This is a genomic window from Bacillus cereus group sp. N14 (assembly GCF_016483555.1).
Lineage (GTDB): Bacteria > Bacillota > Bacilli > Bacillales > Bacillaceae_G > Bacillus_A > Bacillus_A wiedmannii.
The window spans coordinates 1-54,339 of the sequence record NZ_JAEHBQ010000030.1; the positions used below are offsets into that span (position 1 = coordinate 1).

Sequence of the window (54,339 nt, forward strand, 5' to 3'; positions counted from 1 at the left end):
CGAGCTCCGATAGAATATCGAATCTCGATGGCTGCTTAGTCTTTTTAATACTGTCTACTTGACAGGGATAAGACCATAATTACAAGGCTTTTTGTAAACTTCCTTTATTTTGTAGTAAATACATATTATAATACAATCCTTGTTCACTCAGTAATTCTTGATGTGTACCTCTTTCTACTATTTCTCCATCATGCATAACAAAGATTTGATCCGCATCTTGAATTGTAGATAACCTGTGCGCAATGGCTATCGTCGTTCTCCCTTTTCTCATTTGCTGTAATGCTGTTTGGATCGCATCTTCAGTTTCTGTATCAATATTAGCTGTTGCTTCATCTAATACTAATACTTTGGGATTCGTTGCTATCGTTCTAGCAAAAGCAATTAATTGGCGTTGACCGCTAGAAAATGCAGCTCCTCTTTCTACTACTTCTGTTTCATACTGCTCTGGTAATTTTTCAATAAACGTATTGGCTTGCACAAATTGTGCCGCTTCTTTTACTTCTTCATCCGTAATTTCTTCATTGTACATACGAATATTTTGTTTTACATTTCCCGCAAATAAAAATGCATCTTGCAATACGAGTCCTATTTTCTTTCTAATTTCTCGTTCTTCAAATTTCTCTAAATCCACACCATCTATTACAATCTTTCCTGACTTAATATTATAAAATCGCATTAACAAATTCATAATGGTACTTTTTCCGCTACCAGTGTGTCCAACGAAAGCAACCGTTTGCCCTTGTTTCACGTGAAAAGATACATTTTTTAAAACATCACGTTTTCCATCATACGAAAAAGTAACATTTTTAAATTCAATTTCTCCATTAACAACTTGAGGATTTCCATCCCCTTTTTGAACTGGCGCTAAATCTTTTTCATCCATTAAATGAAATACACGTGATGATGAAACAAGTGCCTGTTGGAAAAATGATAATTTCATCATCATCTCGTTTACAGGCTGGAAGAAACGATGTATATAATTAACAAACGCATATAGAACTCCTACTTCAACAGGACTCTTCAAAGCATCAATTCCGAATAAACCAAGTACTAACGCAATAGCTACAATATGAACTAAATCAGTTGCTGGGCGTAAAAGTAACGCGTCTAACTTTAACGTCCGTCTCCCTGCACTATAATGTTTATTATTCACTTCTTCAAACTCTTTTCGCATACGCTTTTCTTGTCTGAACACTTGAACAATATTCATTCCTTGAATAGACTCATTTAACTTTGCATTTAACACGCTCAATTGATTACGTACTTCTAAATAAAAAGCTGCACTTTTCCGGCGATATAGCACCATAATTGCAAACATGATCGGAATTAATACGAGAGAAAATAGAGCTAGTTTTACATTTAATAAAAACATTGCTACTAAAATACCTATTAAAAAGACTACATTTTTGACAAATGTGGATAATACACTGACATAAAAATCTTTAATTGCTTCCGTATCATTCGTTATTCGCGATACGAGCGTACCAATCGGCGTACGATCAAAGAAACTTAATGACAACTTTTGAACATGATCATATACTTCAACACGCATATCTTGAACAATTTTAAAAGCGATATTTTGAAAATACAATAAGTCTAAATAAGTAAATAATACTTTTAATAAGTGAGCAATAAGATACACTACAAATAGAGTAACAAGTGCTGATTGATCAAAGTTACGTGGTACTAAATGTTCATCAAGAAATTGTTTAATTAAAAAAGGACCCATCATTTCAGTTACAGTTGCACCAACTAAAAAGATAAATGCTAAAGATAGCAACCCTTTATACGGCTTCATATAAGAAAGCAATCTACTTAAATCACTCTGCTTCTTCTCAGTCATCATACGCCTCCTTTCTCAACTAATGCTTCTAACTGCTGGCTCTCATACATCTCTTTATACCAACCGTTTTCTTCCATTAATTGCTCATGTGTACCTCGTTGCACAATTCTACCTTCATCCACAACAAGTATAAGATTAGCATGTTGAATTGCACTTAAACGATGAGCAGTAATAATCGTTGTTTTCCCTGATCTTTCCCTCTTTAATGCATTTAAAATCGTTTCTTCTGTTTTTGCATCTACCGCTGATAAACAATCATCTAAAATTAATATTTCCGCATTCGTTAATAACGCACGTGCAATAGAAATTCTCTGTTTTTGGCCTCCAGATAACGAAACGCCTCTTTCTCCTACTATTGTTTCATACCCTTCTGAAAATTGGAGGATATCATCATGAATACAAGCAATCTCTGCAGCGCGGGTAATTTCATTATATGTAGCATCCGCCTTTCCGAAGGCAATATTCTCTCCAATACTCGCCGAAAATAAAAAATGATCTTGCGGCACGTATGAAATGGCAGAACGGACACCGTAAAGTGTTACATCGCGAATATCCCGCTCCCCAACTTTTAATTCACCATTAAAATGGTCATACTCACGAATTAGACATTTTAATAAAGTCGTTTTCCCGGCACCTGTACGTCCGACCACTCCTAGTGTTTCACCCTTCTTTAAATCAAAGTGAACATCTATTAGCTGTAACAATTCATTTTTCTTATATGAAAATGAATCAACCGCAAATGTAACATCACCGCTCGCTATTGTATGCACAGCATCTTCTCTATTTACTACATCTGATTTTTGAGAGAGAATTTTTTCTACACGGTCATACGAAGCACGCCCACGCTCCATAATATTAAACAACCACCCAAAGGCTAACATTGGCCAAACGAGGGTACCTAAATACGTTGTAAATGTAACGAGATCACCTACAGTTAATTCCCCTCTCACAACTAATACTGACCCGTAACATACTGCAATTAAAAAAGAAAATCCAACGATAAGTGAGATTGTCGGATCAAACAACGAATCAATACGTGCGACTAACATATTTTTATGTACAACATCTTCTGACTTTTTTCGGAATACTTGTAAATCTTCTTTCTCTTGTCCAATTGATCGAATTACCTTCATCCCACTCATACTCTCTTGCACTTTATCATTGATTTCCGAAAACGATTGCTGCGCTTTATGAAACCTTTTATGTAATAACGTTCCATAATAGTTTGTCGAAATCGCTACAATCGGCATTGGAATTAAGCTTAACAATGTTAACTTCCAACTAATTGTAAAACCCATCGCTACGAGTACACATCCCCCAACTGCTAATGAGTCAACCAATGTTAAAACGCCCGATCCAGCAGTTTGTTGAATCGCCTGAATATCATTAGTCGCATGCGCCATCAAATCACCCGTACGACGTGATTGATAAAAAGATGGACTCATCTTCGTAAAATGTTCGTATAAATTCTTCCGTAATTGACGAGCTAGTTTTAACGAAGATCCAAAAATCATAATACGCCATAAATAACGTAATATGTACATAGTAATCCCTACAACTACTAACAAAATAACCCACTTCAACAACTTTTCAGATGTTAATGTTCCATTATTAATTTCATCTACTACAATACCTAGTACTTTCGGGGCTACAAGTTCAAGAAGCGCGACACCAAATAACATAATAATTCCGATTATGTACGCTCGTTTTTCTTGTTTAAAAAACCAAGCTAAATTAATAAATACTTTCATTTTTATCCTCCTCCCTTAAAATGAGCGATGTTTTCAGTTTACCAAAAATACAGAATTTTTAAAAGTTTTAAACACTTCAAAAGTCCAATAGGAAAGGGCACTCTTATCGAGTGCCCTTTAGCGCTTATTTTGTTTGTTGCTTGCTCATCGCGCTCATCATTTGATTGATTTTCTTTTGGGAAGGTTTTTGTCCCATTTGCATCATCATCATTTTTAACATTTGTTCATTAATTGGTGGATTTTTTTCTAAGTAGTTCATCATGTATTTGCGGGCAATGAAAAATCCTAACGCCACGCCTGCTACTAGTGCTACTACGCCCACTAGAATACCTAACCAAATTGGCATATATTTTCCTCCTTCATGTTGTCTACCTTACAGTGTACTAAAACCTTTTCAATAAGACAAGATACAATTCGACATTTTTTACACATATGTTCGTACTTGTTTTAGAGGATTCAGCCATCCGTACTTTGTATTTTCATAATCCATTGCTAAAAATGTTAATTCACACTTCCTTAGTACTTCAAAGAAAGTCGTTTCCATAGAAACGTTTCCAGAGGTATTCATGCGAATGTAGTGCGGTTTCACCATTATTTCGCCGTATTCCGCTCCTGTATAAAGTGTATGTGTATGATGTGTTCGATCATATTTACCAAGAACGCGCAAAGCTTGTTCTAATTTATGGTGAATTTTCATTACTTGTAATGGCATCGTTATATACATCATTTGTTTATATAACACTTTTTTCTCCGAAAGGGACCCAGATTCTGAAAATCGAGCAAATAAATCAAAAAACAAATATTCACGACCAAAGTAAGCTTTCGCAATATCCTCTTGAATTAAATACAATTCATACGTTTTCATCTTTCGCCTCCCAATCTGGACAACCTTTTCCCTTCATTATATAGAAGAAATTTTGCAATGATTGTCTGACTGCGGAGAGATAAAAAACTTTTTCTGTCGAAAAAACTCATTTACATAGAAAAACCTCTCCATGCCGGAGAGATTTTTCTAAAATCATTAAAGCATTTCTTTTACTTTACGAACAACGTTCTCTACAGTAAATCCATACTCTTCCATAATCTTCTCACCAGGAGCAGAAGCACCGAATGTATCGATACCTAACACATCTCCGTCAAGACCTACGTAACGGTGCCATCCGAATGTAGCACCCATTTCGATTGCGAAACGTTTTGTTACTGCTTTTGGTAATACAGATTCTTTGTACTCAGCAGTTTGAGCTTCAAAGCGATCCATAGATGGCATGCTGACAACAGCTGCGTCAACGCCGTCTACTGCTAGAGCTTTTTGTGCTTCAACAGCTAGACTTACTTCAGATCCAGTTGCAAGTAAGATTACATCAGCTGTTTCTTTCTTGCTTGCAGAAACTACATATGCACCTTTTGCTACTTTTTCATACGTATCGTCTTTTGCACCTTCTAATGTTGGAAGGTCTTGACGAGTTAATACTAAAGCAGTTGGTTTGTTTGTAGATTCTAGAGCTAGTCTCCAAGCTGCAACAGATTCGTTACCGTCAGCTGGACGAATAACAGATACATTTGGCATTGCACGTAGCGCTGCTAATTGCTCGACTGGCTCATGTGTTGGACCATCTTCACCAACAGCGATACTGTCGTGTGTGAATACATACGTTACTGGCAATTGCATTAATGCTGCAAGACGAATTGCTGGACGTAAGTAGTCAGAGAATACGAAGAACGTACCACCGTAAGTTTTTAAACCGCCATGTAGTGCAATACCGTTCATTGCTGCACCCATTGCGAACTCACGTACACCGTACCAAATGTTTTTTCCGCTGTAATCATCTCTTGTAAAGTCTTTTTCGTTATTCATGTATGTTTTGTTAGAACCAGCAAGGTCAGCAGATCCACCGAAGAATGATGGTACAGACTCTGCAATTGCATTAATTACAGCACCTGAAGAATTACGAGTTGCTGCTTTTGATCCTAATTCATAAGTTGGTAATTTTTGCTCCCAACCTTCTGGAAGAAGACCATTCATTGCCGCTTGTAATTCGTTTGCTAATTCTGGGTATGCTTGTGCATATTCACCTAGCATAGTGTTCCAGGCTGCTTGCGCAGTTTCACCAACATCTTGTACAGTTTTACGGAAGTTGTCATATACTTCTTCTGCTACATGGAAGTCTTGCTCAGCAGTCCAAGCATATGCTTCTTTCGTTAATTTTGTTTCGTCTACACCAAGTGGAGAACCATGTGAAGCTGATTTTCCTGATTTGTTTGGAGAACCGAAACCAATTGTCGTTCTTACTTCAATTAGCGTTGGGCGTTTTTCGTCAGCTTTCGCTTCTTCGATTGCTTTCGCGATAGCTTCAATATCGTTTCCATCCTCAACACGGATTACTTGCCATCCGTATGCTTTGTAACGATCTTCTACACTTTCAGAGAATGAACGATTTAAATCGCCATCTAATGAAATATCGTTTGAATCATAAAGCACAACAAGACGACCTAATTGTAAATGAGCAGCTAATGAAGATGCTTCAGCAGAAACGCCTTCCATTAAATCTCCATCACCACAAATAGCGTATGTATGATGATCTACTACATTATACGCATCACGGTTATATTTAGCCGCTAAATGTCTTTCAGCCATTGCCATACCTACAGCAGTTGCAATACCTTGTCCAAGTGGACCAGTAGTTGCGTCTACACCTGCTGTATGACCGTACTCAGGATGTCCTGGAGTTTTGCTTCCCCATTGACGGAAGTTCTTTAAGTCATCCATTGTTAGATCATAACCAGATAGGTGAAGTAGGCTGTATAGTAACATTGAACCATGACCTGCAGATAATACGAAACGATCACGGTTAAACCACGTTGGGTTATTTGGATTGTGTTTCATAAATTGAGTCCATAATGTATAAGCCATTGGTGCTGCACCCATTGGCATTCCTGGGTGACCAGAGTTTGCTTTTTCAATCGCATCGATGGATAATGTGCGAATCGTGTTGATAGAAAGTTGTTCGATTGAATGTGACATGCTATTCTTCCCTTCGCTTATATTAGTAAACGTTTTATACATTTATATGATAGCTTCCCACGCAAGATTATACAACATGTATCGACAAATATGTTGATATTTTTTTGGTTTTTCATAAAAAAATCAGTGATTTCGGGAATGTATGGGTATTCAATATGACATACTTTTTCATTATTTTTATTTTAAAAAGAAAGGGAATTATCTGTATATTTATTCATCATTTTCAAATTCCATAATGCAAAATATATCCTTCCCCATTTTTCACTCTGCAAAGCAAACGAATAAAAGAATTTAAATCTTGGCATAATTTATCTCGATCAAATACGTATCTTTCATATTCTCCATCAGTATTATTATCATTTTCCCATTGAAACTGCCCTGTCAGTTCGATTGTTTCTGGCGCTAGAGAAAGCATATTAACTAGCGAACAAAATAACTGTTCTGCTATCACTGCCCCTTGCTGTTCTATTTTCGTAATACCATAATAGTGAATTCCAAATCCTTCTGCTCTTTTCGCTGGATAATAGGTCGGAATCAAATGGGTAAAATCTAATAGATATACGATTAGCTCATCACTTAATACAACACACTCATCTATCGTTGCCTTTTCTTTATATAGAAAACAAAGTTCAATCCAATCTATACCTATAAAATCCAACCCTTTTTCTTCATTCGAAACAAATACAAACTCGTGCTGTAAAGCCAAATTATCCCCCCTATTGCTCACATTTATTATTCTTATTATATAAAAAAGCACCTTTTATAGGTGCTTAAAATAAATTATACAATTTTCTTCCGTATCGAACTTGAAATAAAATCAATGATAATTACCATTAAAATAATACCCAATAAAATAATCCCCACACGAGACCAATTGCGTGAACTCAGTGCAAAAATTAGAGGCGTACCAATCCCACCTGCTCCAATAACACCTAAAATAGCAGCGGATCGTACATTAATTTCGAACCTGTATAACGTATACGATAGAAAATCCGGTAATACTTGTGGCAATACTGCATACCAAAGTATTTGAAAGCGATTCGCACCTGTAGCTATTAACGCTTCCGTCGGTCCTTTATCTATATTTTCAATTCCTTCTGAATATAATTTCCCTAACATTCCGATAGAGTGTAATCCTAAAGCTAGAACTCCGGCAAAGGAACCTGGTCCAACAGCTTTTATAAATAAAAGAGCCATAACTAATTCAGGAAATGTACGAACAAAACTAAGTACAAATTTCCCAGTTCCTGCCGTTAATTTTCCACTGCTCATATTCGTTGCCGCCCAAAAAGCGAATGGAACAGATAAAAAGGCAGAAATAAATGTACCTAATATCGCAATTGCCAACGTATCAATTAAGCCATGTAATAAATCTTCACCATCTGGCAAAGATACATACGACCAATCTGGATTCAATACACCTGTCATAATTGCTTTTGTAATTTCTCCTGCCGTATCCTTTATTCCCTCTAGCGGGACTCCTGAAAAAGCCCATACATAAACAAATGCAAGTGCTATAAAAATAAACCAGCGATACACACTCGGTTTCTTCGGTTTTGGTACAATTATCGTCGTTTTACTCATTATAATTTCTCCCGCAACAATGTACTTACATAATCAATTAACAATACAACAACAAGAGTATAAATAATAATAGATGCAGTTTGTTGATATTGTAAAAATCCAAGTGTACGGTCATAATACAACCCAATACCACCCGCTCCTACTAAACCTAAAACAGCTGCTGCACGTACGTTCACCTCAAATGTATAAAGAACATAGGAGACAAAATGTGCTTTCACTTGCGGAATTACCCCATACACAATCCATTGCACTTTATTTGCTCCTACTGCTGTCATCGCCTCTAATGGACCTGGATCAATCGATTCCATTGACTCATACAACAATTTCGCCACGAGCCCAATTGAGAAAAAAGTAAGAGCTAAAATACCTGGAAGTGGTCCTATTCCAAAAATAGCTACGAAAATTGCCGCTAATAATAAATCTGGTATCGTTCGGATAAAATTTAAAACCAATCGAGCTGGACCGTACAAAAATGTACTAGTAAACACATTACTTGCCGCAAATAGTGCCAGTGGAATAGCTAAAATCGCTCCTAAAGTCGTCCCAATAATCGCCATACGTATTGTATCTAACATCGCTGTTGTAATAACTTGAAAATAACTCCAATCAGGCGGCACCATCTCTTTTAACAAATCAATCATATTAGGAAAACCAACTACTAGTTTTGAAAATGATGCGTCGACCTGTACACTACTTCCCCACAACAGTAAAATGACTAGAATAGCCGTTAACATATGTTTCAACTTACTCGGCGGCTTCGGTATCGATTTTGAATATATCGTCGCGTCATTCATTTAACTGCCACCTCTAATAATTCACTTTTCTGCGCTACGTCTCCATAAATTTCAGCAAATTTTTCATCCGTTGCCTCTTCTACTGAACCATCAAAAACAATTTCGCCTGCATGTAATCCAATAATGCGTGTCGCATATTGCCTAGCTAAATCAATAGAATGTAAGTTTACAATTGTTGTAATCCCAAAATCTTCATTAATTTTTTTCAAATCATCTAATACTTGCTTTGTTGTTAGCGGATCTAACGACGCAACAGGTTCATCTGCCAATATGATTTTTGCTTCTTGCGCCAACGCTCTAGCAATCGATACACGTTGCTGTTGTCCTCCTGATAATTCATCAGCTCGCGCATATGCTTTTTCTAAAATATTCACCCTTTTTAACGATTGAAAGGCAAGCTCCAAATCTTCTTTTGGAAATAGACCTAACGTTGTACGAAAAGTCGAATGGTATCCAACACGCCCAGCTAATACATTCTTCAAAACCGTTGATCGTTTTACAAGGTTAAAACTTTGAAAAATCATACCAATATCCCGGCGCATGCGTCGTAATTCTTTTCCTTTCGCAGCAGTAATAGACTCACCTTCAATCAAGATTTCTCCTTCTGTAATCTCATGAAGGCGATTTACCGATCTAAGAAGTGTAGACTTTCCAGCCCCCGACAGCCCTACCATTACAACAAACTCACCTTTTTGAATGTTCAAGTTTATATTATTCAATCCTTTTGTACCATTCGGATACATTTTGGAAACATTTCGAAATTCTATCACACATCTTACCTACCTTCTATGTATTCAAAATGGCAAACTAACTGGAAACATATGCCTTCCAGTTAGCTGCCATTTCCATATGTATTATTGCGTTTTTACTTTCTTTCCATATTCACGAACGATATCAAATTTACTATCATCAGATTTAACATATCCTTCATGTGAATATACTTCTTTAATGATTTTGTGACCTTCCTCATTCTTTCCTATTTCAATGAAAGCGTCCTGTAATTTCTTACTCCACTCTGCATCTAAATCAGAACGTACCGAAATCGTATCATTTGGAATTTTTTCCGTAAATTTCACTATTTTCGTTTGATCGAATATATTCGGATAATCTTTTTTCACAATATTACGAGCATCTTGGAATACAACAGATGCATCTACATCACCATTTAAAAGAGCAATCAGCGACTGATCGTGACCTTTTAATGTAACAGGTTTCACATCCTTTAGTGGATCAATTCCCTCTTTTAACAATACAGCCGCAGGCCATACATACCCCGCTGATGACGTTACATCTTGATAACCAATTTTTTTACCTTTTAAATCTTTTACACTGTTAATATTTGAATTTTTCTTAACTACAAACTCAGATTTATAAAAGTCTACTAAATCCTTTGTAGGAGCTCCCGTTTCATCATCTACTCCAAAACGTTGTGCTTGTAAAATTACGTTTGCAGCCTTTTTCTCATGCGCTAGCACATACGCTGTTGGAGGTAAAAACCCTACATCTACTTGCTTAGACGCCATCGCTTCTACAATTGTATTGTAATTCGTTGAAATGCTAACTTTTACCGGAATATTTAATTTATCACTTAATAACTTTTCCAATGGTTTTGCCTTTGCCTCTAACGTATCTGCATTTTGAGAAGGAACAAATTGAACATTTAAAGTCTTCGGTACATAACCTTTTTTCGTATCTTCAGTTTTACTTGCACTTGATTCTTTCGTTCCACAACCACTTAATAATCCCGCCGCTAGTACAACTGTCGTACTCATTGCAAAAACTTTTTTCAACATATTAATGCCTCCAATTTTGTTGTTATAAAATTGCCTTCCGTAAACATGAAGAAATATATCACACATTTTCACGTACAATTGCTTATTTACAGAATCTTTACACATTCTATACATTCTCATTAAAATTCTCTTCATATATTTGATATGCTTAATTAGTAGATAACAATAGAAAAGGTGAATGATATTGAATCCAAATCAAATTGTAACTTTAAACATTTTATTAACAAGTGATATACATGGCACTGTTTATCCAATTCACTACCAAGATAACTCCCAAGCTGAAATTGGTTTAGCCAAAATTTCTACTCTTATAAAAAAAGAACGTTCCCAAAATAGAAACGTTCTTTTAATTGATAACGGTGACTTCATACAAGGAACACCCTTCACTTATCATTACGCTACATACGAAGAAGATAAGAAAAATCCAATGTCTTTATTAGCGAACTATTTACGTTATGATGCTGCAGTTATTGGGAATCATGAATTTAATTATGGAATGGACATATTAAATAATGCTATTTCTACTGCAAACTTTCCGTATCTATCAGCAAATATTTTAGATAAAAACAGAAAAGAACCTTATTTCGGGAAACCATATATAATAAAACATATTGAATCAAATATAAAAATTGCTATTTTAGGGATGACAACGCATTACATTCCCAATTGGGAACACCCCCATCACATTCAAGATTTACAATTTGAAGATGCATTAGAAACAACAAAAAGATGGGTTTCTTACATTCGCGAACACGAGAAACCAGATTTATTAGTCGTAGCCTACCATGGGGGATTTGAACGCGATTTACAAACTGGGGTACCGACTGAAGTTTTAACAGGTGAAAACCAAGGATATGCAATGTGCCATGAAATTGAAGGTATAGACATTTTACTAACAGGCCACCAACACCGGGAAATCGCTCACACCGTAATGAATGGTGTAACAATTTTACAGATTGGATGCAATGGACACTCCGTTGGAAAAGTAACAGTAACATTCGAAAAAACAGAAAAAAAATGGAAAAAAAAAGAGAGTTATTCACAATTATTGCCCGTACAAGGAATTGAGGCTGACCAAGATATTCTTTCCTTGGTTGCCGATTATGAAGAAAAAACACAAAATTGGCTCGATCAACCTATTGGAGTAATCTATGGGGACATGCAAATTTCAGATGCTATGCAAACTCGTTTGCAAGACCATCCTTTTATTGAATTCATAAATAAAATACAGATGGATATAGCTAATGTTTCCATTTCTTGTACAAGCTTATTCCATAATACATCTCCAGGTTTCCCTAATCGCGTAACAATGCGTGACATCGTTTCTAATTATATTTATCCAAATACATTAAAAGTAATTAGAATAACTGGAGCGGATATAAAAGATGCCCTTGAACTCTCTGCTTCTTATTTCATATTAAAAGCAAATGGAACTATCATCGTAAACCCTACCTACATAGAACCAAAGCCGCAACACTATAATTACGATATGTGGGAAGGAATTTCGTACGTATTAAACATTTCCAAACCAATTGGCGAGAGAGTAGAATCCTTACAGTATAAAGGCGCTCCACTTCATATGAATGAAGAATATGACGTCGTTATGAATAATTATCGCGCAAGTGGCGGAGGGAACTTCTTTATGTTTCAAAATAAGCCCGTAATAAAAGACATACCAACAGATATGTCTGAACTTATCGCTAACTATATATTGAAGCACAAAAATATAGAAGCAACAGTCAATAACAACTGGAAAGTTATTAAATAACGGATATAATAAATAAAAAAGATGGGCTTCGCCCATCTTTTAGTTTAATTTTGCATTATCTTGCTTTTTTAAAGCTTTTAATTTCGCCGGTGTAACATCAGTACCTTCTTCGTTAACAACTTTAATTCCTTTAAGTTCGTTTAACATATTTTGACGAAATCCTTTTAAATATTGTTCACGTAGCGATTGGCGCTCACGTTGTTCTTCTTCAGTTAAGCCTTCAGCTTTTGCTTTTTTCGCTAAGAAGTTAATGCGTTCAATGAGTTCGTGACTTTGCATCTCGAATCCCCCTTTTACTCAAAACTGATTATTATCATACAATAGTTAGTCCTCTTTATCAAGCAATTGCTTTGTATATTCTACATATCTTCGATGTACAGTTGCTTTTGAAACATCATGACCAAAACCACGAAGTGTTGCTGCAATTTCTTCAAAAGTTAATTCATTCCGGCGTAAACGTACAATTTCCTCAATTGGCACTTCTTTCTTCTCACGTCCTATACTTAAATGACGATTTTTCAAATTATTTTCTGGACGAAATCCTTTCTCTACCGCTCTTTGCATGCCACGTTTAATTTTTAAATTGTGGATCTTTCTTTGATACTCTTCAACAATCCCAATTATATCTAGTACCATCGAATCAGAGTCAGAGAGTTCTAATTCTCCATTATGCGTATGCGTATATACTTTTATTCCCTCTTTATGTAAACAGTGCATTAATGCAATCTTTGCATTCCCTCTACCAAGGCGCGTTTCATCTTGTATGAGAAGTACATCAACTTGTTCATCGCGAATTGTATCTAGCACTTCTAATATGCCATCACGTTCAATTGTATAACCACTAGCCTGCTCCTCAATCACCTTTACAACATTCATTTGATAGCGCTCAGCTAAATGCAATAATTCATCTTTTTGACGCAATAATGATGTTTCCTGTTCTTCTTTTGTTGTGCTCACACGCGCATAAATAATTGCATTCATTTTGAACCCTTCTTTCTCACTATATTTTCCTTATAGTGTATCATAAATTCGTCTTTCGTTCGAACTTATGTTTGTAGAATGTTTTTTCGCATGTTATACTTATTAATAAGAAAAATGAAAGAAAACGAGGTGTTAGAAAACATGGAAAAGTTAACGAAACGCCAGCAAGACATTCTCGACTTTATTAAGCTAAAAGTACAAGAAAAAGGATATCCTCCTTCCGTACGTGAAATCGGTCAAGCAGTCGGCCTCGCTTCTAGTTCTACAGTGCACGGACATTTATCACGACTAGAAGAAAAAGGATATATTCGACGCGATCCAACAAAACCAAGAGCAATTGAAATTTTAGGTGACAACCGAATGGATACAGAGACACAATCTGTTATTCAAGTTCCAATTGTCGGAAAAGTTACTGCTGGATTACCGATTACAGCAGTTGAAAGTGTAGAAGATCACTTCCCACTTCCAGCTAGCATTGTTGCTGGAGCAGACCAAGTATTTATGTTACGTATTTCCGGAGATAGTATGATTGAAGCTGGTATTTTCGATGGGGATTTAGTTGTTGTTCGCCAACAACAGTCTGCATACAACGGTGAAATTGTAGTCGCTTTAACAGAAGATAACGAAGCAACTGTTAAACGTTTCTATAAAGAAAAAGACCATTTCCGTCTACAACCGGAAAACTCTTCATTAGAACCTATCATTTTAAAACAAGTATCAGTTATCGGAAAAGTAATTGGCGTATATCGTGATTTACATTAAGAATAATAAAAGAAGATAATTACCTTATTTATATACGGTAATTATCTTCTTTTTTGTATTTTGATAGATTTTCATACATTCTATTTCTTATGAACGAGTTTCAATCGTCACATCGCCAGCAGCTGTTTTACCACTAATCTTTTTACTACCATTGCCAATTGTTACATTTTTATTTTCTTCATTAAAAATCATTACTTCGCCAGCAGCGCTTTGCCCCGTTATAACTGCATCTTGTGGTTTTTCCAATAAAGTTATATCTACATCACCAGCAGTTGAACTTGCCTCTACGTCATATTTAGGATCATGATCCATAATATGCACTTCCCCACTAGCCGACTTCGCTGTTACTTTCCCTATTACTTTTTTAAAGTTCACCTCACCAGCTTTTGTAGATCCCTCCACACTCTTAGCTGTGACATGTTTCAAATCTACTTCTCCAGCCATTGTTCCAACACTTACATGATCACTTTTCACATCACTTATTTCTATTTGTCCAGCGGATGAATTTACTTTTATCTCTTGGTAAGAACGTTCAGGCACGAGGAGAGTTATTGTAGACGTTTGAAATCTAAAATCGTAAAAAGAAAAATCAAATGAAGCACCTTTTTCTCTTTCCCCAATAATTTTTAATGTGTCACCATCTTCGTCAATACGAACCTCGTGTTTACGTACATCTCCTGATTGCTTTACATAAAAAGAAGAGTCGGGAGATTTTTGGACAACAATATCCCCAGCATCTAACTTAACTTCTATATTTTTTAGTGTTTCGTTTTTAATTACGTCTTCTTTATTTCCTTCTTCTGCAGTTTGCACTGCTTTTTCATATGTTTGTGAAATCCCTATTACTCCAATAATGATACAAGCGATAGCTACTAACAATATTTTCTTCATCATCTACTCCCCTTTTATCATTTTGAAGTTCCATATTACATAACGTACGCATAACTTTTTAAACCACTTCGTACTATAATAAGCGATAATACATAACAACAAACCTACTCCAACAAACGTTATACTAACGAATACATCCAACCATATAAAAGTACCCATAAATACTTTTCCAATAACGAAAAATGGTGTCACTACACTAGCAATTCCACCGAGCCAGAAGGAAAATATAAAAGCAATAATTGCAACTAACGGGCCTAACACAATAATAAAATTAAACAAACTAAGTCCAATCGCTGCCATAACAGCCCTTGTTATATTCGAAGTAGATGGGTCCTTTTTCATTTCATCAAAGCGATACAAAGCAAGTAAGTCTTTGGCAATTACTTTCGGAGAGCCAAGGCCTTTTATTATTTCCGATTCAGTTTTCCCCTCTTCTTTCCCAAACTGAAAATGCTCTTCATAATCAAATAAAATATCTTTCCTCTCTTCTTCCGGTAACTTTCTAAGATGACTTGATAATTCTTTAAGAAACTGTTCTTTACTCATCCCATTCCACCCCTTCAATAATTTCTTGTACGCCTTTTGCAAAATCACGCCACTCTGTTACTAACAAATTCAGTTGCGTTTCCCCTTGCTCAGTTAGTTGATAATATTTACGAGGCGGCCCCTCCGTAGATTCTTTCAAATACGTTTGAAAATACCCTTCTTTCGTTAAACGACGTAATAAAGGATACACTGACCCTTCCGATATTAAAAATTTATTTGAGATTTGCTGTACAAGTTCATAACCGTAACAATCTTTACGTTTCACAAGTGCCAAAACACACAGTTCTAACACACCTTTTTTAAACTGAACGTTCAAGGTCAATCCCCCTTTCTCATTTCAGTACTGTTCAATACACGGTACCTGTCATATCCATAATATACCACTTAGTATTATTCATTGCAAGGTACTCATTTATATTTACTCCCTAAATGTAGAAAACGTACAAATAAAAGCCTGAATAATGTCCTGTTATAACTGGCCATCACTCAGGCTTTTATTCGATTCGAACTGTATGAATACAAAAATTCATTCACTCTTTCCTCTCTAAGAACCAACTTCCATTTGTGACCTTAACAAATTTCGAAATACACCTTTTCTCTCTTTAGCCAATTGATTAAATTCACCTTTTTGAACAATTTCACCTTTTCCTAAAACAATAACTTGATCTGCATTACGGATCGTAGATAAACGATGCGCAATAACAACAATAATCATCGTTCCTTTCAATCTTTCTATTGCTGATTGGATTTTCACCTCATTTTCAGTATCTAATGCGCTCGTAGCTTCATCTAATACTAAAATGGATGGTTGTCTTAAAATAGCTCGAGCTAGTACAAGTCGTTGACGTTCACCACCTGAAAGTCTCACTCCACGATCTCCAATGAGAGTATCAAGCCCTTTTGGAAGCATTCGTACAAATTCAGCTGCCGCCGCAAAATCTAATGCAGTCCAAATTTGTTCTTCACTCGAATTCGGCTCAATCATCAATAAATTTTCTCTTATGCTTGCATTAAATAAAAAAGGATCTTGTGGCACATAACTAACAGCCCGTCTCAATGACAGTAAATTTTCACTTGTAAAAGGAGTTCCATCTATTAACACTTGACCTTTTTCTGGTTGAATCAACCCCATTAAAACATCGATTAATGTACTCTTCCCAGCTCCCGAATGTCCCACAATGGCCGTCATACTATTGATTGGTATTTGTACATTAATATTTTGAAGCGCATACAAAGGCTCCTTCTTATTATACCGAAAATAAATATCCTTACATTCAATACCCTGTTCTATACAAATCGGCTTTATATGTTTTTGCTGTATATCCTGCATTTCAATCGCTTCAATACATTCCCCTTGTAATTCCCATAATGACTTAAAAGCAGGAATGCTTGCCGCAAGCTGTTCTAAATTAGACTGAATTGTCATGAATCTTGGCCATAGTCTCGAAAAGATGAGAATGATTAATAGTAATTGGGTGGGCTGAGCTTTCAATATACTTACTGATAATAATATAAAAAATGCAATTAAAATAGCCATTGAAACTTTATAAAACAATTGAGAGTTCGATCTTATTCTCATATACTCCATTTGTTCGTTACTCATCTTTCCTGTTATAGTTTGTAACCATTCTAAACGTGATGCTTCCAAAGTATTACTCTTTATATCTTTAATTCCATTAAAATGATCTGTTATACCAGAAAGATAGCCTTGTGCCAATTTTGAGGTCTTACCGCCTAGTATTCGTGCTTTTTTTATAAAAACACGAGAAGCTACCAAGAATAATAAGCCAAAGCCCAAAACAAATATCGTTATTTTGGGAGATAATAAAAACGCAATCCCCACCTGTATGAATGTAAACAGAATAGCAGCTAACAATTGTAAAATTAAATTAACCCCATAACTTACGCGAGCTAATTCTGTAGTTAATATATTTATTAGATTTGTTTTCCTTTTCTCTAAAAAAAAACTCCACTTCGCTTTTAGAATCATACTATATGTTTCTATTCTTAATTCTCTTACAAAAACTTGTTGTGTTCTCGCATCCCTTAAGGTTATGTTTCTTTGTAGTAGATTTTGACCTAACACTATTAGTATATATATACCTAAAATAGAAATTAGACTTGTCGTTTTAGGAAAATCCTGCAAAAACCTATAGACAGGTGCAATAAAAGTAGACTCCTCGCCTATATTAATTACTCCAGTCATACTTATCATAGGAATTAATAAAATAATCCCTATCCCTTCAAGTAAACTTATTAAAACCATACCAAATAAATTCACATACAGTATTTTTCCCGCTGAAGAGTATAATTTTTTCATAAAATATATAATATGATTCATCGATGTCCCCCCTATAACAAAGCAAGCTTCTTTGTTTTCCTCCAAAGACATAAAAACGGACGTAAAGGAAAATATAAAAAATGAAGGAATTTTGGCAACGGTAATGTTTTTGCATCAATTGGATAAGGGTAAAGCTGGCTCAAAATAAATATAATTTTTTGTTGATTAGACATCAGTGAAAATAAATGTCTACTATGATAGGAAAGTACTTCTTCAGGAACAGGTTCTGAATGTAAATTTATCATTTTCTTGAAATAAAATAGCGCTTCTTGTGCTAACTGCTTCGAATGTTTCTTAGCTACTAATTCCGTCATGCTTTCATTTAGCTGTACACCTAGCAATTGTGACGCCAAAATTAATGCTTGTCCCCCTAAATGAAGCACTTGATATTTTCTCATTAATTTATGAATCTCATTCCAGTTAAGATCCTGACCGACAATTTTTTTTATATCTACTAACCAACGTAACCTGGACCAACCATGTCTAGCACCATGAGATACAAGAAATAAAAACAAGTCTTCTTTTCCTAACATATATACCGAATTACTCGTAAGTGTACTTTTTCTCTTTCGCTTCCAAAGCTCTTCAAACCCAGGTTCCTTACCCGGTCCGGGATTTAACCTCCAATGGATTTCAAGTTTGATCCGCCTTGTTGGATGGAAAAATGTTATATGGTGATGCCTCCATTTCCAATCACTTAATATCGTTTGAATATAATCATCTTTTACATACCCCTGCTCCCAAAGTAGCCCTTCTACTTTTTCTAAATTTTGCATCGGAATAAGAACATCCAAATCACAGGATGTTCTTAAAGAAATATCTCCATATAAATCCTGAGACAGTACAGGTCCTTTTAGAAAAATCATACGAATCTCATTTTCACTACATAGTTTATTTATTCGTTCCATTTCAGCACTTAAATAAAGCATTTGAAATGTATTTTTTTTATATTTTCTATTCAAGGTTTGTACAATATGCGAAGGAATTAGTTCTTCATCCACCTGTTTAAGTTTTTGATATATCACCGGATAAACGCGATGATGCACAGCTTGCTTAAGAAAAACCTCCCAATCAATATCTATGAACCATTCACTACTATAAGTTTGCATTGTCTCATCATCTTGTAACTTCAAAATTGTAAAAAGCAGTTTCAATTCCTTAGACATGAACTCTACATTAAGACCAAAATCTTTCTCCATTTTATTCTCCTTTAATAGTGTCCTCACTTAGCCTCTTTGCAAATGATCCAACGACAGTAAATTTCTCCATTCCTTCTGATCCAGTAATATAAAAAGAACCGCTCCGTAACCATGCATGCGCAATTAATTCACCATGACTATCCTTAGCAGTTCCTAAATAAAGAGTACTCTCAATGTGACGTTTTTCGAGCATTTTCATCCCAGCTATAGCTTTAACAAGGCACTGACTTTCCCAAAAAGTATAACGACTCATAATAGAAATAGCTTCAGACACCTTCTTTAGTGTATCTCCGTGTGGCTCAATTTGAGCAACTAATGTTTCATTCATATACTCCCCTAAAGAAGGTGCAACTTTGGAGAAGGTAATACTTTTTAATACACGCGCCCACCCTAAAAAAATAAAAGCCTCTAATAATAAAAGCTTTGTGTCCATGTTCAGTGATAAAAATACCCTTAACCTCTTCACAATATTCATGAATCCCATCCTAACAGTTCTCTTGACATTACGAATCTATCTATTAGATTAACCTTTTATTTGAATTAAACCTTCTTGAAATAAACAATCTAAAAAGGAAAGAACTTGCTCTTCGCAATCACTCCGTTCAATGTTGTACTTTGACAACAATGTACTAACAAGTTCAGTAACCATAATTGGAGTTTTTATTAGTTCCCAAATTTCCCCCCCTGTTTGTCCCAAATTATAATATTTCCCTTTTTGAACATTTAGCATCACTTTTTCCCCATCCATATCACTCACAATATTCTCTTCACTTTGCACAATCTGAGACTTTAGAGAAATTCTCTCTGTATACATCATCTATTACTCCTCCTTGTATAGTTTTTAATATAATTGATACAAGTTCATGCGCTGTAAACCTATTATTGGGACGTTTCAAATGAAACATATCTACTTTGTTTATCACGCTTGTAGAAGTAGTAAAATGCCACTCTGTTAATTTTAATTGCGCAATTAAAAACTTACGAAACGTGTGCAAAAATAATGTACGCAGTCGTTCAAGTCCTTCGATTCGAATCAATTCAACATTCTCATCCTCTGTTTTCGTTAACTCAATAATACCTGCAAGAGGTAATGGTTCAGAGAAAAAATGAGATTGTACAGGAACAGCATACTTTGTTTCTCGTTCAAACAACGGATTATAACTTGCCGTTCCCATTCCAAAAGCATTCAAACTTTCCGCCCATAATTTTTGTTGCGGATAAGATGGAATCACAATTGGAGTCTTATCTGACGAAACTGTCACAGCAATTACATCATCACTCAAAATTTTGTATCCTTTACTTAAAAAAGCCGATGCAAGAGTTGATTTACCTGCTCCTGAATCACCTACAAAGGCATAAACTTTCCCATCAATATTTATTGCACTACCATGTAATGGTAAAATCCCTCTTTGAATTAGCAAGGCACCCATACAAGTTCCAAGTATATAAAGACGAATCTTATCTTCACAAGCTTCTTTCATTGGTGAAACAACTATTTGCTTTCCTTCTTGTATAGAAAATATAGCTGTATCAGGAATACGAATCATAACTACGTTTTTATCAACTACAAAATTTTGTTCTGTGTTAGTAAATTCACTCCATTTCTGAAATAAATCAGCAGTTTGTATTATTACTTCTATCGTTTCTTCTTGTTCATTAATTCTAGGTAATTCTGGAAATTGAATTTCACTCAACACCCTTAACCCAAAAACTTTATACATATTTTTTTTTGTAGTTTTAATCAACTCTCTCACTCCAAATAATTATCAGCGTTGTTTTACAAATACCCCTTATACTTCTAATGTATAAGGGGATAGGAAACATAAGATCTAATTGCTACTCGATGAATTAACTATAGTGCACTACTTCATCAACATCTGGTTGAACAGCATCCGGTGTTTTAAGTCCCGGTCCAGCCATTGTCATATTAATATCAAGTACTTCCAGTGTAGGAATTGTCCAATCTTTTTTCATTATGTCACCTCCCTTCAAATAATTTTCTTCATAAATCGATATACTATTAAACTACGCATTAAAATTCGAAAATCTAAATCAAATGCATATTCTGGATGGGGTTCTTCTTTAATCTTAGAAATCGCAGTTCTAATAACCTCTATATCCAAGAATTCTGAAATTATAGGATCCTTACTAAGCTGCTCAAGCTCTTCAATAAATCCACTCCATTGATGCGTCATACGATAAACACCATCAGAACCTTGAACACCTCGAGTAAGTTGATTTAACCTTACTTTATCAGGCAAATAATTTTTGGTTGCTCTTCGAATTAGTGCCCGATCTACACCATTTTGAACGTATTGTTCTTCTGGAACAGCTAAACAAAATTTAACAACCCGTAAATCATTCGTTGGATCTCGATCCCATAAAGAATAGCGCAAAGATAATTTAGATCCGTATGTACCAGTTATATTCCAATAATATAACTGGTCAAATTGCCTTTTTTTTATTTCATATACATCTGTTATAGAGGTTCCTGTTATATCAACATCATGCTCTAGAAGCTTATCGAACACATTCATTCTATTTGCAAATTCTGGATTAATAAATCTTGGGAAAACGATTTGATTTTTCGATGAAGATATTCGATTCAAAAACGGAAATGCCTTTTTTTTCACTACTGAAAATACTCGCGATTTCTTTACACCAATATTTTTACTATACGAATATAACTCTTGCAAAAAGCGACGCAAATTCATCTTTTTCAAAAGCATAGCTTGATAGTCCACAGCCGATCCCCATGACACCGTCCAGTTTCCTCTCTGTCCATTTAAGAGTACTCCAATCCCCTGTAACCGGGCCTCCTCATAGATTCCCCTAAGCCAAAAAGTATTCTCGAAGAATTTGTATGGCATCTCTAGAATTTCAAGCCAATCATCTATTTCTGATAGAGGACTTCTTCCTTCAAAATCTAAATAATGTTCCTTAATATTTCCTACATGCTGTACAGTTGATTGAATAAAAGGTCGTTCATCAGCTATTCTACTTCTATGCGTCCAATCTACAAACCCCTTTACCGGGACATAACTATATGTATGTAGACGTTTATTTGCTGCACTTAAATCTCGTGCAGCAAAGCTAACTACAGAACCCGAGTCAAGTCCTCCACTCAAATGAGCCCCTACTTGATGATGAGTGCGTAAACGTGATCTTATCGCATTTTGATACACTTCCAAAAACGCTTCTTCATACTCTTCGTTCGATTTGAGTTGAAGCCTTTCTCCAATAATTGGTGTATGGTATCTCAATAACTTCACTTTCCCATTTTTTACAATAACAGCATGGGAAGGTGGAATTTGCTCAACAGTTTTATATACCGTTGAAGAAGGATCTACTGATTCAAAATTCACAGGTATTGCTAAAAATTCAGCAAGCCACTGTTCATTCAATTTTCTCTCAGCTTCTGGTAGAGAAAATAGTGGATTTATAATAGAGCAAAAAGCAAACCTTTCCTCACTACGATAAAAATAAAGAGTTCGGCTTCCCGAAAAATCCCTAGCACCAAAAAGCATTTGTTTTTTCTCATCCCAAATCATAAAAGCAAAATCGCCCACCAAATATTTCGGTGCTGCTTCTCCCCATTTCTGATAAGATAATAAAATCAATTCACTGTCTGTCATGTTTTTTCTATCTACATAATCTACTTGTAATTTTTCAAACAACTCATAACGATTATCAATAATAGCATCTGCGGTAATTGCCAGTTGTTTTTCATAATTATAGAATGGTAATTGTTCACCAACTGACTCGGGTGTAATCCATTGTGCGTGACACCCTAGAAAAGCATTTTCTTTGTGCCATATTTGAATATCATTAGCAGGATACTTTTGTAAACCACTCATTAATCGTGTTCCATGTTCAATTGATACAGGTTCATTATTAAAGTGAATAATGCCAGTTATAGCGCTCATTTTTCCCCTCCCTCCTATACAACAAGTTACTGCAAATATTTTGTTTTATTTATTTCATGAACCTTTCTCTTTCCAGTTATATTCTTTTTAAAGAACAATAATACACATTTCAATTCCGCACTCTAATTCACTTATAAATCAAGGTATATTTATGTTTAAATTATCATTACGTCCCCTTCTCGTCAATAACCAATGTTAATATAATCCATATTCAAGGAGTTATATTCTTAATAATGAACTTCGATTCACTTGTTTTTCTGTAAATTTTTGCTTGCTATATAATATTTACTATAGATTGAATAACTCTACGTTGATCCTCATCTGTCATATTGGATCCAGAAGGAAGACAAATCCCATTTTCAAATAATTTTTTAGATACATCATTATCTTTCTGATGAGAATAATACTTATATTCTTTAAAGAGCGGCTGCATATGTAGTGGCTTCCAAGTAGGACGCGCTTCAATATTCTCTTCAGCTAAAGTTGTTACTATTTTTTCAATAGAGATGCCAGATTCCTTTTCATCCATCATCATAGTTGTAAGCCAACGGTTCGAACGAGTATTTTCTAATTCTGGCATAAAACAAAATCCCGGTATATGAGATAACTCTTCATAATATTGCTTAAATATACGCCTTCTAGAGCTCACTCTATCTTCTAACACTTCTAATTGCCCTCTCCCAATACCAGCTAATATATTACTCATTCTATAATTGTAACCTACTTGACTATGCTGATAATGAGATGCTAAATCTCTTGCTTGAGTCGCTAAAAATCTCGCCTGTTCTAACGCTTCCACATCATCAGAAACTAGCATTCCACCGCCCGAAGTTGTAATAATTTTATTTCCGTTAAATGAATAAATCCCAAACCTCCCGAATGTACCACTTGCCTTTCCTTTATATGTAGAGCCTAGAGATTCTGCTGCATCCTCAATTATAGGGACATCATAGTGATTACAAAGCGAAAGAATTTCATCTAATTTTGCACTCTGACCATATAAATGAACAAGAATGACAGCCTTAGGTAATTCTCCTGCTTTATCAGCAGTATGCAACGCAAGTGCTAGAGCTTGCGGTGACATATTCCATGTTTCTGGTTCTGAGTCAATAAATACCGGTTCAGCTCCCAAATAAACAATCGGATTCGCACTCGCTACAAAAGTGAAACTTGAACAAAATACTGTATCTCCCTTTTGAACGTCTAATAATCGCAAAGCTAGATGAATGGCAGCAGTACCTGAACTAACCGCAGCCCCACCTTTAACTCCTACAAAAGAAGCAAGCTCTCTTTCAAATTCATCTACATTTGGACCAAGAGGTGCAATCCAATTTGAGTCAAAGGCATCTTTTATATATTTTTGTTCATTTCCGCTCATGTGTGGAGAGGAAAGATAGATTTTCTCCTTATTTTTTATCATCATTCTTCATCTCCTCTCAATTTACTACATTAATAACTTTGGCTGGAATACCAGCAGCAGTACAATTAGATGGAAAATCATTTATGACAACAGAACCAGCTCCAACAATCGACCACTTACCAATTTGAACACCTGGAATTATAGTAGCTGATGCTCCTATATGTGCCCCCTCTGCTATAGTGACAGAACCTGTAAGTGTAGCATGTGGTGAAATATGAACAAAATCATCAATTATATTATCATGTTCTATTATTGAGCCCGTATTTATTATAGTATGGTTACCGATGAAAGTATCCGCATTAACAACCACATTTGGCATAATTACCGTTCCGTTTCCTATATAAGCATTTGAACTTATAATGGCTGTTTTATGAATTAAAGTAGCATATATGCTACTTTGTTGATTTAATATTTCTGCAATTTCCCTTCTTATTTTATTATTTCCTATAGCAATAACGAGCTTTACATCATTAAAATTATTGATAATTTCCCTTGCATCTGCAATTGTTCCAAAATAAAGATTATCTACAATATTTATACCTGTATACAAATCATCTAAATAACCGACTATTTCATATCCTTCATTTGATAAGATTATATCCCTCACAACCTTGCTATGCCCACCACATCCTATTATTAAAATTTTCATTTTCCCTCCCCCTTTATTTCTATTTTCCCTCCAGTAAATCGCTCCATTGTCACATGCCCTACATGGTTTATTCCCTCTGTTTTAAATACTTTTAATATTGTAAGTACAATTATTTTCAAGTCTAATAAAAAAGAGCGATTCTCCACATACCATACATCCAATTCAAATTTTTCTTCCCAGGTAATCAAATTCCTACCATTTATTTGTGCCCATCCCGTAATTCCCGGTTTTACATTATGCCTTTTAGCCTGTTTACTAGAATATAGGGGTAAGTATTCCATCAATAATGGTCGTGGACCTACTAAACTTAAATCACCCCTTACAACATTCATAAGTTGGGGTAACTCATCTAAACTATATTTTCTAAGAATTTCTCCAAAAGTAGTCAATCTATTTTGATCTGGAAGTAATTCCCCATCGCTATCCTTCTTATCTAGCATAGTTCTAAACTTATAAACATTAAACGATTTTCCATGCAGTCCTGGACGCTGTTGTTTAAACAGTACAGGTGATCCTAATTTCATCCTAACTAAAATTGCTACAACAAGAATAGGAAGCAAACATACAAATAATAACAATAAAGAAATACATACATCAAAAATTCTTTTCATGTACTATCCTCCTTACTTATTTACGTTTAATACTCCTAACACGAAGGACCATTTAGAACTTTATATGCAATGAAACAAAACAAGGGGCAACTATAGTTAGTTACCCCTTGTTTTGTTTCATTACGTCATCTTTCATTAATTCTATCTCATCAAATAGTTTAAACATAGCTAGCCTATGTGAATATTCCCATACGGTATCACTACTTATTTACAAAGGACCTGTTACTCCATTAGTTCCTATAACTTTACATGTACGGATCAAAGACGCCATTAATATAATTATCCTTTTTTATATGTTCATCCCTTAACTTTATAACTACTGTCTCCACAATATTATCTTTAAAAATCAAAGTGATTGAGGATGAAATCTGATTTGCATTCACGCCTATCATACTTTTATTTGACCTAAATATATTATTTTCTATTAACATAAACTCACTCGTAAATGTTTCATTCCAAAAATTCATTATACTGTCTGTCGATTCCGAATTAAGGTATTCAAATGCATTATTACTAAATTCTATTCTTCCCCCAATGTCCCATAAAAAAAATGCTGAGCCCCATCTTCCCCCTCTAAAATTACTATTTTTCACTTTTAGCATCGATATCCTTTGAGAAGACTCAACAGTAAAAAGATTATAGGCATCCCAACTAAATGAACATCCATTAAATTCATATTCTGCTTGAGGAGTTTTTGTAACAAATGATATTGTACCGCTGTTCTCAAATTTACATCCCGTATATACTCCTGGCGGTAAATTCGTAATGATTCCTTGCGGGTGTTTCGTATCTATAAAAGAAATATTATTTAATCTCCATCCATTTTTCATACCAGGTGATACGCCTGTCAAACTTGTACCCTCTACAGCCCCTCCTTTAATAACACAATTTGATATAGTTTGCGGTTCTGCTGAAAAACCAATTATTGAACCTAACTGTGAAAAAGAATGAAATAAATCTCGATCACTAAAAAATTCACATTGGTTGACTTGAATACAATATGCTTTATCTCTTCCCATTAACAATGCGCTATTATGGAAAATACAGTTACCAATAAGCGCTTCCTTATCTCCTTGATCTATCGTGACTCGAGTAGCATACATTTGATTATTCGTAAAAGTTACTTCTCCGCTTAAAACACAACTTACTTCCCTTAAGTGATTATTGTTTATAATCACTTTCTCTACATTTTCACCTACTACTAATGAATTATTAGCTAATTTATTTTGAATGATATTAATATATCTACCACCGACTACAACAACGTTATATCCCTGATTATCATATATGTTATTACGCTCAATGTTTATATATTGATTTAATCGATATCCATCTTCAATATCTATTGCTCCCTGAGGTGCTGTACCTTTCATTTTGTAAATTTCACAATCTCTAATATAAATTTGTTTCGCTCCAGATACACTTACCCCAAGCCTTCTACAATCATGTATTTTACATTTTTCAATAAATACATTTCGGGGAAATTCCGGAATTCTAACAGTTATTTTACAACCGTTTTCTGTAGGTATTGTACCTTGATGAAGAACTATTTTTGCATAATCTGCTTCTTTTGGAACACTCACTTCTTCAAAAAACTTTACTCTATTCGCAGCCGTTACAAAAGTATTATCAGCTTTATAAAATAACACATCATATAATTCTGTATATATTTCTGAACCAATTCCACCATAGCCATCTCCATACAAACCAAAATATCCCCATTTTATAATGCTACTATGATGTAAATCTATTTTTAAATTGGATCTAATTTTATTATCATCTACTATTAGGGAACCATTGACATCACTAATCCCCCCCACTTCAAATGTACCGGCAAAATCATATTCTCCAATTTGTCCCCATGTACTTTCCATTGCTATCCCATCGCCAGTACAATTTAAAATTTCTATATTATCTATTGAAATATAATTCAAATTACTCCCCTCAGCAGGAGTGGTATTTCCTACTTCAATCCCATATCCCCATTCATGAGTATGAGGAATCGTTGTATAATCGTGTGTATCTTTATCTCCTTCAACCCTTCCATTGGTAACCCGAGAAAATTTTTGATTTCTTTGATATCGTACGATTGCATATTTAACTAATCCATTACTTCTTATTTTTAAAGTTGATCCACCTAAATTTAAAGTCATAAAGCTTTGTGGCTCAATTGGTGTATTTTCATCAATTAAATATGTCCCCATGGGTAAAACAACTTCTATAAATCCTTGTTGAGATGCCCATGATAATGCATTATTAATCCCTTTAGAAGTATTATCCGCGTCCGTTCCATCATTTTTAACATTCCATCTCTCTAACTCAAAAAAATACGTGCCCGAAACCACATTAGCAGATTCTGTTTCTCCAATCAGTGATTTTCTAGACTTAGAACTTCCAAATGTATTGCTTTTAAGTTTACTTACTAACCTCTCAAATTTATTCTCCGTTGATACTTTTACATTCCCTTTTTTCGTCCCAATAAATAACTCACAAGTATCTATACAAAAACAAAATTCTCCCTCGCTTAACACAGGCAGATTCCCTTTCAAAACACATGTCACTTGAAATTTTGCCATGATTTATATATAACCTCCAACTAAGATAGAAGTTGAATTTTGACAGAAAATTCAAACTCCTATCAGTGCATGGGGACAAATATTTTATATTATGCTTACATACGTATCCCTTTAATAGAATACTATGCATTATATAAATAATATGTTAGGGCTAATGATTCACGTTTTCTAATTAAAATCAAGTTTCATTTCATACTAACAGGCTTCAACAACAATATACTTCCTTAATAATTCAAACCAATATAATGTCCATACTTTTTATACCTAAATAACGTTTCGTTTCTTTTTAATTTGTAAAAACATCATACTAAAGATATTCCTTATATATTGAAATTCTGTGCTTTTATAAAAAATTAAAACGTATATTACATTTGGTACTAATAAGCAAATCAAACCTTTTTCGACTAACGAAATAAAGGTACTACCTTCTATAAAATAATTACATATACTTGTAGTAATGAAACCTGTTACGATAGTTAAAAACATATAAAATACATATGTTATAAAATACTTCCAAACTGATTTCTTAAAAAGATTTTTATATACAATATAAGGCTGAATCCAAAGTACAGTAGCAATTGTACTAATCGCCGTTCCTATGAATATACCTACCAACCCAAACATGTTAGCTAATAGAATAGATAAACTTAAATTGATTATCGCTTCAACTAATGGAATATACTTATCTTGTACAAATAATCCCGCTTTATTTTTAAAAATAGCTATCGCGGTTCGCATCCCTGTTAAATAAAAGTTAATGAGTATCACTACAAAAACTATGTTATTTAATAAATACTTCTTATCAAGCCACCACCCTATAAATGGCTCTAACAGATTAAATAAAAATATGGTACAAAAAGAAAAGATCCAAAAATTCACTAAATAAGTCACTTTAAATATTGCATAATTTTTGTCATTATTCTCAGTTGCAATTAGATTTCCTACACTTGCTTCAATTCCATTTAATATAGGATTTACTACAGCTGCTAATTGATTTATTATCATTGTATAGTTCGAATATATCCCAACCATAGCAAGACCTACAAAAGATGAAATCAGTATATTATCCGTTCCAAATACAATATATCCTCCAATATTATGCAAAAACATCGCCTTTACATTTATAATTAATTTTTCTTTCGTATCATTATCTATAGAATACTTCTTTTTTGTCTTTATATAAGGATAGTTCTTATTCACACTCCTACCGTTTACGACATTTTGAATTACATATATACTCAACTCTATAATTAAATACAATATATAATTTTTTGTGTACATTAGTATAAATATTTTAAATATTGTAGTTACCACTTGGAATAAGAGATCCACCCTAGCCAATATGTATCCTCTTTGATCAGCTTGTATTAAAGACCTCTTATGAGCATTTAAATAGGTAACTACATTTTTCACCACGAATATCGAATAGATTATCGCAATATTCGATATAGACGCCCCGTCTTCCATTAAATAACTTAAAAAGGGATATATCATAGCACTTATTACTAAAATAATGATTGCTAAAATCTGATAAATTTTTTTATATAATTGAACAAGAGCTATAATTTTATACTGATTATTTTCTGCTAATGGTTTATACAAATTGTATACTATACTCGCTCCTATACCAGCTTCAATTAACACTAACATAGATAAAACATTAATTAACAAGCCATCTATCCCTAAATACTCTATTCCTAAACTATCCAAAAAAACCTTCCTAGATATAAATCCCAGAATAACAATAACCATTTGAGAAAATATACTTATTGATATATTCTTGATTGAATGCATCGTTCGCATGATTAATCCCCTTCATAAGTTAAACTAAACTATCGAGAGATGAATATTCAGATTATATTATTCTGGACGATCCTCATCCCCTTTTTGCAAAATTATTAATTAAAAATTTATACAATAATGGATGTAACTTGGTCGCCAATAATAAAAACTTTACACTTTTCCCATACTCTTTTAAACGCATTGTTTTATAAAAATAACGATTCAATATACCAATAACCTTATAATATTTACTCTTATGCTCATTAAGTCTTCCACTTAATGATATTAAATTTAATACTACCATCGAACAATTTCCTAGTTTTAATATAACTAAGTTATATAACTCCTTATAATATCGCTCCATAAATTTACACATTTCATCATAAATTAAGACTGAGTCAATTTTAATCTCTTTTACAGCCTGATCCATCATACTATTATCACGCTTTATATAATGATATTTAGGTTCTCCTATGAAACATACTTTGTTACACTTATGAATAACTTTATATGTAAATGCTGTATCTTCATATGACATACCTACTGGAAATTTAATACCCTCTAATAACTGTCTTTTGAAAAGTTTAGTCCAAACAACTTCATCATACAAATCCCCTTCTAGCATCGCTCTCATCGCGCTATATCTATCATGAATAACGAACGGTTGGCTGCTTGAAATTACCGTTTTATCATTGTAATGAATTTCACTACTACAAATAGCTATATCACACTCCTGTTCTACACACATACTATATAACAATTCATACATATCCACTTCTATCCAATCATCACTATCAACAAATCCTATATAATCTCCCTGTGCTATTTCTAATCCAGCATTTCTTGCAGAAGATAATCCACCATTTTCCTTATGGATTACTTTAATTCGGCTATCTTGAGTCGCATACCCATCACAAATCTCACCACAACTATCAGGAGATCCATCATCAATAAGTATCAGCTCAAACTCTTTGAACGTTTGCTTTAATATAGAATCAATACATTTATGAATATACTGCTCAACTTTATAGACTGGAACAATAATACTAATTTTAGGATTCATAATTGCACCCTTTCATTTGCAATTAACTTAGAAAACTATTTACCTTTTCTAAGTTGTTAAATTCCTCTTCTAACAAATTAGTCTTGACCTCTTCACGCACTCTTTGTTGATCTAAAAGATATTTTATCTTGTTATATAGACTTTCCTCATTACATTCAGCAACAAAACCATTATATCCATCTTTTATTTGCTCATATGCTCCTGTAAAATTAGTCGTTACAATAGGTCTTTTTAAGCATTTCGCCTCAGCTAACGTGAGGCAATACCCTTCATGCCTAGAGGTTTGAACATATATATCTGATTGATTTACATATGGATACGGATTTATTGCTGATCCTAATAATAGAAAATCCTGTTTCAAATTATACTTACATATTAATGTCTCATAATACTCTCTATCCTCCCCTTCTCCGATACAGTACCATCGTACTTCGTATCCCTCCTTACGTAGCATTGATAAAACTTTAATTGCAAGGTCTTGACCTTTTTCTTTTGAAAGTCTACCTACTGTTACTATCTTTATACCTTTATATCCATTATCAAACTCTACTTTTTCTTTCGCCATTTCATTTATTAAATCTGGAAGTACAATATTTAAAAAGACACTTGTCTTACTTTCTACTTTAGGAAATTTCTCTATTAAATGTTTTTGTGCTTCTTTAGAAACTACATATATATTATCCAACTGATCATATAATTTCTCATATAATTTTGTATTAATTTGATGTTGAAAAACATCGAAATGTATCCAAGAAATTTTCTTTTCTGAAGCTACTCTATTAACTATATAATAATCAATTATGTCAGTAGGTCCTTGATATGCTATTGCAATATCATATTTATTCTTATTGTGTGGAATGTCTTTAAAAATCTCTTTATAGAAAATATATCTATCCTTTAATTTTTTTGATACCACATAAGTGAGTAAAAAGTTTAAACCCTTAATATATCTTGTATTTTCGAAATACTCATTAATCGTTTTCTTTGGTGGTTGCATAATTTTAGGTTTTATATTTTCAAACCAAGTAACTTCTTCTATCTTTACCCAGCTTGGTAATTGTTTTAAAAATCCCCCTCGCTTCTCCAACATCAATACTGTGACATCATACTTTTCTTTTGGTATCACAGATAACAAAGAAAGAAGTGATTTTTCTACACCACCTATATTCATACTACTTACCATAAATAGCACTCTCTTCATACCTGTCTCCTTCTACCACCTAAAAGTTTTATAACAAAATAAAAAAACACCCTCTCAAAGATGTTTTCACAACAAACATAATTTATAATAATGAACCGTCCATATTTCTGTAATACGATAATAATACCTTCTAAAACAAGTTACACATTAGAATTTGCTATTTTATATAACTTTTTTAACTCTTCTCTCGTATCTACCACTTCCTTTTCTATATTTTTTCTCAACCGTCCTTCTAGCGATTTATCACTTAATATTTGTACAATAGAATCATACATTTGCTGCTCGTCAAATTGAACGATTAATCCATTGTGGTTATCGATTATCTGTTCACTTGCCCCTGTAAAATTTGTACTAATAATTGGATTATTAAAACATCTGGCTTCTGCAAGTGTTATACAGTATCCCTCATGTCGAGACGGTTGTACATATATATCACATTGTTTCATAAATGGATAGGGATTCGAAACTGCTCCTAAAAATATATAATCACCTTGAACATCGTAATTTTTCACAAGCTTTTCATACATTCCTCTTTCCTTTCCATCTCCTATACAATACCATTTAACATTGTAGCCAGCTTCTTTCAGCTTAGCTAACACAGATATTGTTAAATCCTGTCCCTTCTCTATACTCAATCTACCAACAGTAAGGATTCTTACTCCCTCAAAATCATCTACAAACCCAATTCCTTCATTTGCCATCTTACATATCATTTCAGGTGAAATAATATTAAAAAAAGTTTCTGTCTTATTTATCAATTCTGGGACAGTTTGAGTAAGTTTCATCTTTCCTAAATCTGAAACTACAAAAACATGTTGAAACTTTTTATATACTTTGTTAACAAAATACTTATTAAAATATATTTTTTCAATATCGAAATGGACCCATTGAACCTTTCGTCTAGCCTCGATTTTATTTGCCACAAAGTAACTAATAAAATCCATGGGTCCAGCATAAGCTATAGCAATATCATAATTTCTATAAACATCTTCATAATTTTGTAAACAATATTTTAAAATAACGCTCCGTTCTTTCATAATCTTAGAGATTACGTACAACACTGCCAGTTGCAACGCTTTTGTAATTTTTCGTTGTTTTATAAGATCCGCTATAACTAATCGTGATGGTCTATTTAATATATATTGCATTTCTTCATAATCCTTTACATATTCAATACGAACCTCCTTTGGAATAAAATTTAAAAAATCTCCTTTTTTCTCTAACATTAAAATTGTCACTTCATATTTGTCTTTTGGGATTTCTGCTACCATATTTAATAGGGCCTTCTCTGTACCACCTATATTCATATTTATAACCATAAAGAGTATTTTCTTTTTCATAGTTCCCCCCTATTCTTTCTCTTTATAAAATCCTTTAATTGAAAGAAGCATATATCTTCTCAATTTCCTCTTCAGTTCCAACCTGCTCTTTCTTTAAATTTTCACACAACCGTTTTTTTAGCAAACCGTTCTCTATAATTTCTTTCACCCCTTCATATATTGCTTCCGAATCCATCTTCACTATTACACCATTCTGTCTATGTTTGATTTGATTATGAACTGTTATAAAATCGGTTACTACTATAGGCTTTTGAAATATTCTAGCCTCTGCTATTGCCAAGCCATATCCTTCATACCTAGAGGGTTGTACATATATATCACTTTGTTTTATAAAGGGATAGGGATTCTTGTATGTACCTAATAATATAAAAGTATCGTGTAAATTATATTTACTTATCCTATCCTCGAGTTCACTTTGAAGATTTCCTTCTCCAATTACATACCACTTAAATCTATACCCTTTTTGCTTTAACTTATAACAAGCTTCTATGGCCAATTCATATCCTTTTTCATACACTAACCTACCAATCGTTAATATTCGTAATCCCTCAAACTGATCACTAAATCCTTTACTCTCATTTGCCATCGATTTAATTAACGTCGGCGATATAATATCATAGACAACCTGAATTTTCGACTTTATTTTAGGAATTTCTTGAATCAATACTTCCATACAAACATCGGACACAGCTACTATTTCATTAAATTCCTCATAATATTTCAAATCAAAATCTTTATTATATGCAGCTAACCTATAATCAGTATTCACCCAGGCAATTTTTTTGCATGCGTAAACCTTATTTGCCACAAAATATGTTGGCATTCCTTGACTATAAGCTATGGCAACATCATATTCCATCTTTAAACTATCCATCCCTCTAGACACCCATCTCCAAACTACTTGAGCTGCATGTAATTTTTTATTTATGTATGGATTTCTAAGAGATATAGAAGCCCCAACTCTAAGAAATAACTCTTTAAAGTATTTATGTTTAATTAAATAATTAAATTTCTCAGCCTGTCTTTTAATAATTTTCGGTACTTCTAAAACGTTTACCTGTTTTGGTAGTAATGGTAAATACAATCCACTAGCAGAAAACATTAACAAATCGACTTCATATTTCGTATAATCAAATAAAGAAAGTAAAGAAACCAAACTTTTTTCAGCTCCTCCACTTTGTAGCGAATCTATAACGAATAAAATTTTTTTCTTCATAACTATCACTACCCTAAAGTGTTTTTATTGAGCTCAAAATATTAAAAATCATTTACTAAATTTCCCTTTATGAAAATAATGCATATAATTTATTAATTTCATTACGATTTCCATACTCACCTTTAAGAGTATTTTCTACCAGCGCTTCCCTTAATTCTTTATCTTCAATAAGCCTCTTAATCCCATTAACTAACCCGTTTATCCCCATCTCAGTTATTAATCCATCAATTCCATCCTGTACCTGACTTTTAGCAGTTGAAAAATTAGTAATAAGTACTGGCTTTCCGATTATTTGTGCTTCCCGAACTGTTACAGCTTTCCCCTCATATCTTGATGGCTGCACATATATATCACATGCTTTTATATATGGATAGGGATTTGTCTTTTTGCCCAATAAAAAAAATTGTTTTTCCAGATTAAGTTCAGTTAATAACTTTCTAAGTTCAACTTCTTGTACTCCATACCCAACTACATACCATTCAATATCATATCCCTCATCTAACAACTTTCTTAAGGCATGCATAGCAATGTCTATTCCTTTTGCATATGATAACCGTCCTACAGTAACAAGCTTTATTTTTCCTGGTTTCATCTGTAATTCTTTCATAACATCTCCCTTGTCTGCTTGCTCACGTACGAACTCAGGAGATAATATATTTTCTATAATTTCAACATTCTTATTTACATTTGGTAAAATACTAAGAAATGAATCTCGACATCCTTCTGAAACTGCTACGATGTTATCCATTTTTCTCCACATTTTATACTCCATGTTTGCATTCAGATTTATATTTGAATAATCTGTATGAATCCAACCAATCTTTCGTTTCGCTCGAACTTTATCCCCAACAAAATAATGGGGCCATAAAAAACTAATTGCTACATCATACTCCTCTTCCAGTTTCGGTATAAAGGGTAAAGTTATTCTCCACCCATATTGAATAACGAAATATCCAACCTCTGCACTTTTCACATATCTCCCATGCACATCTCCTAAAATTTTCCCAAAAGTCCTTGCCACTCCAATTTTAATTTGCCCTTCTTGCAATATTTGCTTAATTGATTTTCTAAAAGTAGTATATTGTTTTACTTCCCTTAACAAATTAGGCAGTTTAGGTAATAAAAAAAGAAACTCTCCCTCATGTTTAAATAACATTAAATCTACATCATATTTGCTATAATCGATTGTATTCAACAAACCAATTAAACTTCTTTCTACCCCACCAATTGCCATATCAAATGATGTAATGAGAATTTTTTTCTTTTTCATTTCTTACTCCCTCAGCCGATTTATTTTACTAGTTTTCTTCTTATGAAAATAATTACATTTAACTATGATTCCCTATACTCTAATCCATATAATAATAGCCACTCTTGAATATTACTCTTTATATCAAAACCTAGCTTCGAGATTGTATCAGTTATTATTTCTGTATTTAATTTTTCTTTTTCCAAAACCTTTTGAATTTCTGCAGACCATATTTTAAGATTTTCATCCAAGCTAACAAATGATACTATCCCTAATCCCATATCAACATTTTTAGTTATTGTATTTGCCACTACACACGGAATACCTGCACACTGTGCTTCTAATGCAACAATTCCAAATCCCTCAAAAAGTGACGGAAAAAGAAAAACATCAAACATCCTTATAATTCTTGGAATATCTTTTCTTACTCCTAAAAATCTAACTTTTTCATAGATACCTAGTCTTTTGGATTCTAGCTCAATAGACTTCTGTAACGGACCATCTCCTACTAAAACAAGCATAAAATTAGGATCATATTTTAATACCTCATTGAAAACTTTCAATATAAATATATGATTTTTAGATTCAGAAAAACGCCCAATATGACCAATCACTTTCTGTTCAACTGGTATATTGAATTCATTCCTTATTTTATTATCATCCTGCATATTTACATTAATAAATTGATTAATATCTATTGCGTTTTTCATTATCTTTACCTTTGAATTATCAATGTTTTTTTGAAATAAAAAACGTGCAGATTCTACACTGCACGCACAATAATTTGTTCCTGCATAAGTAATAACTGTTCGTAAAAAACTCAATAAAACTTTCCCTTTTACCCCCGATCCCATCGGCCAATTATTACTATGTGAATGACAAATCCTTATTTTTATACCAGCTATTTTAGCAGCAATAGCCACAATCCCCCCCTGATAATCAGTATGTGCATGAGCGGCCACATATTGATTATCAGACATTACCTTAACAAGCTCTTTAATGTATGAAAGAGGGCCTAGCTGTCCTAAGCTAGATATTCGGTGTATTTTCCCACCTAACGCAATGATTTCCTTATCATAATCACTTTCTTCACTTTTATGGGAAACAAAATCAAATTGCACCATTTCTCTATCTATATTCCTATATACATTCATTAATAAGGTCTCAGCGCCACCTCGGTCCATCGCACTAACGATATGTAACACTCTTTTTGGTCGTTCTTGTTTAAACATTGAAAATTACTCCCATCTAAGAACGATTTTCAAATATATATTTTATCCCCAAAAACTACTCTTATAAACTATTCCTAAAGTAATAATATGTTCAAATACAAAGTAAACAAAATAACATAATATTACTGCATAGTAAATTAACTTTTGATCCTTTTCTATAAATAACTTTATAACCCACGATATCAATATCAAGTGATATAGCCCAAAATATATGGAGAATCTTGCAAAAATCCAATTTTGAGTTGAAATAATCATAAAAACTAGACCTAACAATGCCATATTTACGATATAATCACTTTCCGGAAAAATCTCTCTTAATTTATGTCTCCCAATATAAGCTAGAATGAGCGGTATTGCATCCACAGCAACCCGAAGAATATTAGCTCCTCCTTCTTGAAAATCCTTATAGTGACCATATTGTGTATCCCCTATAGTTGCAAAGAAAATTTCTGCAAACTGATTAAACCCTATTACTATAAGTACCGCAACAAAGAGTAGTATAAATGATATTGTCGACCATGCTTTTCTTCGGACTACAAAATAAATAGGAATTAATACAAGGGCGCTTTGATGAAAAGTAGAAGCAAATAGGACAATCAAAAAATATCTCTTCCAATTCCCATCTAAAATATATTTTGTAGCAGTAAAAATAATCGCTGCAGTTAAATACTGTCTTACTCCATTCATTGACACTAAATACATGCCGGATGCGATATACACATATAAACTTAATTCAATCATTCTTGAATATTTATATAGAACTGCTACTATTAATATATTTGTTAATAGAGCTGTTATCAAAATCAAAACTTGCGGATCATTCGTATATACTTTTAAAATCATTTGTAAAATACTAAATCCAACGTCCTTACTACTTTGAATATAATCCCAATTAAAATCAGTAACTGTAAAAGCATGCATATAAAAATACGTATCACCAATATTATTTCTAAAACCAGATACTAGTACAAGAGAGGTCGTCGCCATTAAAATCAAGAGTCGATTCGGTTTTAACATCACATTTTCTGAAGTTACTGGCATCGCAAAATACCGTGCAAAAAACGCTAGTACGAACACTATAAAGAAATTCATCCAAAGTATAGTCATTATTCTTCCCTCTTATCAATCCTAATTAAATTTCTATATATTTACTTTCATTCTTGTTTTCAATGTAATGTAACTATATAGAATAATCCCAAATGGCACTGCACAAAGGGTAAGCACTTTGCATGGTGACTCTTTTATAAATTTTTTATTCTTCGCAATAATGCTACTTGATACATAATGTACAGCTTGTCTATATTTAAACAATCTATTTGCAAATGGTAGCTTCATCAGTTCTTTACGATAAAAAGCAAAACCTTTTGGATTTTTACAATACTGACTTAGCATATTCATCGACGAACCATCAGGCATATATTCAACATAACAAAGTGCTTCGTTCATGAGTAACATCTCATATTTCTGATCCAACATATAGTATTTATATGCCAAACCTACATACTTTTCATTTTTAAAAACCGGATAAGGATACTTCCTAGTGAGTTCTGTTCGATATACTAATTTCTTATCTCCAGTTACACCATGTTTATTGTAAAGATTAAAAAGTGTAGAACGGTTAAGATTTAATGGTAGCTTTGAACCAATTACTGTCCCATCTTTATATAAATCAAGAGCAATAATTCCACTTACTTGGTCACTTCCATTTTCATCCCAAAATGAAATAATTTTCTCTACGGCGTCACTAGGCATTGAGTCATCTGAATCAATACATACATTAAGTTCTGTATCAATCATCTCGTAAGCTGCATTATGAGCACCATGCATCCCTTGATTTACTTGCCAGTAATACCGTATGCTTATGCAATCTTCAGAAATCCAAGATTGCACTAACTCCTTTGTATAATCATCAGACCCATCATCTATAATTAACCATATAAAATCTTTACACGTTTGCTGCTTCAAACTTTCATAACACCCCTGAAGACAATATGCTCGATTATATGTAGGGGTAAAAATCGTTAGCCTTTTCAATATGCTCACCTCGATACTGCTACATAAAATTTTTGGATAAACCTTGTAATATTTTTTATATCGTATCCTTTTTCAGCTAATACATTTTGTTCCACACTTCGCGATACCTGCTTGTTCGCTATATTTTGTAATGGACCTACCCAATTTCTTATTTCTAACAATGAACACTGTTCAACTAAATTCAACCCCAAATCCACATCTTGTGTAATAGTGTCCGATATAATACATGGCAAACCCGCCCCTTGTGCTTCAATAAGAGTAACTGGTAAACCTTCATAAATAGATGGAAATATAAATGTATCAAATGCTTGTAATAAACGATTAATATCACTACGTATTCCTAAAAATTTAACTTTATCTGTTAGATTCAGTTTCTCTACTTTTTTCTTCATTTCTAATCGAAGCGGCCCATCTCCAACTAATAGAAGAATAGAGTTCGGCCTGTATTCTATTAATTGAGCAAAAATATCAATTAAAAAAGTATGATTTTTTGGATGCGCAAATCTTCCCACGTGTCCAATCACAAAAACATCCCCATGAAGGTTGAGTTCTTTTCTTACCTGCGCTCTAATGTCTGGATTAAATGTAAATTCATCACATTCAATTCCATTTTTTAATATTTTTGTTGCACTTTCTCTATTAGCAAACAACCATTGCGCTGCAGCTACTGAACACGCTAAAAAATGTGTAGCACACGACGTAATAAATGCTCCTGCATACCATTTATATATTTTTGCTATAGCCCCACCCTCACTGCTTGTACTATGACTATGCGCAATCCTAACTGGCACCCTTGCTTTTTTTGCTGAACGAAGGACAAATCCGCTCATTTTATCCATATGTGAATGAATGATTTTATATTGTGGATGAGAGTTAAAGAAGGTATTGAGAGCCTTTATATAACCTCTATGACCAACATCTGTAACGTATGGAATTCTATGAACTTCCCCGCCCAACTTTACTATCTCTTCATCAAATACTCCCTCTTTACAAGTTAAAAAATCAAATTGTACTTTTGAGCGGTCTATATTACGATACAAATTCATAATTAAAGTTTCGGCTCCGCCTCTATTCATATTTACGACTACATGTAATACTCTTAATGGAGTGCCCAATTTAAATCCTCCATTTCATCCATATAACTTGTATAAATTTCTTTTTTCTCTTTCAATACTTCATTGACTGAATATTCATTCGCAATAATAGTACGTCCATACTGTCCAAACTGCGCTTGTAATTTAGTATTTTTAGAAATAGTATTGATTCTTTCAGCCATCGTCTTTATGTCATCGCGTTCTATAGTCCAACCATTTTTATTATTAATAATTAACTCCCTGTGCCCTCGGTTACTTGTAGCTACAACCGGAAGTCCACAAGCCATGGCTTCCATAATATTAACTGGCAAACCTTCCCTGTAACTGGATGCAACAGCTAGATCACACATCAGTAGCAAATGGGCTATATCATTTCTATAACCAAGAAAGTGCACCATACTACTCACACCTAGTTGCGTCGCTATTTTTTTGCACTCTTCCATTAACGGACCTTCTCCAGCAAGCAAAAGCTTTACATGTGGCATTTCATTTTTCAATTGTGCTAATACATGGATTAAAAAGCTTTGATTTTTATTCTTATTAAATTCAGCAGCATAAAACATTAAAAAATCTTTAGACTTATAACCATTTTTATGTCTTATTTTCTCCTTTTCACTTTCAGTAACAGGAACATATCGTTCTATATCTACCCCTACACCATGAACGAGTTTAATATCTTTAGCTTGAAAACGATGTTTAACCGCTAAATTGTAATCTTCTTGATTAATTGTTATGAGACAATCTGTAGTAGTAGCTAAACTTCTTTCGATTGGATAGTATAAAAGCCAATTTATAAACGGCGATCCTTTACAAAAGTGAAATCCATGCGCCGTATATATTACCTTTGTCCCTTCCCGCCGTGCTTTCCGGGCAGCTATTCGAGCAATTACACCTCCCATAGGCGTATGACAATGAATGATTTTATATTTATTTTGGTGAATAATTGATTTTAGTTTTTTATATGCATGAAGGTTTTGTATGCTAAGAGGAGATCTTTGAATAGGAATATTATATTTTTGAGTTACGTACGGAAGGTGCATATTCCCATTCGCTGCAACATGTACTTCCCAACCTTGGTCTGCAAACCATTTCAAATACGGTAAATGAAATGCTTTAAAATGATAATCCACAGTTGCACAAAACAGAACTTTTTTAGACACCATCCCACGCACCCGTCTTATTATAAATTTTTGCCTTTAACCTGATACTGGTATTAATAGCTTTAAAGTTTTACGCTGATTCACTAAATTTAACAATCGCTTTCTTAATTCTAATTCACTTAATACCGAATATTCAGAAATCAATTTTTCTATCTCATCTATACGAACATTCATTTCTTGCCCTACATAAATTCTCGGGTGGACTTGCTTTTCATTCATTTCATCTTCTTTTAGTAATTCTTCAAACAATTTCTCTCCAGGGCGTATACCCGTAAATTCTATTCCTATTTCATCCACAGAGTTTCCTGATAATCGAATGAGGTTTTTAGCAAGATCCACTATTTTTACTGGTTCTCCCATATCCAGTACAAAAATTTCTCCACCTTTTGCTAACGCACCGGCTTGTACTACCAGTCTAGATGCCTCCGGAATAGTCATAAAATAACGAACCATATCTGGGTGAGTAACTGTAACTGGCCCCCCTTTTTGAATCTGCTTCTTAAATAACGGGATAACACTCCCTCTACTTCCTAAGACATTTCCAAATCGTACAGTAACAAACTTTGTATGACTTATTTTATCTTTATGTTGTATTACCATCTCAGCTAATTTCTTTGTCGCCCCCATAACACTCGTTGGGTTCACTGCTTTATCCGACGAAATCATAACAAACGTTCCTACTCCATGTGTTTTTGCCGCCTCTGCTATATTCATAGTCCCAATCAAATTATTTTTAACTGCCTCTTCAGGATTGTTTTCCATTAATGGTACATGTTTATGTGCAGCAGCATGATATACAACATGAGGAAGATGTTTATTCATGATTAAATGCATCTTCTTTTCATCTTGGATATCTGCGATTTCTGGAATAAACACGCCTTTTTTATCATTATGTTTTTCATTTAATTCCATTTCTATTGAATATATACTGTTTTCTCCGTGCCCTAATAAAATCAATTTTTTCGGCTTAAATTTCGCAACTTGTCTACAAATTTCTGAACCTATTGATCCACCTGCACCAGTAACTAAAATGACTTTATCCGTTATATAATCTGAAATGATATCCACATCTAACTCTACAGGATCACGCCCTAATAAATCTTCTACTTGAACATCTCTGAATTCATTCACTGAAACTTTACCTGTTACTAAGTCTTCTAACATTGGAAGAATTTGCGTTTTTACATTTGTTTTTAAACAATCTTTTAAAATATTATTTCTATCTTTCTTGTTTAGCGAAGGAATTGCTAAAATTATCATTTCAATATTCAGTTTTTTGATAACGTAATCAATTTGGTTCGTACCACCAATTACCGGAATCCCCCAAATATCAAGATTATGTTTTTTGACATTATCATCAATAAACGCGACTGGCATTAATTCCGTAGCACTATTCTTCAACAACTGTCTTGCAACCATTGTCCCAGCGGATCCCGCACCAACAATTAACGTTCTTTTCTTATCTCCTTTTTTTACATAATAAATATCTCTGTACATTCTCCAAATAAAGCGAGAACCACCTATTAATAAAATATGAATCATCCAAGTAACAACTAACAATCGAAAATACATTTTCCCCATGACTAGTTGCTGCACAACCGCTGTAGTAAGTATAGAAAATGTAACAACCTTGCATATAATTAGCAATTCTCCTATACTTGCATATTCCAATGCCTTTTTATACAACTTATAAATAAAAGCAAACAAATGATGACTAACTAATAAAGTGATAGAGCTAATAACTGATGATAAAGTGATAACACTGAAGCTAGCATTTACAAAAAAATAACTAAAAAAAATAGCAGTTAATACTATCAGTGAATCCATTAAAAGCAATAACGATATCCTCCGGCGATACGTCATATAACTTCCTCCTTTAATCAATTCCTTACTTAACTCTTTCAAACTTAAAGTTTCTAACTATATTCTCTTTATTAAAAACACATAGTTAGAAACTTTAATAAAACATGGGCATCTAACCCTCCCTCACATTACACTTTTGACGACTGGCATCTAAGGTTGTTTTCACAACCCACAGCATAATCGAGTGCCTCCATTGATAGCGGTCAGGAGACATCACCACATCACGATTTTATTTTCTTCTTTATAACGAACAATTCCACTTGTGAAAGTTTAATTTAAAAATAGCTTTTATACTTTCCCATTCAAAATCGCACCCAACATTCTACTTTTCGTAAAACTTAGTGCCCTTTTCGTTTCAAGTGCGTCTTCGTTCACAGTGCGATTATATCGGATCACCAAAAGTACTCCTTCACACTTATCAGCTAATACGCTCGTATCTGTTACTTCTAATACAGGGGAAGAGTCAAATAATATGATGTCATACCGTTCCATCGCCTTTTGAATCAACATATCCATTTCCTCTGAACTAAGTACTTCTGACGGATTGAATGGTACTGGACCGCTAGTTAATACATCCAGACTCTCCATCCTTGTTTTTTTTACAGCACCTACCAAATTTGTTTTTCCGTTCAATATGTCAGTTAATCCAATTGTATTTTCTACTTCTAACATTTCATGAATCGTTGGTGTTCGTAAATTCGCATCTATTACCAATACTTTTTCACCTTTTTGTGCTATTGAGACTGCTAAATTTACTGTAATCGTTGATTTCCCTTCACCGTACCTCGGAGAAGTAATCACTATCGTCCTGATTTTATGCATAGACGAAGATAATTGAATGTTTGTTCGAAGCGAACGATACTGCTCCGAAATTTTCGATCTTGGGGCGGTATACGCAACTATACTCTCTCCTTTAACTTTATTTGTTTTCCGTCTATTTTTGTATGCCACTCCGTTCCCTCCCCCAATAGCACTGTATTTTTCCCACTAAATTTATCTTTCATATTCTTCTTATTCATTTTAGAAATTCCACCCAAAACAGGGATATCTAACAATTGTTCAATTCGTCGTTCTGATTGGATTCTCTCATCCAATGAATCCAATAAAAAAATAAAACCGATACTGAGCACCATACCTAGCGTGAATGCGATTAGTATCGTCTTAAAGTGATTTATATTTATAGGCATAGAATTTTTTTGAACTGGATCCTCTGGTAATATACTTACATTATTAAAATTCAGTATATTTGCTACTTCTTGCTTATAAACAGCCGCTGTAGTATTTGCAATTTTATGTGCAAGCACAGGATCCATATCCACTACATTTATCCTCATAATTTGAGAGCCTTGTACACTTTCTGTACTTATTTGTCCACTTAATGCACCTGCTGATCTGTTTATATTCAATTCAGCAGCTACTTTTTCTAATATTACAGGCTCATTTACCATTGCTTTCAATGTATTCATCGTTTCGGCATTAGCTTGAACAATTACCCTTGCCGAAGAAGCATACAAAGGCGTTTTCATATACATACTATACAGGACTCCTCCTACCGTTGTGAGAGTCGTAAACAATAGTAGTATCCACACCCTTTTCCGCATTAAAGTGAATAGATTTTTCAAATTTATTTCCTTATTCATTACTTCTCCCCCTCATTTAATACCAATGAGATTTCAGTTGAGCATTCCATAAAAAAACAAAAACAAGATTATTATTTTTATTTTTCGAATATACAAAACTCCCTAATTACTGTCATTTTAGTTCTTTATATAGAACGAGTCAATATAATTTATTTTTGTTTAATCACTTCTTAATTCCAGTTCAAAAATTACGACAATATTCTTCATAATTCACTGTAGATAAATGACGAAAACACCCTATTACTGCAGTATCAGGGTGTTTTTCTTTGTATTAAAACGGATTGTAGCAAGGCTTTTTAAAACTTTTAAATCGGTCGTATATTATAACTCACTTTTTCAATTGAAATTCATTTCACATTGGTATTAGCAAATACATTTTTGAATTTGTTTGCCCCTTTATATCCCCTCCTATAAAAATGTTTTGTAAATAAAAAACCCTCAACACATTATGTGTCAAGGGTTTAAGCCTCTTAGTATAGAGACATATATTGATCACGTTCCCATTGGTGAACTTGCGTGCGGAAGATATCCCACTCAATCTCTTTCGCTTCGATGAAGTGCTCAAGTAAATGGTCACCTAGTGCACCACATACTACTTCATTCGATTGCAATGTAATTAATGCTTGCGCTAATGTTGCTGGTAAGTCAACGATGCCTGCTTCTTCGCGCTCTTCTTTTGTCATTACATAGATGTTACGGTCTACTGCAGCTGGTGGAGTTAATTTGTTTTTAATTCCATCAAGACCTGCTGCTAATAATGTAGCCATTACTAAATATGGGTTTGCAGCTGGGTCAACACTACGTACTTCTACGCGTGTACTAATTCCACGAGATGCAGGGATACGTACTAACGGGCTACGATTTTGTGCAGACCATGCTACGTAACAAGGAGCTTCGTATCCAGGTACTAAACGCTTGTAAGAGTTTACAGTTGGGTTTGCTACCGCTGTAAATGCTGGTGCGTGTTTTAAAATACCTGCGATGAAGTGACGAGCATCATCACTTAATTGTAAGTCACCGTTTTGATCGAAAAATACGTTCTCACCATTTTTGAATAGTGATAAGTTACAGTGCATACCTGAACCGTTCACACCATATAATGGTTTTGGCATAAATGTTGCGTGTAAACCGTGTTTACGAGCAATTGTTTTTACAACAAGTTTGAATGTTTGAATGTCATCACATGAACGAATTGCATTTGCATATTTAAAGTCAATTTCATGTTGCCCTGGAGCAACCTCATGGTGAGACGCTTCGATTTCAAAGCCCATTTCTTCAAGTTCAAGAACGATATCACGACGACAGTTTTCCCCTAGATCCATCGGCGCAAGGTCGAAGTATCCACCGTTATCGTTTAATTCTAATGTTGGATTTCCTTTTTCATCTACTTTAAATAGGAAGAATTCTGGCTCTGGTCCAAGATTGAAATCTGAGAATCCTAATGCTTCCATTTCTTTTAATACACGCTTTAAGTTGTTACGTGGATCGCCATCAAATGGAGTGCCATCTGCATTGTAAATATCACAGATTAATCGAGCTACTTTGCCTTTTTCAGCTGTCCAAGGGAAAATTACCCAAGTATCTAAATCCGGGAATAAGTACATATCAGATTCTTCAATACGTACGAAACCTTCAATAGAAGATCCATCAAACATCATTTTGTTATCAAGAGCTTTTGTTAATTGGCTCACTGGAATTTCTACGTTTTTAATTACTCCTAAAAGGTCCGTAAATTGTAAGCGGATATACTTTACATTCTCTTCTTTCGCCAAACGGAAAATATCTTCTCTTGTGTACCTAGCCATTATAAATTCCTCCTTAGTCCCTCTAAACACCTTCAGAATCAGTTATCTTTAGTGAAAAAACCTTGAAATGTCACCTTGTCGCAATGAAGTCCGATTGAATCTACCTGTATGTTGTAGTTCATCTCGAAGTATTTTGCGAAGCTCGGTTTTTGAAATTTCTTTCGTTTCCTCTTTTACTTTCACTGTTTCTGTTTGATTTACTTTCATTAGTAACACTTGTTTAATACCAGCCATATTCAAGCCTTGATCTAATAAATCTTTAATCTCTAACAACTTATCTACATCGTTAAATGAAAATAATCTACGATTCCCCTTTGTACGGGTTGGAGAAACAAGATTATGCTCTTCATAGTAGCGAATTTGACGTGCAGATAATTGTGTTAAATCCATAACAATACCAATAGGAAACAGCGGGGCAGAACGTCTATCTTCTTTCATTGTTTCAGTTCCTCCTTCGCCTTAACTGCTTCTCATTTTATACCATGTTATGTTTAGTGTCAATAGATGTTAGCTTTTCTTACATGATTTTTTTATAAATTTTTTCATTCTTTTTTCTAATGAAATTAATCATTACTTTCATTAGAAAAAAGCTGTCGAAATCGACAGCTTCCCCTTAAGAAATTGTTAATAATTCTTTTTCAATTAACGCATCAATTGCAGAACAAATCGCAATCTTCACATGTGAATAAGTTAACCCACCTTGCACGTAAGCAACATAAGGCGGACGAATTGGACCATCAGCTGACAATTCAATACTTGCACCTTGAATAAACGTTCCCGCAGCCATAATTACATCATCTTCATAACCCGGCATATAGTTGGCATATGGAGTGAAGTGAGAATTAATTGGAGATGCATATTGAATCGCTTGGCAGAATGCAATCATACGATCTTTATCATCAAATTGAACAGACTGAATTAAATCTGTTCTTGGTGCATTCCATGCTGGTGATGTATTCATTCCTAACTTCTCTAAAAATGCAGCTGTAAAAATCGCACCTTTTAGCGCTTGTCCCGCTACATGCGGCGCTAAGAAGAAACCTTGATACATTTCTTGCAGACTGTATAAAGATGCCCCTGCTTCCGCACCGATTCCCGGAGATGTTAAACGATATGCACACGCTTCAACATACTGTTCTTTACCAACAATGTAACCACCAGTTTTAACAATTCCACCACCAGGGTTTTTAATAAGCGAACCTGCCATTAAATCTGCACCAACATGACATGGCTCTTGCTCTTCAATAAACTCACCATAACAGTTATCTACAAACACAACAACATCAGGTTTAATTTCTTTAACGAATGCTATCATCTCTTTAATTTGAGAAATAGTAAACGATGGACGAGTAGCATAACCTTTTGAGCGCTGAATCCCAATCATCTTCGTATTACTATGAATTGCAGCCGCAACAGCTCCAAAATCAACAAGCCCCTCTTCAGTAAGTGGAACTGCATTATAACCAATATTATATTCTTTAAATGAACCTACACCTTTTCCGCGTACACCAACGATTTCTTCTAACGTATCATACGGTTTGCCAGTGATATACAATAACTCATCTCCCGGACGTAAAATACCGAATAACGCTGTAGAAATAGCATGAGTACCTGAAATAATTTGCGGACGAACAAGACCAGCTTCCGCTCCAAATACATCCGCATACACTTTTTCTAACGTATCACGGCCAATATCATCATAACCGTAACCTGTCGTCGGGATAAAATGCGAATCACTAATTTTATGTTTACGAAAACTTTCTAACACACGAAACTGATTGCTTTCAATTACTTCATCCGCGCGTTTATGTACTTCTGTAATCTGGCTCTCTACTTCTTTTACGATTGGAGCAATTTTTTCTCCATTTTTCAAACGATCAAACATTTTTATTTTCTCCTTCTTCCACTAAAAATCTCTTTAATTGCACATTAAGCGATGAATGAGCAAAAATATACCCTACGCAATCATATACAAATTTTTCTTCCAGAAACTCCATCTTTGTTAATAGCGTTTCCGTCTTTAATAGCGTTAACAGCTTACCTTCACTCGGTGGAATTTCCACTTGATAACGATTCATTTCTTCCTTCATTTTCGTTTCTATCGCTTCTTTTATATGTAATAAATCACTTTGTTCAAAGGCACTAGTCATTAAGAAGTCACTTTTCGGAAACGGAATAAAGTTTTGATGTAATTCATCTTTTTTATTATATAACGTAATAATAGGAATATGACTAATTTCAAGTTCTGACAATAATCGTTTTACTGTTTTCTCATGCCCTACATAATTAGGATCCGCTGAATCAACTACATGTAAAATAACATCCGCTTCACCAGCTTCTTCTAATGTCGAACGAAAAGCAGCAATTAATGACGTAGGTAAATCTTGTATAAAACCCACCGTATCAGTTAGTAATACTGTATAACCTGAAGGTAAGGGCATCTTCCTTGTCGTCGGGTCTAGCGTTGCAAACAACAAGTTTTCTTCAAACGTATCTGCTTCCGTCAATCTATTAAACAGTGTAGATTTTCCAGCATTCGTATACCCTATTAATGAAACTTGAAATACTTTATTATCTTTTCTTCTCTCACGATATCTTTTTCGATGCTCCACAACACCCGCAAGTTGTTTCTTTATTTCATCAACGCGTGATCGAATATGACGACGATCCGTCTCAAGTTTCGTCTCACCCGGCCCTCTCGTTCCAATACCGCCACCAAGACGTGATAAAGACAATCCTTGCCCCATAAGACGCGGCATTGTATATTGCAACTGAGCTAATTCTACTTGAAGCTTACCTTCCCTCGACTTCGCACGTTGCGCAAAAATATCTAATATTAGTTGCGTTCGATCAATTACCCTCGCATCTAATACTGAGGATAAATTCCGAATTTGACTCGGCGTTAATTCGTTATTAAATACGATAACATCCGGTTCTAATTCTTCCGTTAACATTGTAAGCTCTTCTAATTTACCTTTACCTATATAAGTCGCCGGATGAAACTTCGGTCGTTTTTGCGTTGTAGACACTAATAATTCTGCTCGTGCAGTCTTCGCTAGCGATGCAAGCTCTTTCATGGAATGCATAAACTTTTCATCATCATCTTGTGGCAATTGACAGCCTACTAATATGACTTTTTCTTTTTCTTCCATCAAATATGTTCACTCATCCTTTTCGAAATTTAAACCTTCTAATATAATAGCAGAGGAAGCACATTTCATCTAGTTAGCGGGGGAGAAAATTCATGGCATGGGAGATTTTTAGCATCATAGGCACAATCGCTTTCGCACTAAGCGGAGCCATTGTTGCAATGGAAGAGGATTATGATATTTTCGGAGTGTATATTTTAGGAATGGCAACCGCATTTGGGGGAGGTGCCCTTCGTAATTTATTAATCGGTTATCCGATTGTCGCGTTTTGGCAACAAGACATGTTATTCCAAATCGCACTACTATCAATGACGATTATTTTTCTTTTTCCTAATAAATTAATTAGACACTGGAAAAAGTGGGAAAATATCACTGATGCTATCGGCTTATCAGCATTCGCCGTACAAGGAGCATTATACGCTCAAAAATTAAATTTACCAATTAGCGCTACAATCGTAGCAGCTGTTTTAACTGGTATTGGCGGTGGTATCATCCGCGATCTTTTAGCCCGCAGAAAACCTCTCGTCCTTCGAGCTGAAGTATATGCCTTTTGGACGATTCTAGCAGGTTTCTTAATCGGTGCTCAAATTATTGTTAGCGATTGGGCTCTATATACCTTATTCATTTTAATTGTTTGCTTCCGCATGGTTTCTATTCATTACAAATGGCATTTACCGCATAGACGTATCGATACAAAAGAGCGTTCAGTGCATAAATAGCAATCCAACCTCTTTACAGATCGTAAAGAGGTTTTTCTTTTCTAACGAGTTTTTCTTTACATAATGTTTATACTAATCCTCAAAGCGAGGTGAACACAAATGACAAACCACATTAATAAAGGTGCTCAAAAAAGCTCAGTAGGTCAAATTGGACACGATTCTAATTCTGCACACGAAAAAAGCGCTAAAATGGAACGCTTCCATAAATCTTATCAAGAAAAAGCAAAAAAAGAGTAGCAGCACTTATACAAAAAACAGACGCACAGTTTACGTACTGTGCGTCTCCTCTTCAAGCATCAAATCACAACTTGATATCCCAATTAAATCATATTTATCATAAGTATCCTCTTGCAACAACCGCATAGCCTGTGTACGAATCGATTTTTCAACAATATTCCGTACATATCTTCCATTACTAAACGATGTAATTTGCGATGAGTACTTTACAGCATGTAAATGATCTCTAAATTTCCATTCAGCCTCTTTCGATAACTGGTATTCACGTTCTTCATACATCCTCTTCCCAATTTCCAACAGTTGATTAACTGAGTAATCAGAAAATTCTATTATAAACGGAAAACGTGATTGCAGTCCTGGATTTAATGAAAGAAAGTGATTCATCTCTCTTGAATAACCGGCTAAAATCAATACAAAACCGTGTTGTTTATCTTCCATATGTTTTACGAGCGTATCAATTGCTTCTTTCCCAAAATCTTTTTCTCCCCCTCTGGCTAATGAATACGCCTCATCAATAAACAAAATACCTCCCATTGCTTTTTTTATTAAATCTCTTGTTTTCTGAGCTGTATGACCGATGTACTCTCCTACAAGATCAGCTCGTTCAGCTTCAACTAAGTGCCCTTTTGATAGAATATTCATCTCAAACAACAATTTCCCTATCATTCTAGCAACAGTTGTCTTCCCTGTACCTGGATTCCCTTTAAACAACATATGGAGTACTTGCTTCTCAGATTTCAACCCTATTTCTTGTCTTTTTTTATTCACATAAATCCAAGCATATATTTCTTTTATTATCTTTTTTATATCATCCATCCCAACAAGCTTTCCCATCTCTTCTTCAATTCTTTGCAACATCTCATGTTTCGTAGTAGTTTCACTTGAAATCACTGTTTTATTTTCTGCGGCCGGTAAAGAAATTTTCTTTCGATGATTTAACACAATGTTAATTTGATTATTATTTTTCTTTCGCATCGATTGTTCCATACAATCACCTCATTTTATCCCGCATGAACAGGCAGTAAGACTCCCACCTCAAAATTCAGCAAATGCTAGGAAGTTAGCCGGGAGATAACTGTCCGTAAATGCCCGATTGGTTCAACTAATAATCAGAGGGATGAACAAAATCCCCACTGATTAAAGTTTCACTTTATCCACTCACCAAATATTATTATTCCGGTCTCCCTTGCAAATGACTATTTTCAGAAAAGTTTGCTATAATATAAGAAATAATGAAGGTGGTGGGACTATGGAGACAACGGAATTCCATGATACAATACAAGCCTTTTCTATTTTTTTATTGAATAAAGGCCGAAAACCTTCAACCATTAAACGTTATGTTTATGACATTGAAGATTTCGGACATTGGTTAGAAAAAAACAAAAAGCTCCCTTCCAGTAATATATGGGCTACACTTTGTACAAAAGACTACGAAGATTACTTTTCCGACCTAAAAAAGAATCGACATTACTCAGAGAAAACGATGCACCGTGTATTTATTGTATTAAATAGAATGCATCATTTTCTAAACATCCCTAACCCATTAAAGAACATGGAAATTTCTATTCAACCAGACCGCACACTTCGTAACGAAGATTTCATTTCATCTGATGAAGAAAAAAGATTGAAACATATAATCACTTCATTAGAAGGACTTTCAGAAAAACAACGTCCTGTGCGCCCTTTATTAATGGATCGTAATGTTGCTATTTTAAACTTATTAATCGACTATGGATTATCCTTACAGGAACTTACAGCGTTAACTATGCATCACGTTCACTTTGAAACTAACACATTATCTATCCCAGCAACCGCAGGGGTAGAAAGAACAATTACATTAACTAACGAAGACAAAAAACAACTATATACTTATTACAAAAGCATCCCTGAACCCGTTCGCCCAAAATACCATAGTCATGACCCATTATTTATCGCATTTGATTTTAATCGTGGAACATACAGATGGGTATACGAAAATGATGCACCGAAGGGATTAACAGAAATCGCTATCCAAAAAATGATTCGCCTTGAAGTATCTAGAGCTAATTTACGCAAAGGAATCTCAGGACAACACTTTCGTAACACCTATATTTTAAACTTAATAAAAAAAGAAACTCCGGAGTCAGAAATTATAAAACTAGCTGGATTCAAATCAAAAGTTTCACTAAAACGATATTATCAATACGCAGAAAATAGAAAAAACGCCTTATCATGAGGCGTTTTTTCTATTTTTTCTTTAAACAAACGATTTTACTATGACCATTTAACTAATTTTTGCATCTACTATGATGAGTTTCATTCACATTCTCATGAGAAAGGAGAGATTTAATGTCTCGTTATGACGACAGTCAAAACAAATTCTCCAAACCATGCTTTCCAAGTAGCGCTGGACGAATCCCAAATACCCCATCGATCCCAATTACTAAAGCACAACTTAGAACATTTCGCGCAATCATTATCGATTTAACAAAAATAATCCCAAAACTTTTTGCAAATCCATCTCCCCAAAATATTGAAGATCTAATTGATACATTGAACCTACTAAGTAAATTTATTTGTTCACTAGAAGCTACTTCCTCCCTGAAAGCGCAAGGATTAGCTATTATCAAAAACTTAATAACTATATTAAAAAATCCAACTTTTGTAGCAAGCGCTGTATTTATCGAGCTTCAAAATCTAATTAATTATTTACTATACATTACAAAACTATTCCGAATTGACCCTTGCACACTTCAAGAGCTTCTTAAATTAATCGCAGCATTACAAACCGCTCTAGTTAATTCTGCTTCATTCATTCAAGGACCTACTGGACCTACCGGGCCAGCGGGCGCTACTGGTGCTACTGGTGCTACCGGACCTCAAGGTAACACGGGCGCTACCGGCGCCACTGGACCTCAAGGTAACACGGGCGCTACTGGTGCTACCGGACCTCAAGGTAACACGGGCGCTACCGGCGCCACTGGACCTCGAGGTAATACTGGCGCTACTGGTGCTACCGGACCTCAAGGTAACACGGGCGCTACTGGTGCTACAGGAACACATGGCCCAGCCGGCGAGACGGGTCGAGCGGTCGGAGGGCGGCTTCGGGGGGATAAAGG

General features: G+C 34.3%; 51 protein-coding genes. 6 read left to right on the forward strand and 45 right to left on the reverse strand.

All coding sequences use genetic code 11. The features are described 5' to 3' along the window. Nucleotides 1-79: 79 nt before the first annotated feature. The 10 genes from JDS82_RS26350 to JDS82_RS26395 form a co-directional block, all read right to left on the reverse strand. Nucleotides 80-1,843 (reverse strand): ABC transporter ATP-binding protein, encoded by a 1,764-nt coding sequence (locus tag JDS82_RS26350; RefSeq protein ID WP_000136741.1) that lies wholly within the window; start codon nt 1,841-1,843, stop codon nt 80-82. Then, nucleotides 1,843-3,594, reverse strand: a complete 1,752-nt coding sequence (locus JDS82_RS26355; RefSeq protein WP_199714180.1) for an ABC transporter ATP-binding protein — start codon at nt 3,592-3,594, stop codon at nt 1,843-1,845. The genes JDS82_RS26350 and JDS82_RS26355 overlap by 1 nt, the downstream gene beginning before the upstream one ends. A 124-nt stretch (nt 3,595-3,718) precedes the next feature. Continuing rightward, a complete protein-coding gene (locus tag JDS82_RS26360; RefSeq protein ID WP_001123316.1) occupies nt 3,719-3,940 on the reverse strand; it encodes a YneF family protein in 222 nt (73 codons plus the stop codon). A gap of 78 nt (nt 3,941-4,018) precedes the next feature. Next, nucleotides 4,019-4,459, reverse strand: coding sequence for a sporulation inhibitor of replication protein SirA (gene sirA, locus JDS82_RS26365; RefSeq protein ID WP_000860645.1), 441 nt, complete (start codon nt 4,457-4,459; stop codon nt 4,019-4,021). Between the two features lie 156 nt (nt 4,460-4,615). Continuing rightward, nucleotides 4,616-6,616 (reverse strand): transketolase, encoded by a 2,001-nt coding sequence (gene tkt, locus JDS82_RS26370; protein WP_199714181.1) that lies wholly within the window; start codon nt 6,614-6,616, stop codon nt 4,616-4,618. Nucleotides 6,617-6,839: 223 nt separating this feature from the next. After that, nucleotides 6,840-7,322 carry a hypothetical protein gene (locus JDS82_RS26375; protein ID WP_048565870.1) on the reverse strand — a complete coding sequence of 161 codons (483 nt, stop codon included), beginning with the start codon at nt 7,320-7,322 and terminating at the stop codon, nt 6,840-6,842. Nucleotides 7,323-7,396: 74 nt separating this feature from the next. After that, complete coding sequence (gene phnE, locus JDS82_RS26380) at nt 7,397-8,200, reverse strand: phosphonate ABC transporter, permease protein PhnE (protein ID WP_048565869.1); 804 nt, start codon at nt 8,198-8,200, stop codon at nt 7,397-7,399. Beyond that, on the reverse strand, nt 8,200-8,994 hold the full coding sequence (gene phnE, locus JDS82_RS26385; RefSeq protein WP_000996079.1) for a phosphonate ABC transporter, permease protein PhnE: 795 nt from the start codon (nt 8,992-8,994) through the stop codon (nt 8,200-8,202). The genes phnE (JDS82_RS26380) and phnE (JDS82_RS26385) overlap by 1 nt, the downstream gene beginning before the upstream one ends. Continuing rightward, nucleotides 8,991-9,764 carry a phosphonate ABC transporter ATP-binding protein gene (phnC, locus tag JDS82_RS26390; RefSeq protein ID WP_000569233.1) on the reverse strand — a complete coding sequence of 258 codons (774 nt, stop codon included), beginning with the start codon at nt 9,762-9,764 and terminating at the stop codon, nt 8,991-8,993. Before phnC ends, phnE (JDS82_RS26385) begins: the two co-directional genes overlap by 4 nt. An 84-nt stretch (nt 9,765-9,848) precedes the next feature. Next, nucleotides 9,849-10,787: a phosphate/phosphite/phosphonate ABC transporter substrate-binding protein gene (locus tag JDS82_RS26395; protein WP_000915075.1), complete on the reverse strand. Its 939-nt coding sequence runs from the start codon at nt 10,785-10,787 to the stop codon at nt 9,849-9,851. Between the two features lie 184 nt (nt 10,788-10,971). On the opposite strand from JDS82_RS26395, the gene JDS82_RS26400 reads away from it, so the two are divergent. Then, on the forward strand, nt 10,972-12,555 hold the full coding sequence (locus tag JDS82_RS26400) for a bifunctional metallophosphatase/5'-nucleotidase (RefSeq protein ID WP_199714182.1): 1,584 nt from the start codon (nt 10,972-10,974) through the stop codon (nt 12,553-12,555). Between the two features lie 39 nt (nt 12,556-12,594). On the opposite strand, the gene JDS82_RS26405 is transcribed toward JDS82_RS26400, so the two are convergent. Continuing rightward, complete coding sequence (locus tag JDS82_RS26405; RefSeq protein ID WP_001190582.1) at nt 12,595-12,834, reverse strand: DUF896 domain-containing protein; 240 nt, start codon at nt 12,832-12,834, stop codon at nt 12,595-12,597. A 45-nt stretch (nt 12,835-12,879) separates the two neighbouring features. Further along, nucleotides 12,880-13,536 (reverse strand): YneB family resolvase-like protein, encoded by a 657-nt coding sequence (locus JDS82_RS26410; RefSeq protein ID WP_046956545.1) that lies wholly within the window; start codon nt 13,534-13,536, stop codon nt 12,880-12,882. Between the two features lie 141 nt (nt 13,537-13,677). Here JDS82_RS26410 and lexA point away from each other — a divergent pair, with 141 nt between their 5' ends. Next, nucleotides 13,678-14,298 (forward strand): transcriptional repressor LexA, encoded by a 621-nt coding sequence (gene lexA, locus JDS82_RS26415; protein WP_000413737.1) that lies wholly within the window; start codon nt 13,678-13,680, stop codon nt 14,296-14,298. 87 nt (nt 14,299-14,385) lie between these two features. Here lexA and JDS82_RS26420 read toward each other — a convergent pair whose 3' ends face one another. The 32 genes from JDS82_RS26420 to hflX all read right to left on the reverse strand — a co-directional run bounded on the left by JDS82_RS26420 (nt 14,386) and on the right by hflX (nt 50,288). Then, nucleotides 14,386-15,192 carry a DUF4097 family beta strand repeat-containing protein gene (locus tag JDS82_RS26420; RefSeq protein WP_033658712.1) on the reverse strand — a complete coding sequence of 269 codons (807 nt, stop codon included), beginning with the start codon at nt 15,190-15,192 and terminating at the stop codon, nt 14,386-14,388. Then, a complete protein-coding gene (locus tag JDS82_RS26425) occupies nt 15,193-15,735 on the reverse strand; it encodes a DUF1700 domain-containing protein (protein ID WP_000032405.1) in 543 nt (180 codons plus the stop codon). It abuts the gene before it with no gap. Further along, on the reverse strand, nt 15,728-16,051 hold the full coding sequence (locus tag JDS82_RS26430; protein ID WP_001102620.1) for a PadR family transcriptional regulator: 324 nt from the start codon (nt 16,049-16,051) through the stop codon (nt 15,728-15,730). The genes JDS82_RS26425 and JDS82_RS26430 overlap by 8 nt, the downstream gene beginning before the upstream one ends. Nucleotides 16,052-16,279: 228 nt before the next feature. Further along, nucleotides 16,280-18,076 carry an ABC transporter ATP-binding protein gene (locus JDS82_RS26435; protein ID WP_048565867.1) on the reverse strand — a complete coding sequence of 599 codons (1,797 nt, stop codon included), beginning with the start codon at nt 18,074-18,076 and terminating at the stop codon, nt 16,280-16,282. Nucleotides 18,077-18,087: 11 nt separating this feature from the next. Further along, on the reverse strand, nt 18,088-19,275 hold the full coding sequence (locus JDS82_RS26440) for a nucleotidyltransferase domain-containing protein (RefSeq protein WP_048565866.1): 1,188 nt from the start codon (nt 19,273-19,275) through the stop codon (nt 18,088-18,090). A 1-nt stretch (nt 19,276) separates the two neighbouring features. Next, the gene (locus tag JDS82_RS26445; protein WP_048566292.1) at nt 19,277-19,750 is read right to left on the reverse strand and encodes a lasso peptide biosynthesis B2 protein; all 474 of its coding nucleotides are present in this window, start codon (nt 19,748-19,750) and stop codon (nt 19,277-19,279) included. A 48-nt stretch (nt 19,751-19,798) separates the two neighbouring features. Continuing rightward, entirely contained in the window at nt 19,799-20,092 is a 294-nt protein-coding gene (locus JDS82_RS26450; RefSeq protein ID WP_000990396.1) for a lasso peptide biosynthesis PqqD family chaperone, read from the reverse strand. Next, nucleotides 20,043-21,020 (reverse strand): aldolase, encoded by a 978-nt coding sequence (locus JDS82_RS26455; protein ID WP_199714183.1) that lies wholly within the window; start codon nt 21,018-21,020, stop codon nt 20,043-20,045. The genes JDS82_RS26450 and JDS82_RS26455 overlap by 50 nt, the downstream gene beginning before the upstream one ends. Before the next feature lie 103 nt (nt 21,021-21,123). After that, nucleotides 21,124-21,249 (reverse strand): paeninodin family lasso peptide, encoded by a 126-nt coding sequence (locus tag JDS82_RS26460; RefSeq protein ID WP_000711189.1) that lies wholly within the window; start codon nt 21,247-21,249, stop codon nt 21,124-21,126. Between the two features lie 14 nt (nt 21,250-21,263). Further along, nucleotides 21,264-23,201 (reverse strand): lasso peptide isopeptide bond-forming cyclase, encoded by a 1,938-nt coding sequence (locus JDS82_RS26465; protein WP_001274524.1) that lies wholly within the window; start codon nt 23,199-23,201, stop codon nt 21,264-21,266. Between the two features lie 274 nt (nt 23,202-23,475). Continuing rightward, nucleotides 23,476-24,621, reverse strand: coding sequence for a DegT/DnrJ/EryC1/StrS family aminotransferase (locus JDS82_RS26470; protein ID WP_002107861.1), 1,146 nt, complete (start codon nt 24,619-24,621; stop codon nt 23,476-23,478). A 16-nt stretch (nt 24,622-24,637) separates the two neighbouring features. Further along, a complete protein-coding gene (locus tag JDS82_RS26475) occupies nt 24,638-25,270 on the reverse strand; it encodes an acetyltransferase (RefSeq protein ID WP_048565864.1) in 633 nt (210 codons plus the stop codon). Next, nucleotides 25,267-25,881 carry a sugar transferase gene (locus JDS82_RS26480; protein WP_048565863.1) on the reverse strand — a complete coding sequence of 205 codons (615 nt, stop codon included), beginning with the start codon at nt 25,879-25,881 and terminating at the stop codon, nt 25,267-25,269. The genes JDS82_RS26475 and JDS82_RS26480 overlap by 4 nt, the downstream gene beginning before the upstream one ends. Before the next feature lie 245 nt (nt 25,882-26,126). Beyond that, nucleotides 26,127-28,457 (reverse strand): right-handed parallel beta-helix repeat-containing protein, encoded by a 2,331-nt coding sequence (locus JDS82_RS26485; RefSeq protein ID WP_199714184.1) that lies wholly within the window; start codon nt 28,455-28,457, stop codon nt 26,127-26,129. Nucleotides 28,458-28,721: 264 nt separating this feature from the next. Continuing rightward, nucleotides 28,722-30,260 (reverse strand): lipopolysaccharide biosynthesis protein, encoded by a 1,539-nt coding sequence (locus tag JDS82_RS26490; RefSeq protein ID WP_061672873.1) that lies wholly within the window; start codon nt 30,258-30,260, stop codon nt 28,722-28,724. A 73-nt stretch (nt 30,261-30,333) separates the two neighbouring features. Further along, the gene (locus JDS82_RS26495) at nt 30,334-31,302 is read right to left on the reverse strand and encodes a glycosyltransferase family 2 protein (protein WP_001068408.1); all 969 of its coding nucleotides are present in this window, start codon (nt 31,300-31,302) and stop codon (nt 30,334-30,336) included. 22 nt (nt 31,303-31,324) lie between these two features. After that, nucleotides 31,325-32,503 carry a glycosyltransferase gene (locus tag JDS82_RS26500; RefSeq protein ID WP_000832351.1) on the reverse strand — a complete coding sequence of 393 codons (1,179 nt, stop codon included), beginning with the start codon at nt 32,501-32,503 and terminating at the stop codon, nt 31,325-31,327. A 140-nt stretch (nt 32,504-32,643) separates the two neighbouring features. Next, nucleotides 32,644-33,843, reverse strand: a complete 1,200-nt coding sequence (locus tag JDS82_RS26505; RefSeq protein WP_000727032.1) for a glycosyltransferase — start codon at nt 33,841-33,843, stop codon at nt 32,644-32,646. Between the two features lie 34 nt (nt 33,844-33,877). Continuing rightward, entirely contained in the window at nt 33,878-35,059 is a 1,182-nt protein-coding gene (locus tag JDS82_RS26510) for a glycosyltransferase (protein ID WP_199714185.1), read from the reverse strand. A 67-nt stretch (nt 35,060-35,126) separates the two neighbouring features. Further along, complete coding sequence (locus JDS82_RS26515; protein ID WP_199714186.1) at nt 35,127-36,329, reverse strand: glycosyltransferase; 1,203 nt, start codon at nt 36,327-36,329, stop codon at nt 35,127-35,129. Nucleotides 36,330-36,391: 62 nt separating this feature from the next. After that, nucleotides 36,392-37,540, reverse strand: coding sequence for a glycosyltransferase family 1 protein (locus JDS82_RS26520; RefSeq protein ID WP_000476157.1), 1,149 nt, complete (start codon nt 37,538-37,540; stop codon nt 36,392-36,394). A gap of 42 nt (nt 37,541-37,582) precedes the next feature. After that, nucleotides 37,583-38,647 (reverse strand): EpsG family protein, encoded by a 1,065-nt coding sequence (locus JDS82_RS26525; RefSeq protein WP_000154271.1) that lies wholly within the window; start codon nt 38,645-38,647, stop codon nt 37,583-37,585. 33 nt (nt 38,648-38,680) lie between these two features. Then, nucleotides 38,681-39,574, reverse strand: coding sequence for a glycosyltransferase family 2 protein (locus JDS82_RS26530; RefSeq protein ID WP_061672877.1), 894 nt, complete (start codon nt 39,572-39,574; stop codon nt 38,681-38,683). Between the two features lie 5 nt (nt 39,575-39,579). Continuing rightward, nucleotides 39,580-40,689, reverse strand: a complete 1,110-nt coding sequence (locus JDS82_RS26535) for a glycosyltransferase family 1 protein (RefSeq protein ID WP_061672878.1) — start codon at nt 40,687-40,689, stop codon at nt 39,580-39,582. Beyond that, complete coding sequence (locus JDS82_RS26540) at nt 40,674-41,831, reverse strand: glycosyltransferase family 4 protein (RefSeq protein WP_046957678.1); 1,158 nt, start codon at nt 41,829-41,831, stop codon at nt 40,674-40,676. Before JDS82_RS26540 ends, JDS82_RS26535 begins: the two co-directional genes overlap by 16 nt. Before the next feature lie 33 nt (nt 41,832-41,864). After that, on the reverse strand, nt 41,865-43,691 hold the full coding sequence (locus tag JDS82_RS26545) for a polysaccharide biosynthesis protein (RefSeq protein WP_000222380.1): 1,827 nt from the start codon (nt 43,689-43,691) through the stop codon (nt 41,865-41,867). A 288-nt stretch (nt 43,692-43,979) separates the two neighbouring features. After that, entirely contained in the window at nt 43,980-44,642 is a 663-nt protein-coding gene (locus JDS82_RS26550; protein ID WP_000323607.1) for a CpsD/CapB family tyrosine-protein kinase, read from the reverse strand. After that, entirely contained in the window at nt 44,591-45,331 is a 741-nt protein-coding gene (locus JDS82_RS26555) for a YveK family protein (RefSeq protein ID WP_001031068.1), read from the reverse strand. Before JDS82_RS26555 ends, JDS82_RS26550 begins: the two co-directional genes overlap by 52 nt. A 470-nt stretch (nt 45,332-45,801) precedes the next feature. After that, complete coding sequence (glnA, locus tag JDS82_RS26560) at nt 45,802-47,136, reverse strand: type I glutamate--ammonia ligase (RefSeq protein ID WP_000135336.1); 1,335 nt, start codon at nt 47,134-47,136, stop codon at nt 45,802-45,804. A 48-nt stretch (nt 47,137-47,184) separates the two neighbouring features. Further along, nucleotides 47,185-47,574 (reverse strand): transcriptional repressor GlnR, encoded by a 390-nt coding sequence (glnR, locus tag JDS82_RS26565; RefSeq protein WP_000656785.1) that lies wholly within the window; start codon nt 47,572-47,574, stop codon nt 47,185-47,187. Nucleotides 47,575-47,749: 175 nt separating this feature from the next. Further along, complete coding sequence (locus JDS82_RS26570; protein WP_000460296.1) at nt 47,750-49,021, reverse strand: methionine gamma-lyase family protein; 1,272 nt, start codon at nt 49,019-49,021, stop codon at nt 47,750-47,752. Beyond that, entirely contained in the window at nt 49,014-50,288 is a 1,275-nt protein-coding gene (gene hflX / locus JDS82_RS26575) for a GTPase HflX (protein ID WP_000391404.1), read from the reverse strand. The genes JDS82_RS26570 and hflX overlap by 8 nt, the downstream gene beginning before the upstream one ends. Nucleotides 50,289-50,380: 92 nt before the next feature. Here hflX and JDS82_RS26580 point away from each other — a divergent pair, with 92 nt between their 5' ends. Next, the gene (locus tag JDS82_RS26580) at nt 50,381-51,004 is read left to right on the forward strand and encodes a trimeric intracellular cation channel family protein (RefSeq protein ID WP_000312271.1); all 624 of its coding nucleotides are present in this window, start codon (nt 50,381-50,383) and stop codon (nt 51,002-51,004) included. 99 nt (nt 51,005-51,103) lie between these two features. Next, nucleotides 51,104-51,241, forward strand: coding sequence for a hypothetical protein (locus JDS82_RS26585; RefSeq protein ID WP_064471095.1), 138 nt, complete (start codon nt 51,104-51,106; stop codon nt 51,239-51,241). Nucleotides 51,242-51,271: 30 nt separating this feature from the next. Here the strand turns inward: JDS82_RS26585 and spoVK are convergent, their stop codons facing one another. Then, nucleotides 51,272-52,228 carry a stage V sporulation protein K gene (gene spoVK / locus JDS82_RS26590; RefSeq protein ID WP_000438186.1) on the reverse strand — a complete coding sequence of 319 codons (957 nt, stop codon included), beginning with the start codon at nt 52,226-52,228 and terminating at the stop codon, nt 51,272-51,274. A gap of 262 nt (nt 52,229-52,490) precedes the next feature. Here spoVK and JDS82_RS26595 point away from each other — a divergent pair, with 262 nt between their 5' ends. Further along, nucleotides 52,491-53,456, forward strand: a complete 966-nt coding sequence (locus tag JDS82_RS26595) for a tyrosine-type recombinase/integrase (protein WP_098057549.1) — start codon at nt 52,491-52,493, stop codon at nt 53,454-53,456. Between the two features lie 113 nt (nt 53,457-53,569). Beyond that, on the forward strand, nt 53,570-54,339 hold a 770-nt coding region (locus JDS82_RS26600; RefSeq protein ID WP_199714187.1), incomplete at its 3' end, for a collagen-like repeat preface domain-containing protein.

Bases quoted from the DNA above. Each gene is read 5' to 3' on its own strand.
- JDS82_RS26515 (WP_199714186.1), bottom strand. From the start codon at position 36,329: ATGAAAAAGAAAAAAATTCTCATTACATCATTTGATATGGCAATTGGT.
- sirA (WP_000860645.1), bottom strand. From the start codon at position 4,459: ATGAAAACGTATGAATTGTATTTAATTCAAGAGGATATTGCGAAAGCT.
- JDS82_RS26525 (WP_000154271.1), bottom strand. From the start codon at position 38,647: ATGACTATACTTTGGATGAATTTCTTTATAGTGTTCGTACTAGCGTTT.
- JDS82_RS26510 (WP_199714185.1), bottom strand. From the start codon at position 35,059: ATGAAGAAAAAAATTTTATTCGTTATAGATTCGCTACAAAGTGGAGGA.
- JDS82_RS26350 (WP_000136741.1), bottom strand. From the start codon at position 1,843: ATGACTGAGAAGAAGCAGAGTGATTTAAGTAGATTGCTTTCTTATATG.
- JDS82_RS26495 (WP_001068408.1), bottom strand. From the start codon at position 31,302: ATGAATCCTAAAATTAGTATTATTGTTCCAGTCTATAAAGTTGAGCAG.
- JDS82_RS26480 (WP_048565863.1), bottom strand. From the start codon at position 25,881: ATGAAAAGAATTTTTGATGTATGTATTTCTTTATTGTTATTATTTGTA.
- glnA (WP_000135336.1), bottom strand. From the start codon at position 47,136: ATGGCTAGGTACACAAGAGAAGATATTTTCCGTTTGGCGAAAGAAGAG.
- JDS82_RS26450 (WP_000990396.1), bottom strand. From the start codon at position 20,092: ATGATGTATACAGAGAGAATTTCTCTAAAGTCTCAGATTGTGCAAAGT.
- JDS82_RS26500 (WP_000832351.1), bottom strand. From the start codon at position 32,503: ATGAAGAGAGTGCTATTTATGGTAAGTAGTATGAATATAGGTGGTGTA.
- JDS82_RS26355 (WP_199714180.1), bottom strand. From the start codon at position 3,594: ATGAAAGTATTTATTAATTTAGCTTGGTTTTTTAAACAAGAAAAACGA.
- JDS82_RS26545 (WP_000222380.1), bottom strand. From the start codon at position 43,691: ATGACGTATCGCCGGAGGATATCGTTATTGCTTTTAATGGATTCACTG.
- JDS82_RS26555 (WP_001031068.1), bottom strand. From the start codon at position 45,331: ATGAATAAGGAAATAAATTTGAAAAATCTATTCACTTTAATGCGGAAA.
- JDS82_RS26435 (WP_048565867.1), bottom strand. From the start codon at position 18,076: ATGAATCATATTATATATTTTATGAAAAAATTATACTCTTCAGCGGGA.
- JDS82_RS26420 (WP_033658712.1), bottom strand. From the start codon at position 15,192: ATGATGAAGAAAATATTGTTAGTAGCTATCGCTTGTATCATTATTGGA.
- lexA (WP_000413737.1), top strand. From the start codon at position 13,678: ATGGAAAAGTTAACGAAACGCCAGCAAGACATTCTCGACTTTATTAAG.
- JDS82_RS26585 (WP_064471095.1), top strand. From the start codon at position 51,104: ATGACAAACCACATTAATAAAGGTGCTCAAAAAAGCTCAGTAGGTCAA.
- JDS82_RS26470 (WP_002107861.1), bottom strand. From the start codon at position 24,621: ATGATAAAAAATAAGGAGAAAATCTATCTTTCCTCTCCACACATGAGC.
- JDS82_RS26360 (WP_001123316.1), bottom strand. From the start codon at position 3,940: ATGCCAATTTGGTTAGGTATTCTAGTGGGCGTAGTAGCACTAGTAGCA.
- JDS82_RS26445 (WP_048566292.1), bottom strand. From the start codon at position 19,750: ATGAATATTGTGAAGAGGTTAAGGGTATTTTTATCACTGAACATGGAC.
- tkt (WP_199714181.1), bottom strand. From the start codon at position 6,616: ATGTCACATTCAATCGAACAACTTTCTATCAACACGATTCGCACATTA.
- spoVK (WP_000438186.1), bottom strand. From the start codon at position 52,228: ATGGAACAATCGATGCGAAAGAAAAATAATAATCAAATTAACATTGTG.
- phnE (WP_048565869.1), bottom strand. From the start codon at position 8,200: ATGAGTAAAACGACGATAATTGTACCAAAACCGAAGAAACCGAGTGTG.
- JDS82_RS26520 (WP_000476157.1), bottom strand. From the start codon at position 37,540: ATGTTTAAACAAGAACGACCAAAAAGAGTGTTACATATCGTTAGTGCG.
- JDS82_RS26570 (WP_000460296.1), bottom strand. From the start codon at position 49,021: ATGTTTGATCGTTTGAAAAATGGAGAAAAAATTGCTCCAATCGTAAAA.
- JDS82_RS26485 (WP_199714184.1), bottom strand. From the start codon at position 28,457: ATGGCAAAATTTCAAGTGACATGTGTTTTGAAAGGGAATCTGCCTGTG.
- JDS82_RS26395 (WP_000915075.1), bottom strand. From the start codon at position 10,787: ATGTTGAAAAAAGTTTTTGCAATGAGTACGACAGTTGTACTAGCGGCG.
- JDS82_RS26505 (WP_000727032.1), bottom strand. From the start codon at position 33,843: ATGAAAAAGAAAATACTCTTTATGGTTATAAATATGAATATAGGTGGT.
- JDS82_RS26465 (WP_001274524.1), bottom strand. From the start codon at position 23,201: ATGAGCGCTATAACTGGCATTATTCACTTTAATAATGAACCTGTATCA.
- JDS82_RS26580 (WP_000312271.1), top strand. From the start codon at position 50,381: ATGGCATGGGAGATTTTTAGCATCATAGGCACAATCGCTTTCGCACTA.
- JDS82_RS26595 (WP_098057549.1), top strand. From the start codon at position 52,491: ATGGAGACAACGGAATTCCATGATACAATACAAGCCTTTTCTATTTTT.
- JDS82_RS26490 (WP_061672873.1), bottom strand. From the start codon at position 30,260: ATGCGAACGATGCATTCAATCAAGAATATATCAATAAGTATATTTTCT.
- JDS82_RS26425 (WP_000032405.1), bottom strand. From the start codon at position 15,735: ATGAGTAAAGAACAGTTTCTTAAAGAATTATCAAGTCATCTTAGAAAG.
- JDS82_RS26405 (WP_001190582.1), bottom strand. From the start codon at position 12,834: ATGCAAAGTCACGAACTCATTGAACGCATTAACTTCTTAGCGAAAAAA.
- phnE (WP_000996079.1), bottom strand. From the start codon at position 8,994: ATGAATGACGCGACGATATATTCAAAATCGATACCGAAGCCGCCGAGT.
- JDS82_RS26410 (WP_046956545.1), bottom strand. From the start codon at position 13,536: ATGAATGCAATTATTTATGCGCGTGTGAGCACAACAAAAGAAGAACAG.
- hflX (WP_000391404.1), bottom strand. From the start codon at position 50,288: ATGGAAGAAAAAGAAAAAGTCATATTAGTAGGCTGTCAATTGCCACAA.
- JDS82_RS26440 (WP_048565866.1), bottom strand. From the start codon at position 19,275: ATGGAGAAAGATTTTGGTCTTAATGTAGAGTTCATGTCTAAGGAATTG.
- glnR (WP_000656785.1), bottom strand. From the start codon at position 47,574: ATGAAAGAAGATAGACGTTCTGCCCCGCTGTTTCCTATTGGTATTGTT.
- JDS82_RS26475 (WP_048565864.1), bottom strand. From the start codon at position 25,270: ATGAAAATTTTAATAATAGGATGTGGTGGGCATAGCAAGGTTGTGAGG.
- JDS82_RS26460 (WP_000711189.1), bottom strand. From the start codon at position 21,249: ATGAAAAAAGATTGGACAATTCCTACACTGGAAGTACTTGATATTAAT.
- JDS82_RS26540 (WP_046957678.1), bottom strand. From the start codon at position 41,831: ATGGTGTCTAAAAAAGTTCTGTTTTGTGCAACTGTGGATTATCATTTT.